The sequence below is a fragment of the Kocuria sp. UBA1838 genome, from assembly GCF_002338785.1.
Classification (GTDB): Bacteria; Actinomycetota; Actinomycetes; order Actinomycetales; family Micrococcaceae; genus Kocuria; species Kocuria marina.
On record NZ_DDIY01000011.1, the window covers coordinates 24,542 to 82,212 of the forward strand.

At 68.8% G+C, this 57,671-nt stretch carries 50 protein-coding genes, 1 tRNA gene and 1 pseudogene (1 of these 52 cut by a window edge); 29 read left to right on the forward strand and 23 right to left on the reverse strand.

What is annotated here, in order from left to right; translation table 11 throughout:
* The 3 genes from B3I25_RS05540 to B3I25_RS05550 form a co-directional block, all read left to right on the forward strand.
* On the forward strand, window positions 1-211 hold a 211-nt coding region (locus B3I25_RS05540), incomplete at its 5' end, for a UvrB/UvrC motif-containing protein (protein ID WP_286738180.1).
* 104 nt (window positions 212-315) lie between these two features.
* Window positions 316-1,527 (forward strand): TerC family protein, encoded by a 1,212-nt coding sequence (locus tag B3I25_RS05545; protein WP_286738181.1) that lies wholly within the window; start codon window positions 316-318, stop codon window positions 1,525-1,527.
* Between the two features lie 297 nt (window positions 1,528-1,824).
* On the forward strand, window positions 1,825-3,207 hold the full coding sequence (locus B3I25_RS05550; RefSeq protein ID WP_286738183.1) for a TerC family protein: 1,383 nt from the start codon (window positions 1,825-1,827) through the stop codon (window positions 3,205-3,207).
* A gap of 60 nt (window positions 3,208-3,267) precedes the next feature.
* Here B3I25_RS05550 and B3I25_RS05555 read toward each other — a convergent pair whose 3' ends face one another.
* From B3I25_RS05555 to B3I25_RS05575, 5 genes are all read right to left on the reverse strand, one after another.
* Entirely contained in the window at window positions 3,268-3,768 is a 501-nt protein-coding gene (locus B3I25_RS05555; protein WP_286738186.1) for a hypothetical protein, read from the reverse strand.
* On the reverse strand, window positions 3,765-4,475 hold the full coding sequence (locus B3I25_RS05560) for a sigma factor-like helix-turn-helix DNA-binding protein (protein WP_286738187.1): 711 nt from the start codon (window positions 4,473-4,475) through the stop codon (window positions 3,765-3,767). The genes B3I25_RS05555 and B3I25_RS05560 overlap by 4 nt, the downstream gene beginning before the upstream one ends.
* Window positions 4,476-4,560: 85 nt before the next feature.
* On the reverse strand, window positions 4,561-7,173 hold the full coding sequence (locus tag B3I25_RS05565; RefSeq protein ID WP_286738189.1) for a DEAD/DEAH box helicase: 2,613 nt from the start codon (window positions 7,171-7,173) through the stop codon (window positions 4,561-4,563).
* Between the two features lie 161 nt (window positions 7,174-7,334).
* Window positions 7,335-8,321 (reverse strand): bile acid:sodium symporter family protein, encoded by a 987-nt coding sequence (locus B3I25_RS05570; protein WP_286738190.1) that lies wholly within the window; start codon window positions 8,319-8,321, stop codon window positions 7,335-7,337.
* Window positions 8,318-9,001: an MBL fold metallo-hydrolase gene (locus B3I25_RS05575; RefSeq protein WP_349676525.1), complete on the reverse strand. Its 684-nt coding sequence runs from the start codon at window positions 8,999-9,001 to the stop codon at window positions 8,318-8,320. The genes B3I25_RS05570 and B3I25_RS05575 overlap by 4 nt, the downstream gene beginning before the upstream one ends.
* 276 nt (window positions 9,002-9,277) lie before the next feature.
* On the opposite strand from B3I25_RS05575, the gene B3I25_RS05580 reads away from it, so the two are divergent.
* The 13 genes from B3I25_RS05580 (at window position 9,278) to secG (ending at window position 25,280) form a co-directional block, all read left to right on the forward strand.
* Complete coding sequence (locus tag B3I25_RS05580; RefSeq protein WP_193519648.1) at window positions 9,278-9,829, forward strand: MarR family winged helix-turn-helix transcriptional regulator; 552 nt, start codon at window positions 9,278-9,280, stop codon at window positions 9,827-9,829.
* Window positions 9,826-11,634 carry an MDR family MFS transporter gene (locus tag B3I25_RS05585; protein WP_286738193.1) on the forward strand — a complete coding sequence of 603 codons (1,809 nt, stop codon included), beginning with the start codon at window positions 9,826-9,828 and terminating at the stop codon, window positions 11,632-11,634. Before B3I25_RS05580 ends, B3I25_RS05585 begins: the two co-directional genes overlap by 4 nt.
* 215 nt (window positions 11,635-11,849) lie before the next feature.
* Complete coding sequence (gene uvrA, locus B3I25_RS05590; protein ID WP_286738269.1) at window positions 11,850-14,942, forward strand: excinuclease ABC subunit UvrA; 3,093 nt, start codon at window positions 11,850-11,852, stop codon at window positions 14,940-14,942.
* Window positions 14,939-15,625, forward strand: coding sequence for an HAD family hydrolase (locus tag B3I25_RS05595; protein WP_064846593.1), 687 nt, complete (start codon window positions 14,939-14,941; stop codon window positions 15,623-15,625). The genes uvrA and B3I25_RS05595 overlap by 4 nt, the downstream gene beginning before the upstream one ends.
* A 14-nt stretch (window positions 15,626-15,639) precedes the next feature.
* Window positions 15,640-16,326, forward strand: a complete 687-nt coding sequence (locus B3I25_RS05600; protein WP_064846607.1) for a lysophospholipid acyltransferase family protein — start codon at window positions 15,640-15,642, stop codon at window positions 16,324-16,326.
* Window positions 16,319-18,382: an excinuclease ABC subunit UvrC gene (uvrC, locus tag B3I25_RS05605; protein ID WP_286738195.1), complete on the forward strand. Its 2,064-nt coding sequence runs from the start codon at window positions 16,319-16,321 to the stop codon at window positions 18,380-18,382. The genes B3I25_RS05600 and uvrC overlap by 8 nt, the downstream gene beginning before the upstream one ends.
* Before the next feature lie 58 nt (window positions 18,383-18,440).
* Window positions 18,441-19,358 (forward strand): RNase adapter RapZ, encoded by a 918-nt coding sequence (gene rapZ, locus B3I25_RS05610; protein ID WP_085107506.1) that lies wholly within the window; start codon window positions 18,441-18,443, stop codon window positions 19,356-19,358.
* Window positions 19,359-19,384: 26 nt separating this feature from the next.
* A complete protein-coding gene (locus B3I25_RS05615; RefSeq protein WP_286738198.1) occupies window positions 19,385-20,458 on the forward strand; it encodes a gluconeogenesis factor YvcK family protein in 1,074 nt (357 codons plus the stop codon).
* A 51-nt stretch (window positions 20,459-20,509) separates the two neighbouring features.
* On the forward strand, window positions 20,510-21,499 hold the full coding sequence (gene whiA / locus B3I25_RS05620) for a DNA-binding protein WhiA (RefSeq protein ID WP_035962064.1): 990 nt from the start codon (window positions 20,510-20,512) through the stop codon (window positions 21,497-21,499).
* A 237-nt stretch (window positions 21,500-21,736) separates the two neighbouring features.
* The gene (gene gap / locus B3I25_RS05625) at window positions 21,737-22,744 is read left to right on the forward strand and encodes a type I glyceraldehyde-3-phosphate dehydrogenase (protein WP_286738200.1); all 1,008 of its coding nucleotides are present in this window, start codon (window positions 21,737-21,739) and stop codon (window positions 22,742-22,744) included.
* Window positions 22,745-22,829: 85 nt separating this feature from the next.
* Window positions 22,830-24,053: a phosphoglycerate kinase gene (locus tag B3I25_RS05630; protein WP_206478520.1), complete on the forward strand. Its 1,224-nt coding sequence runs from the start codon at window positions 22,830-22,832 to the stop codon at window positions 24,051-24,053.
* A gap of 96 nt (window positions 24,054-24,149) precedes the next feature.
* Complete coding sequence (tpiA, locus tag B3I25_RS05635; RefSeq protein WP_286738204.1) at window positions 24,150-24,968, forward strand: triose-phosphate isomerase; 819 nt, start codon at window positions 24,150-24,152, stop codon at window positions 24,966-24,968.
* Window positions 24,969-25,025: 57 nt separating this feature from the next.
* A complete protein-coding gene (gene secG / locus B3I25_RS05640; RefSeq protein ID WP_035962057.1) occupies window positions 25,026-25,280 on the forward strand; it encodes a preprotein translocase subunit SecG in 255 nt (84 codons plus the stop codon).
* Window positions 25,281-25,474: 194 nt separating this feature from the next.
* Here the strand turns inward: secG and pgl are convergent, their stop codons facing one another.
* The 6 genes from pgl to tkt form a co-directional block, all read right to left on the reverse strand.
* On the reverse strand, window positions 25,475-26,281 hold the full coding sequence (gene pgl / locus B3I25_RS05645) for a 6-phosphogluconolactonase (protein ID WP_286738206.1): 807 nt from the start codon (window positions 26,279-26,281) through the stop codon (window positions 25,475-25,477).
* Window positions 26,274-27,296 carry a glucose-6-phosphate dehydrogenase assembly protein OpcA gene (locus B3I25_RS05650; RefSeq protein WP_286738208.1) on the reverse strand — a complete coding sequence of 341 codons (1,023 nt, stop codon included), beginning with the start codon at window positions 27,294-27,296 and terminating at the stop codon, window positions 26,274-26,276. Before B3I25_RS05650 ends, pgl begins: the two co-directional genes overlap by 8 nt.
* A complete protein-coding gene (gene zwf / locus B3I25_RS05655) occupies window positions 27,293-28,831 on the reverse strand; it encodes a glucose-6-phosphate dehydrogenase (RefSeq protein WP_239318515.1) in 1,539 nt (512 codons plus the stop codon). Before zwf ends, B3I25_RS05650 begins: the two co-directional genes overlap by 4 nt.
* Before the next feature lie 33 nt (window positions 28,832-28,864).
* The gene (locus B3I25_RS05660) at window positions 28,865-30,469 is read right to left on the reverse strand and encodes a glucose-6-phosphate isomerase (protein ID WP_286738211.1); all 1,605 of its coding nucleotides are present in this window, start codon (window positions 30,467-30,469) and stop codon (window positions 28,865-28,867) included.
* 120 nt (window positions 30,470-30,589) lie between these two features.
* A complete protein-coding gene (tal, locus tag B3I25_RS05665; RefSeq protein WP_131332898.1) occupies window positions 30,590-31,696 on the reverse strand; it encodes a transaldolase in 1,107 nt (368 codons plus the stop codon).
* A gap of 78 nt (window positions 31,697-31,774) precedes the next feature.
* Window positions 31,775-33,886, reverse strand: a complete 2,112-nt coding sequence (gene tkt, locus B3I25_RS05670) for a transketolase (protein ID WP_286738212.1) — start codon at window positions 33,884-33,886, stop codon at window positions 31,775-31,777.
* Between the two features lie 421 nt (window positions 33,887-34,307).
* Between tkt and B3I25_RS05675 the strand changes: the two genes are divergently transcribed.
* Together B3I25_RS05675 and B3I25_RS05680 are read left to right on the forward strand one after the other, a co-directional pair.
* Window positions 34,308-35,204: a heme o synthase gene (locus B3I25_RS05675; RefSeq protein ID WP_414672694.1), complete on the forward strand. Its 897-nt coding sequence runs from the start codon at window positions 34,308-34,310 to the stop codon at window positions 35,202-35,204.
* Between the two features lie 174 nt (window positions 35,205-35,378).
* A complete protein-coding gene (locus B3I25_RS05680; RefSeq protein WP_064845272.1) occupies window positions 35,379-36,302 on the forward strand; it encodes a dihydrodipicolinate synthase family protein in 924 nt (307 codons plus the stop codon).
* Between the two features lie 16 nt (window positions 36,303-36,318).
* On the opposite strand, the gene B3I25_RS05685 is transcribed toward B3I25_RS05680, so the two are convergent.
* From B3I25_RS05685 to B3I25_RS05695, 3 genes are all read right to left on the reverse strand, one after another.
* Entirely contained in the window at window positions 36,319-37,344 is a 1,026-nt protein-coding gene (locus B3I25_RS05685; RefSeq protein WP_064845271.1) for a COX15/CtaA family protein, read from the reverse strand.
* A 95-nt stretch (window positions 37,345-37,439) separates the two neighbouring features.
* Complete coding sequence (locus B3I25_RS05690; RefSeq protein ID WP_231885420.1) at window positions 37,440-38,240, reverse strand: ABC transporter permease; 801 nt, start codon at window positions 38,238-38,240, stop codon at window positions 37,440-37,442.
* Complete coding sequence (locus B3I25_RS05695; RefSeq protein WP_064845269.1) at window positions 38,237-39,235, reverse strand: ABC transporter ATP-binding protein; 999 nt, start codon at window positions 39,233-39,235, stop codon at window positions 38,237-38,239. The genes B3I25_RS05690 and B3I25_RS05695 overlap by 4 nt, the downstream gene beginning before the upstream one ends.
* Window positions 39,236-39,469: 234 nt before the next feature.
* On the opposite strand from B3I25_RS05695, the gene B3I25_RS05700 reads away from it, so the two are divergent.
* From B3I25_RS05700 to B3I25_RS05725, 6 genes and pseudogenes are all read left to right on the forward strand, one after another.
* The gene (locus B3I25_RS05700; RefSeq protein WP_064845268.1) at window positions 39,470-40,231 is read left to right on the forward strand and encodes a helix-turn-helix transcriptional regulator; all 762 of its coding nucleotides are present in this window, start codon (window positions 39,470-39,472) and stop codon (window positions 40,229-40,231) included.
* On the forward strand, window positions 40,228-41,703 hold the full coding sequence (gene sufB / locus B3I25_RS05705) for a Fe-S cluster assembly protein SufB (RefSeq protein ID WP_064845266.1): 1,476 nt from the start codon (window positions 40,228-40,230) through the stop codon (window positions 41,701-41,703). The genes B3I25_RS05700 and sufB overlap by 4 nt, the downstream gene beginning before the upstream one ends.
* A 1-nt stretch (window position 41,704) precedes the next feature.
* A complete protein-coding gene (gene sufD, locus B3I25_RS05710) occupies window positions 41,705-42,997 on the forward strand; it encodes a Fe-S cluster assembly protein SufD (protein WP_064845265.1) in 1,293 nt (430 codons plus the stop codon).
* 98 nt (window positions 42,998-43,095) lie between these two features.
* Complete coding sequence (sufC, locus tag B3I25_RS05715; protein ID WP_206399204.1) at window positions 43,096-43,860, forward strand: Fe-S cluster assembly ATPase SufC; 765 nt, start codon at window positions 43,096-43,098, stop codon at window positions 43,858-43,860.
* Window positions 43,861-43,891: 31 nt separating this feature from the next.
* Window positions 43,892-44,251 (forward strand): metal-sulfur cluster assembly factor, encoded by a 360-nt coding sequence (locus B3I25_RS05720; protein ID WP_035962032.1) that lies wholly within the window; start codon window positions 43,892-43,894, stop codon window positions 44,249-44,251.
* Between the two features lie 298 nt (window positions 44,252-44,549).
* A pseudogene (locus B3I25_RS05725) lies at window positions 44,550-44,714 on the forward strand (alpha-hydroxy-acid oxidizing protein); the annotation flags it as partial.
* A 102-nt stretch (window positions 44,715-44,816) separates the two neighbouring features.
* Here B3I25_RS05725 and B3I25_RS05730 read toward each other — a convergent pair.
* From B3I25_RS05730 to B3I25_RS05745, 4 genes are all read right to left on the reverse strand, one after another.
* A complete protein-coding gene (locus B3I25_RS05730; protein ID WP_144996633.1) occupies window positions 44,817-45,722 on the reverse strand; it encodes a KPN_02809 family neutral zinc metallopeptidase in 906 nt (301 codons plus the stop codon).
* Window positions 45,723-45,821: 99 nt separating this feature from the next.
* Window positions 45,822-46,439 carry an energy-coupling factor transporter transmembrane component T family protein gene (locus tag B3I25_RS05735; RefSeq protein ID WP_167318468.1) on the reverse strand — a complete coding sequence of 206 codons (618 nt, stop codon included), beginning with the start codon at window positions 46,437-46,439 and terminating at the stop codon, window positions 45,822-45,824.
* The gene (locus tag B3I25_RS05740) at window positions 46,436-47,179 is read right to left on the reverse strand and encodes an energy-coupling factor ABC transporter ATP-binding protein (protein WP_286738217.1); all 744 of its coding nucleotides are present in this window, start codon (window positions 47,177-47,179) and stop codon (window positions 46,436-46,438) included. Before B3I25_RS05740 ends, B3I25_RS05735 begins: the two co-directional genes overlap by 4 nt.
* Window positions 47,180-47,812: a biotin transporter BioY gene (locus B3I25_RS05745; RefSeq protein WP_035962026.1), complete on the reverse strand. Its 633-nt coding sequence runs from the start codon at window positions 47,810-47,812 to the stop codon at window positions 47,180-47,182.
* Window positions 47,813-48,148: 336 nt separating this feature from the next.
* On the opposite strand from B3I25_RS05745, the gene B3I25_RS05750 reads away from it, so the two are divergent.
* Window positions 48,149-49,747, forward strand: coding sequence for an ABC-F family ATP-binding cassette domain-containing protein (locus B3I25_RS05750; protein ID WP_098053392.1), 1,599 nt, complete (start codon window positions 48,149-48,151; stop codon window positions 49,745-49,747).
* 115 nt (window positions 49,748-49,862) lie between these two features.
* On the opposite strand, the gene B3I25_RS05755 is transcribed toward B3I25_RS05750, so the two are convergent.
* From B3I25_RS05755 to B3I25_RS05770, 4 genes are all read right to left on the reverse strand, one after another.
* A complete protein-coding gene (locus B3I25_RS05755) occupies window positions 49,863-50,972 on the reverse strand; it encodes an alcohol dehydrogenase catalytic domain-containing protein (RefSeq protein ID WP_286738221.1) in 1,110 nt (369 codons plus the stop codon).
* Window positions 50,973-51,081: 109 nt separating this feature from the next.
* Window positions 51,082-52,056: an SURF1 family protein gene (locus tag B3I25_RS05760; RefSeq protein ID WP_286738271.1), complete on the reverse strand. Its 975-nt coding sequence runs from the start codon at window positions 52,054-52,056 to the stop codon at window positions 51,082-51,084.
* Window positions 52,056-52,451: a hypothetical protein gene (locus B3I25_RS05765; protein ID WP_239318668.1), complete on the reverse strand. Its 396-nt coding sequence runs from the start codon at window positions 52,449-52,451 to the stop codon at window positions 52,056-52,058. Before B3I25_RS05765 ends, B3I25_RS05760 begins: the two co-directional genes overlap by 1 nt.
* 57 nt (window positions 52,452-52,508) lie before the next feature.
* Window positions 52,509-52,985, reverse strand: coding sequence for a DUF3099 domain-containing protein (locus B3I25_RS05770; protein ID WP_338121564.1), 477 nt, complete (start codon window positions 52,983-52,985; stop codon window positions 52,509-52,511).
* A 154-nt stretch (window positions 52,986-53,139) separates the two neighbouring features.
* Between B3I25_RS05770 and fabG the strand changes: the two genes are divergently transcribed.
* The 3 genes from fabG to B3I25_RS05785 all read left to right on the forward strand — a co-directional run bounded on the left by fabG (window position 53,140) and on the right by B3I25_RS05785 (window position 54,896).
* Window positions 53,140-53,865, forward strand: a complete 726-nt coding sequence (fabG, locus tag B3I25_RS05775) for a 3-oxoacyl-ACP reductase FabG (protein WP_286738223.1) — start codon at window positions 53,140-53,142, stop codon at window positions 53,863-53,865.
* A gap of 43 nt (window positions 53,866-53,908) precedes the next feature.
* Window positions 53,909-54,664 carry an SDR family oxidoreductase gene (locus tag B3I25_RS05780; RefSeq protein WP_098053397.1) on the forward strand — a complete coding sequence of 252 codons (756 nt, stop codon included), beginning with the start codon at window positions 53,909-53,911 and terminating at the stop codon, window positions 54,662-54,664.
* A 146-nt stretch (window positions 54,665-54,810) separates the two neighbouring features.
* Window positions 54,811-54,896, forward strand: a tRNA-Leu gene (locus tag B3I25_RS05785).
* Between the two features lie 206 nt (window positions 54,897-55,102).
* On the opposite strand, the gene B3I25_RS05790 is transcribed toward B3I25_RS05785, so the two are convergent.
* Complete coding sequence (locus B3I25_RS05790) at window positions 55,103-55,858, reverse strand: TVP38/TMEM64 family protein (RefSeq protein WP_286738226.1); 756 nt, start codon at window positions 55,856-55,858, stop codon at window positions 55,103-55,105.
* A 178-nt stretch (window positions 55,859-56,036) separates the two neighbouring features.
* On the opposite strand from B3I25_RS05790, the gene B3I25_RS05795 reads away from it, so the two are divergent.
* Window positions 56,037-57,671: the 5' portion of an MMPL family transporter gene (locus tag B3I25_RS05795; protein WP_286738228.1), read on the forward strand. It continues 597 nt past the right edge of the window; the window shows 1,635 of its 2,232 coding nt (coding positions 1-1,635); its start codon is at window positions 56,037-56,039; the stop codon falls past the right edge of the window.

Genomic DNA, 57,671 nt, shown 5'->3' on the forward strand with positions numbered 1-57,671 from the left:
TCAGGCCGCGGCCGCCGCGGAGTCCAAACTGCTGCGCGACGGTGTCGCGGCCGCACCCGCCGAGGACCTCGTGGATCTGATCGAGGACCTCAGTGAGCAGATGCGCAACGCCGCCGCCGAGCTGAAGTTCGAGCTGGCCGGGCGGCTGCGGGACGAGATCGCGGACCTCAAGAAGGAACTGCGGCGCATGAAGGACGCCGGCCACGCGTGAGCCGATCGCACCTCTTACGGCGAGTTGTTAGTCAGGTAAACTTCCCGAGTTACCCAGCCCGTTCCCGGGCTGTTGCATACGTCGTTCTCGCCTAAGGGGTGCTCGTGGAGGTTTCCGGTCTGCAATGGGGGGTCACCATCGCGGTGATCGTGGGGTTGCTCGCGTACGACTTCATCTTCCACGCGCGCAAACCGCACGAACCCAGCATCAAGGAAGCGGCGCTGTGGACCAGCCTGTATGTGTCCCTGGCCCTGATCTTCGGCCTGCTGATCCTGTTCTGGGACGGCCCGGGCTTCGCGGCGCAGTACTACGCGGGCTTCGTGACCGAGCAGGCCCTGTCCGTGGACAATCTGTTCGTGTTCTTGATCATCATGGCGTCCTTCAAGGTGCCCCGGGCGGACCAGCAAAAGGTGCTCCTGTTCGGCATCGTGGTGGCTCTGATCGCCCGCACGGTGTTCATCTTCATCGGCGCGGCCGCGATCAACCGGTGGTCCGCGCTGTTCTACGTGTTCGGTCTGTTCCTGCTCTACACCGCGGGCAACCTGGTCAAGGGTGAGGTCACGGACAAGGACGAGGGAGACGAGGCCAACAACGTGATGGTTCGTCTGGCCAAGCGCTTCCTCAAGACCACGGACGAGTACGACGGCGACAGGCTGTTCACCGAGGTCGACGGCAAGCGCGTGATGACCCCCATGCTGCTGGTCATGGTGGCCATCGGGCTCACGGACATCATGTTCGCCCTGGACTCCATTCCCGCGATCTTCGGTCTCACCCAGGAGACCTACATCGTGTTCACGGCCACCGCGTTCTCCCTCATGGGTCTGCGTCAGCTGTACTTCCTGATCGACGGTCTGCTGGACCGGTTGATCTACCTCTCGTGGGGTCTCGCGATCATCCTGGGCTTCATCGGCGTGAAGCTCATCCTGCACGCCCTGCACGAGAACACCCTGCCGTTCATCAACGACGGCGAGCCCGTGCACGTGGTCGAGGTGACCACCGGGTTCTCACTGGCCGTGATCCTGGGGGTGTTGATCGTGACCGTGCTCGCATCGCTGTTCAGCCCCAAGGGCCGCGCGGTGCGCATCGTCAACGGCGCGCGCGACTGGGCCGAACGCTACCTGGACCTACCCGAGGACGCGCCCCGGGACGAGCGGGTCAAGGCCGCGGAGAAGATGACCAAGTACCGGGAACTGCTGCCCACCGTGAAGGAGAAGTACCGGGACGAGCTCATCGAGTCCGAGGCCCGCTACCACGACCTGCTCGAACGGGCCCACGGATTGCGTCAGCACCGGCTCGCCCGGACCGAGAACCGCTGAGTTCGCGTCTCGCCCGAGGGCCCGTCCAGGGCCCGCCACCGTGGCCCGCTCACGGATCCGCCACGAGGCCCCGCCGGTGCACCGGTGGGGCCTCGCCCGTCACCGCGTGCCTCCACGCCGGGAAACCGGTACACTCTTGCCTGATCAAGGGAGTATCCCATCACTTCCGTGCACGTCAGTACGTCGGGCGCCGTCGCCGGGCCGGGCACGGACCACGCCGCACCCCGTCCTCCGCGTGAGGGCCGGCGCGTGGGGGAGAGACTTGTGCGGTACACCTCACCCACAAGGAGACCCTCCGTGGAGATCACATCCTTCCAATGGGGCATCACGATCGCCCTGATCGTGGGCCTGCTGGCCTACGACTTCATCTTCCACGTGCGTAAGGCGCACGAACCGTCGATCAAGGAAGCGGCCATCTGGTCCGCGGCGTACGTGGGCATCGCGTTGCTGTTCGGCTTCGTGATCCTGTGGCTGGACGGCCCCACGCTCATGGCCGAGTACTACGGCGGCTACGTCACGGAGAAGGCGTTGTCGGTGGACAACCTCTTCGTGTTCCTGATCATCATCGGCTCGTTCGCGGTGCCCCGGGCGGACCAGCAGAAGGTGCTGCTGTTCGGCATCATCTTCGCGTTGATCGCCCGCACGGTGTTCATCTTCATCGGCGCGGCCGCGATCAACACCTTCGCGTGGGTCTTCTACCTCTTCGGCCTGATCCTGATCTTCACCGCGGGCAACCTGATCAAGGGCGAGGTCACGGACGACAAGTCGGACGAGGCCAACAACATCGTGGTGCGCCTGGCCAAGAAGGTCTTCCACACCACGGACTACTACGACGGCGACAAGCTGTTCACGAGGCACAACGGCAAGCGCGCGCTGACCCCCATGCTGCTCGTGATGGTCGCGATCGGTGGCACGGACATCCTCTTTGCCCTGGACTCGATCCCCGCGATCTTCGGCCTCACGCAGGAGCCGTACATCGTGTTCACGGCCACCGCGTTCTCCCTCATGGGTCTGCGCCAGTTGTACTTCCTGATCGACGGTCTGCTGGACCGGTTGATCTACCTCTCGTGGGGCCTGTCCATCATCCTCGCGTTCATCGGTGTGAAGCTCATCCTGCACGCGCTGCACGAGAACACCCTGCCGTTCATCAACGACGGCGAGCACGTGGCCGTCGCCGAAATTGGGATCGGCACGTCCCTCACGGTGATTATCTCCGTGCTCGTGCTCACCGTCCTCATCTCGCTGTACAGCCCCAAGGGCCGCGCGCTGCGCACCATCCAGAAGACGCAGGACCTCACCGAGAAGTACCTGGCTCTCCCGCAGGACGCGGACGCCGAGGAGCGTCACAAGATCGCCAGGGAGCTCGCGCGGCTGCAGAAGCGTTTCCCGCGGATCTCGGAGAAGCACAAGAACGAGCTGATCGATTCCCGCGCTCGGTTCCGTAAGATGCTCGAGACCGCCCGGGGTCAGCACCGCGAGTTCGAAGAGACCGGCCGGGTGCAGACCCCCTCCCCGGACTTCGCCGAGGAGAGCCACCGCGACGACACCGCCTCCCCGGCCGCCCCGGGGGCCGACACGGGCAAGGCCGCTCCGGCGGGTGAAGCGGCCGCGGACGCCACACCGGGTGCGGGGACCGCCCGCGGCGACTCCTCGGGCGGGGGCTCGACCGCGGCGCGGTAGCCATCCAGCTGCCCGAGGCGTACGACGACGCCGCTCGAACCGGTCTGCGGGGCCCGTTCCCTATCCTGGGAACGGGCCCCGCGCCGTCGTGCACCACAGCGCAGCACCGGCGAACAACTCGGCCCATAGCAGGGAGACGAGGGTGCCGATGATGAACTGTTCGCGCTGCTGGGCGTTGGTGAACTCGCCGTAGCGGGCCAGGCCCTTGATCGCCACGACCACGCCGATCCCGGCGACCATGCCCGTGAGCAGCGAGACGATGGCGCCGGCGCGTTCCAGCGCACCGATGACGAGACCTCCGCGCAGCGGCGGGTCCACGGGTTCCGCCGTGGCCTCGGAGTCGTCCCACGGGCTCTTCGCCGGACGCGGGCGTTCGTGGGAGACGTCCGCGAAGCGGAAGACCCCGCGCACCACAGGGTCGCCGGACAGGGCCCCGGCGATCAGCAGCGCGGGATAGGCCCATTCCCGGGGCACGGTCCCCGCGAGCACGGTCCAGATCGCGGTGGTCAGCACCAGGGCTGCGGGGAGGACCGCGGTGGTGAGCGGGCGCAGGAAGCTCACGCGTCACCGCCCGAGGTGGTGTCGCCGCTCGAGGCGACATCCTCCGGCGAGGAGGCGTTCTTCGAGGAGATGGCGTCCTGCGCTGAGGGGGCCGCGGCGTCCGGAGCGTGGCCGGAGGGGGAGTGCTCGTCCGCGAGTCGGAACAACGCCTCGAGGGTCTCGTGGACCGTGTGTTCCTCGTGCCACAGCGCTGCGCTGAGCCGCCGGGACACCGAGGACTGGGTGATCCCGAGCCCCTCGGCGATCTCCTGTTGCGTGAGCCCCCGGTCGGCGAGTTCCGTGGCCTGCGCCCCGGCCTCGGAACGCCGGGCCCGCACGGCGCACACCAGATCCACCACGCTGCCCGCGCGCCGCGCCCACTCGTTGCCGGCCACGACCGGACGGCCGCGCTCCTTCGCGGCGTTCACGGCATCCCGCGCGGCCACGAAGGCCTCGCCCGTAGCTTCGCGCACGGACGACGGCAGGGGGTCGTCCACCGCGCCGATGCCCACGCCCACGTGCCAGTGCCCGGCGTCGGCGAGCGCGAGGACCGCGCGGACGATCGCGGCGGCGTCGTCGTAGAGCGCCTGCAGCTCATCGCCCGCGCTGATCTCCCAATCGAGGACCGGGCGGGGGAGTTCCTCCTGCAGAGCCGTGCGCTGCCGTCGCATGTGCAGCTCGGCGGCGCGGCCGCGGGAATCGCGGCGGTCGATCGTCAGGGCGAACACGAACTCCTCCTCACCCTATGCATCCTAAAGTGCATATTATCCGATGATGCGTCTCCACATGCATGACTTCCGGGATGACCGGTGCTCAGCGTCTCGTGTCGGTGATGGGACCCACGTTGTCCACGAGGACCACGGGGAAGCCGTCCTCGTCCGACGCCGCGAGGTCGACGCGCGCGTTGATACCCCAGTCGTGGTGCCCGTCCGGATCGTCGAAGACCTGCGTGACGGTCCAGAACCCGGTCATTCCCTCCGGGTCCTCGGTGATGCGGATCAGGGACGGCCCGCGGGACTGGGCGTCCGTGTAGATGTCCTCGTACTCGTCGAAGTACGTGTCCATCGCGTCCGCCCAGCGGTCGCGGTCCCACCCGGTCCTCTCGTCCAGGGCCCCGAGCACCTTGTCCTTCTCCTGCGCGAACAGTTCCACGCGCTGGAACAAGGCATTGCGCACCATCACGCGGAACGCACGGGGGTTCGCGGTGACGCCCTCCGGCTGTTCGGCCACGAGTTCCTTGAGGGAGTCCGCGCCCGTGCCCATGGGGGATTCCTCCCCGGAGGCCAGCTTCTCCCATTCGTCCAGCAGGGAGTTGTCGGTCTGGCGGATGCTCTCCCCGAGCCATTCCACCAGGTCGGTGAGCGACTCGGTCGTGGCGTCCACCGGGACCGTCTGGCGCAGGGCCTTGTACGCGTCCGAGAGGTAGCGCAGCAGGATGCCCTCGGAGCGGGCGAGACCGTAGAACTGCACGTAGTCCCCGAACGTCATGGCGCGCTCGTACATGTCCCGCACCACGGACTTGGGGGAAAGCTCGAACTGTGCGACCCACGGGGCGGAGGTTCGGTAGGTCTCGAACGACTGCTCGAGCAGTTCCCGCAACGGCTGGGGGTACGTGATTTCGTCCAACTCGCGCATGCGTTCCATGTACTCGAGGCCGTCGGCCTTCATGGTCGCGAGCGCCTCGCCCTTGACCTTCTTCTCCTGCAGGTTCAGCACCTGGCGCGGTTTCTCCAGCGTGGCCTCGATGACCGAGACGACGTCGAGCGCGTACGTCTCCGACTCCGGGTCCAGCAGGGTGAGCGCGGCCAGCGCGAACGGGGACAGCGGCTGGTTCAGCGCGAAGTTCTCCTGCAGCTCGACCGTGAGCCGGTAGCGGCGCCCGGTCTCGTCCGGCTCAGACAGGCGTACGACGACGCCCGCGCGCAGCAGTTCCTTGAGGATCGCGAGCGCCTGGCGCAGCAGCAGGCGTTGGCGCGGCCGTGGTTCGTCCACGCTCGTGAGCAAGCGGTACCCGGCGCCGATGTTGTCCCCCGGCCGCTGCAGCATGTTCAGGACCATGGAGTGGGTGATCGCGAAGGAGGACGTGAGCTGTTCGGGCTGGGCGGCCACGAGCGACTCGAACGTCTTGCGGCTCCAGGACACGAAGCCCTCCGGCGGTTTCTTCTTGGGCACCTGACGCAGTTTCTTCTGATCGTCCCCGTGCTTGGCCCGGGCCTTGGCCATGGCGCGTTCGTTCTCGATGACGTGCTCGGGGGCCTGGACCACCACGGTCCCCGCGGTGTCGTAGCCGGCGCGGCCCGCGCGGCCCGCGATCTGGTGGAACTCGCGGGCGCTGAGCCGGCGGGTGCGGCGACCGTCGAACTTGGACAGCGCCGTGATCAGCACGGTGCGGATGGGCACGTTGATCCCCACGCCTAGGGTGTCCGTCCCGCAGATCACCTTGAGCAGCCCGGTCTGGGCGAGCTGCTCCACGAGGCGGCGGTACTTGGGCAGCATGCCCGCGTGGTGCACCCCGATCCCGTGCCGCACGAGCCGGTTGAGCGTCTTGCCGAAGCCCGCGGAGAAGCGGAAGTCCTTGATCAGCTCCGCCACGCGCTGCTTCTCGTCCTTGCTGAGGACGTCCACGGACATCAGGTTCTGGGCCTGTTCCGCGGCCTGCAGCTGCGAGAAGTGCACCACGTACACCGGGGCCTGGTGGGTGCTGAGCAGTTCCTCGAGTTCCTCGTGGACGGGGCGCTCGGAGTAGTAGTGGTGCAGGGGGATGGGGCGTTCCGCGGAGGAGACGAGCGCGGTGGAACGGCCCGTGGTCTCGTTCAGGCGGTTCTCGATGCGGGTGACGTCCCCGAGGGTCGCGCTCATGAGCAGGAACTGCGCCTGGGGCAGTTCGATGAGCGGCACCTGCCACGCCCAGCCGCGCTGGGGATCGGAGTAGAAGTGGAACTCGTCCATGATCACCACGCCGAGGTCCGCGTCCGCACCCTCACGCAGGGCCACGTTCGCGAGGATCTCCGCGGTGCAGCACACGATCGGGGCGTTCTGGTTGACCGCGGAATCACCCGTGACCATGCCTACGTTCTCGGCGCCGAAGATCTCGCACAGGTCGAAGAACTTCTCGGACACCAGGGCCTTGATGGGCGCGGTGTAGTACGAGCGAGCCCCGCGAGCGAGCCCCGCGAAGTGCGCGGCCACGGCCACGGTGGACTTACCCGACCCCGTGGGGGTCGCGAGGATCACGTTGGACCCGTTGGCGACCTCCAGCACGGCTTCGTTCTGGGCGGGGTACAGCTCCATGTCCCGTGAGGCGATCCAGCCGAGGAACCCCTCGTAGATCTCGTCCTCGCTCAGGGGGTTGGACGCGAAATCACCGCGCAGGTACCGGTGCCCGGGGGCGGAGAGATCGGGGGCCAGGGAATCGAGGAGTTTCATCCCCGTCAGCCTATCGGCCCCCGCGGACACGCATACGGGCGTGTCCTGTGGGGGTGCGCGGGCGACGTCGTCCCCTCACCGCGGTACCGCGGGGCCGGTCGGCCAAGGGCGGCCCCGGAGGGAACGAGGCCCGGCGGCACGGGAACGACGTCGCGACGTCGTCAGATGTTCGCGCGCCGCGCCGCGGCCGAATCCGCCCGGCGGCACAGCAGCGCGAAGACCGCGCCGGAGAGGTTGTGCCACACCGAGAACACCGCGCCGGGCAGGGCCGCGAGCGGGGACATGTACTGCGCCGCGAGACCCGCGGCGAGTCCGGAGTTCTGCATGCCGACCTCCACCGCGGTGGTCCGGCGCACGGGGGCCGGCTGTCCGGTTACCCGGCCGACCGCGTATCCCAGCAAATACCCGAGCACGTTGTGGATCGCGACGGCGGCGAGCACGAGCAGTCCCGCCTGGATGATCTTGTCCGCCGAGCCAGAGACCACGACCGCCACGATCACGGCGATGCCGAGTACCGACACCCACGGCAGCACGGGTAGCAAACGCTCGACCACGCGGGGTAGCGTGAGGCGCACCACGAGTCCCGCGAGCACGGGCAGTAGGACGATCAGGGCGATCGACTTGGCCATGGCGGCGCCGTCGAGCGGCATATACGCGCCCGCGAGCCACAGCGTGAGGAACGGGGTGAGCAGCGGGGCGAGCAGCGTGGAGATGGACGTCATGGTCACGGACACGGCCACGTCACCGCGGGCCAAGTAGGACACCACGTTGGAGGACGTGCCGCCCGGGGCGCAGCCCACGAGGATCACGCCGGCCGCGATCTCCGGGGGCAGTCGCAGCAGCCAGGTCACGAGCAGCGCGATGGTCGGCATGAGGACGTACTGGGCCAACACACCCACGACGATCGGGACCGGGCGCTTGGCCACGAGCGCGAAGTCCACGGGACGCAGAGTGAGTCCCATCCCGAACATCACGAGACCCAGCAGGGGATTCGTCCAGCCCGCGGCCTGGTGCACCGTGGGGGCGAACACGTATCCGACCACCCCGCCCGCGAGCACCAACAGGGGGAAGGCCAAGACGGCGACGTACGCGGCCCGGTCCGCCGTGTTACGCGCCGGGGCCGCGGCCCCGGACGAGGCGGCGCTCACCAGCCGCGTTCTTTCCACTCCTGCAGGTGCGGGCGTTCGGCGCCCAGGGTCGTGGGGTCGCCGTGGCCCGGGTGGATCACGGTGTCGTCCGGGAACTCGTCGAAGATCCGCTCGGTGACGTCCTGGTAGAGCTGCTGGAAGTCCTCGGGGGAGTTCGTCTTGCCGAGACCGCCGGGGAAGAGGGAGTCACCCGAGAAGATGTGGGCGGGCCCGGACGGGTCCCGGTACACCACCGCGATGGAGCCTGGGGTGTGCCCGCGCAGCTCGAGGATGTCCAGCTCGAAACCGTCGAGCTCGGCGGTGTCCCCGTTCTCGAACGTGAGGTCCATGGGCACCGAGATGTCGTTCTCGTCCGCGGCACCGCACGCCGTCATGGCCTCCGAGTGCAAGGCCACGGACTCCAGCGCGCGCACGTGGTCCCAGTGAGAGTGGGTCGTGATGATCAACTGCAGGTTCCCCCAGTCGGAGCAGTCCCCGGACCCGGCGGCCACGAGACCGGCGATGGCGCGGGCGTCGTCCGCGGCGTCGATGAGCACCTGCGTGCCGTGCTCCTTGGAGGTGAGGAGGTACACGTTGTTGTCCATCTCGCTCACCGAAATGCGGCGGATGGTGATGTCGGCGAGTTCCGTGATCTCGGTCTGGGTAGCGATCATGCCCACGATTCTAGGCCGCCGAGTCATGCCGGGCTAATACGCACCCGCGCGCGGGGAGGTGCGTGTAATGCAGACGACACGCCCGGTGATGGACTACCGGAGCGTCAAGATATATAGTTGCGCGAAGCAAATAAATAAGCTGGCGGCGTCCGAGCGCCGCGTGCTCGCCCGACTGAACGGCGTCGACCGCCGAGTCCTGCGAACCCAGCGGATCGCCCGGGTGGACAGCAATGAACTCATGACCGCCCGCACCGGGTGCGGACCGCGCGCTACGGACCCGGCACCCGAGGAACGGGGGAGTGGATGGGCGTGTCACACGCGACCGCCGAGGAACTCGTGCGCGACTTGTTCGAGCTGCAACGCGTGACCCGCAAGGTGCTCAAGGCAGCGGCGCTGCACCGGGAACTGTCCATGGTGCACACCAACATCCTGAGCTATCTCGCGTGCGTGCCCGGACGCCGGGCAAAGGACATCGTGGCCGAGTCCGGCCTCGGGGCTTCAGGGATGAGCCGACACCTGAGCGCCCTCGAACACCTCGGGTACGTGACCCGCACACGGGATCTCGAGGACGGACGCGCGCAGATCGTGGAGATCACCGCCGAGGGTCGCAAGGCCCTTGAGGCGAACCTGCGCGCGGACGCCGAGACCCTCGTCGCCCGTCTGGGCGACCTGGGCGAGGACGAGGCAGAACGCACACGCGTGGACCTCAACCGGCTCACCGAACTCTTCCTGACATCACTGGGCATGTCCCGGGTCACGGCGGCCACGATCGCGCCGGAGCCCGGGGCGCAGCCCGGATCCCCGCACCCCACGGCGTCCGGTGACCCCGGTCGCGGAAAGGAGAACAGCCCGTGACGGCAGCCCAGGACACGCGCGGTAAGGCGCGTACTACGCGAACGAGCGACCAGGAGCATCGGGACGTCCTGCGGGCGTTGACCGGCATCCTGGCCGCGTTCTTCATGGCCATGGTCACCCTGACCATCATCGGCACGGCACTGCCCGTCATCATGGCGGACCTGGGCGGAGACCAGACGGCACTGTCCTGGACGGTCACGGGCACCCTGTTGGCCAACGCCGTCACGACCCCCATGTGGGGCAAGCTCGCGGACCTTTTCGACAAGAAAAAGCTGCTGCTCATGGCCATCGCGATCTTCGTGATCGGTTCCGCCGCCGCGGGTCTCGCGGGATCCATCACCATGCTCGTGGTGGCGCGCGTGATCCAGGGCGTGGGCATGGGCGGCCTGATGGCGCTGGCCCAGACGATCCTGGGCACGATCATCCCGCCGCGCGAGCGCGGCCGGTACGCCGGGTACATGGGCGCGGTCATGGCCGTGGCCACGTCGGTGGGCCCGCTCCTGGGCGGGCTCATCGTGGACGCGTTCGGGTGGCGCTGGTGCTTCCTGATCCCCGTGCCGCTGTCGATCCTCGCGGCCGTGCTGATCGTGCGCACGCTGCACCTGCCCGAGACCACGCGTGAGACGGCGCCCACAGTGGACTTCCTGGGTATGGTCCTGCTCGCGGTGGCCACGTCCTCCCTGCTGTTGTGGGTGTCCTTCGCGGGCAAGCTCTTCGACTGGGGTTCGTGGGAGTCCATCCTGCTGATCGTGGTGGGCGTGCTCAGCACCTTGGCGTTCATCCTGGTGGAGCGGCGCGCGAGCGAACCGACCATGCCCCTGCACGTGGTCACCGAGCGCACCACCGTGCTCGCGATCATCGCGGCGATCGCCACGGGTGGCGCCATGTTCGCGTCCACGACGTACCTGGGTCAGTACTTCCAGCTGGGCCAGGGCTACACACCCACCGAATCCGGGCTGCTCATGCTCCCGCAGGTCGTGGGATCGTTCCTGGGCTCCATGGTCGCAGGCCAGCTCATCACGCGTTTCGGCCGGTGGAAGCGGGTGTTGATCGCGGGCGCGGTAATCCTCGTGATCGGTCTGTTCCTGGCGTCCCAGCTGACCCACGCGACGCCCGCGTGGCTCGTGGGCATCTTCATCTGCCTCGTGGGTCTGGGCGTGGGCACGCTGAACCAGAACCTCGTGCTCGCCGTGCAGAATACCGTGGGCCTGAAGGACATGGGCTCCGCGTCCTCCGCGGTCGCATTCTTCCGCACCGTGGGTGGCGCCGTGGCGGTGTCTCTGTTCGGGGCGCTGCTCACGCGTCACCTCTCGAGCGAGATGTCCCAGTTTGCCGCGGACCACGGTCTGGATGCCCACCAAACGCCCGACGCCGCGTCGATCGACCTCGCGGGGCTGCCCCCGGCAGTGCTGGAGGCCATTCGTGAGGCGTACGGCACCGGGACCGGGTTGCTCTTCCTCGTGGCCGGGATCGCATCGCTGGTGACCCTGGTGTGCGTGCTGCTCATGAAGGAGGTGCCGCTGCGCACCACGGTGGACGTCGCGGAGGTGGACCCGGAGACGGGTGAGATCACCATGGTGACCAAGCGCGTCAACCCCGTGGAAGCGGCCGGGCTGCGCATGCAGCACGCGGAGACCGGTGAACTGCCCGTGGTCGATCCCAAGGCCTCCGGGCTGCGGCGCTCCCACGGCGAGCGCGCCGAGGAGACGGTGCGTTCGGCCCGCGGGGCCCACGCCGCGCCGGTCGAGCCCGACTCCGCGGGGACCGCGCACCCGCATCCCCACCCTCGGCACCGGGCCGAGTAGGGTGCCCCGCTGCCGAATGAGTTGTCCACTCGCAGGGGACACGACGGACGACGGCGCAGAGCGCGATCCGGCCGGGAGGTCGCATTGCGCGCTGCGCTGATTCGTCCCTGGACCCGCTCGTCGTGTCGGTGGCTGGTAATAGAGTGACTGCCGTGTCTGAGCAAACCCGCCGAACCCCCAGTGACCGTTCGTCGAGCTCCGTGCTCGCGGAACGAATGGCCCACGACCGTGCCCCGCGCACCCGCGCCTCCGGTGTCTCGGACCTGACCGAGATCGTGGTGCAGGGTGCCCGCGAGCACAACCTCAAGAACGTGGATCTGACCATCCCCCGCGATTCCATGGTCGTGTTCACGGGGTTGTCCGGGTCCGGGAAGTCCTCCCTGGCCTTCGACACCATCTTCGCCGAGGGTCAGCGCCGCTACGTGGAGTCGCTGTCCTCCTACGCCCGGATGTTCCTGGGCCGAGTGGACAAGCCGGACGTGGACTTCATCGAGGGGCTGTCCCCGGCGGTGTCCATCGACCAGAAGTCCACCTCGCGCAACCCGCGCTCCACGGTGGGCACGATCACCGAGATCTACGACTACATGCGTCTGCTGTGGGCGCGGATCGGCCACCCGCACTGCCCGGTGTGCGGTGAGCCCATCACCAAGCAGACGCCCCAGCAGATCGTGGACCAGCTGCTCGAGCTGCCCGAGCGCACCAGGTTCATGGTCCTCGCCCCCGTGGTCAAGGGCCGCAAGGGCGAGTTCCAGGACCTGTTCCAGCAGCTGAGCACCCAGGGATACGCGCGCGCCGTCGTGGACGGCGAGACCGTTCAGCTCGAGAACGCGCCCAAGCTCAAGAAGCAGTACAAGCACACGATCGACGTGGTCGTGGACCGCCTCACGGCCAAGCCGGACGCCCGGCAGCGGCTCACCGACTCGGTCGAGACCGCCCTGAACCTCGCGGACGGACGCGTGGTCATCGAGCTCGTGACCCGTGAGGGCGAGCAGTCCCCGTGGCACGAGACCCGCCGCACGTTTTCCGAGAACCTCGCGTGCCCCAACGAGCACGAGCTGCAGACGGACGAGATCGAGCCGCGCTCGTTCTCGTTCAACGCCCCGTTCGGCGCGTGCCCCGAGTGCGACGGCATCGGTTCGCGCCTCGAGGTGGACGAGGACCTCGTGGTTCCCAACCCGGACCTGTCCCTCGTGGAAGGTGCCATCGCGCCGTGGTCCCTGGGCAAAGCCACGAGTGACTACTGGAACCGCTTGCTCGCCGGACTCGGGGAGGAGGCCGGATTCGACCTCGTGACCCCGTGGAAGGACCTGCCGGCCAAGGCACGCAAGGCCATCCTGCACGGCAAGGACTACAAGGTCACCGTGGCCTACCGCAACCGGTGGGGCCGCGAGCGCCGGTATACGCAGGGCTTCGAGGGCGTGTTCGGCTATATCAAGCGCAAGCACGAGGAGACCGAGTCCGATCACGCCAAGGACCGCTACGAGCAGTACATGCGCCAGGTGGCGTGCCCCGAGTGCGGGGGAGCGCGGCTGAACCCCACGATCCTGGGGGTCACCGTGGGCGGGAAGAACATCGCCGAGGCCACCCGCCTGCCCATGCGCGATTCCCTCGCGTTCTTCCAGCAGCTGGACCTTGACACCCGCGAGGCCAGGATCGGTGACCAGGTGCTCAAGGAGATCATCGCGCGCCTGACGTTCCTGATCGACGTCGGGTTGGACTACCTCAACCTGGAGCGGGCCGCGGCCACGCTGTCCGGCGGGGAGGCACAACGCATCCGGCTCGCCACCCAGATCGGTGCGGGGCTCGTGGGCGTGCTCTACGTCCTGGACGAGCCGTCCATCGGGCTGCACCAGCGCGACAACCGTCGACTCATCGACACCCTGCTGCGCTTGCGGGACATGGGCAACACCCTCATCGTGGTCGAGCACGACGAGGACACCATGCGCGAGGCCGACTGGATCGTGGACGTGGGCCCGGGCGCGGGCGTGCACGGTGGGGACGTGGTCCACTCCGGGACCTACGACCAGCTGCTCGAGAACCGCCGATCCATCACGGCCGACTACCTCACCGGCCGCAAGCTGATCGAAGTCCCCACGACGCGGCGTCCCGTGGACAAGAAGCGGCAGCTCACGGTCGTGGGTGCGCGGGAGAACAACCTGCAGAACCTCACGGTGGACTTCCCGCTCGGGGTCTTCGTGGCCGTCACGGGCGTCTCCGGTTCGGGGAAGTCCACGCTCGTCAACGACATCCTTTACACGAGCCTGGCCAATCAGCTCAACGGCGCCAAGCAGGTGCCCGGTCGGCACAGGCGCATCGACGGTTTGGAGCACTTGGACAAGGTCGTGCACGTGGACCAGAGCCCCATCGGGCGCACCCCGCGCTCCAACCCGGCCACGTACACGGGCGTGTTCGACCGGATCCGCAAGCTGTTTGCGGAGACCCAAGAGGCCAAGGTCCGCGGCTACCAGCAAGGCCGGTTCTCGTTCAACGTCAAGGGCGGGCGCTGCGAGGCATGCTCGGGTGACGGGACGCTGAAGATCGAAATGAACTTCCTGCCGGACGTCTACGTCCCGTGCGAGGTGTGCAAGGGCGCGCGCTACAACCGCGAGACCCTCGAGGTGCACTACAAGGGCAAGAACATCGCGGAGGTCCTGGACATGCCCATCGAGGAGGCGGCGGAGTTCTTCGCGCCGTTCACCGCGATCGCGCGCTACCTCACCACGCTCGTGGAGGTGGGCCTCGGGTACGTGCGGCTGGGTCAGCCCGCCACCACGCTCTCCGGCGGTGAGGCTCAGCGCGTCAAGCTCGCCGCGGAACTGCAGAAGCGTTCCAACGGGCGCACGATCTACGTCCTGGACGAGCCCACCACGGGTCTGCACTTCGAGGACATCCGCAAGCTGCTCATGGTGCTGCAGAGCCTGGTCGACAAGGGCAACAGCGTCATGACCATCGAGCACAACCTGGACGTCGTGAAGTCGGCGGACTGGATCGTGGACCTGGGCCCCAACGGGGGATCCGGCGGTGGCACGGTCGTGGCACAGGGCACCCCGGAGCAGGTCGCTCGCAACAAGGACAGCTTCACGGGGCAGTTCGTACGCGAGGTGCTCGAGCACTCCGCCGCCAGGGAGGCCGCCCACCGCAGCGACGCGGACGGCACTGCGAGTTCCGGCGAGGCCGCGCGCCCGGGGGACGCTGCGGACCCGGGCAACACCGCGGACGGCGCGGATGCCCAGGGAGACGCGGAACCGGCCGACGGGACGCAGGAGAACCGGCAGCGCGCCGAGTCCGCGGTGGGGGACCGGGCATGAGCGTCCAGAGCCCCATCGTCCTGTGGGACCTGGACGGCACGGTCCTGGATCCCGCCGGGGCCATCACGGACGGGATCGCCGGCGCCCTGCGCTCGTGCGGTTTCGCCGTGCCCGAGAACCTCGGGCGCTTCGTGGGACCGCCGATCGGGGAGTCCCTGCGCCGGTTCACGGACGTCCCCGAGGACCGGATCGCGGAGGTCGCCGCGGTGTACCGCGCCGGGTACCTCGCGGAGGGCCTGGACCGCTCGCGCGTCTATCCGGGTGTCCGCGAGGTGCTGGGGTCGCTGCGCGAGCGCGGCGTGCGTCAGGCCGTGGCCACCCAGAAGCCCGAACACATCGCCGTGGAGGTCGTGTCGCGTTTCGGGCTGGACGAGTACTTCGAGACCGTGAGCGGCGCCGCGGACGATCTCGCGCAACCGAGCGGGTCCGGGCGGCTGCACGACAAGCCCGCGATCATCGGGGAGGCGCTGCGGCGCATGGGTGCGCTGCCCCCGGACCCCGCACGCACCGTGATGATCGGGGACCGCAGCTACGACGCCGACGGTGCCCGCAGCCACGGCATCGACTGTCTGGGCGCAGGATGGGGCTTCGCGCAACTCGGGGAACTGCGGGACGTGTGTGCCGCTGTCGCTCGTGAGCCCGGGGATTTGGCACACTTGCTCCAGCAATACACGGACCGGTAGGGGAGCGAGCAGTGATCACGAAATACGACCTGACCAAGGCCTCGGTGGCGCGCGCCCTGAGGCTGCTGTGTCGTCCCGTGATCACGGGTCTGGAGAACCTCCCGCAGGACGGCCCCGTGATCATCGCGTCCAACCACCTGTCCTTCCTGGACTCGGTCATCATCTCCGCGTTCATGCCCCGCCGGGTCAAGTTCATCGCCAAGGCGGAGTACGTCAACAGCCCCGGGATCAAGGGCAAGCTCATGCGCGAGGCCTTCGAGTTCATCGACATCATCCCCGTGACCCGCGGTCAGCAGAGCGAGTCCGTGGCGGCCCTGGATCCCGCCGTGGAACACCTCAAGCAGGGCAATGTGTTCGGGATCTACCCGGAGGGCACGCGCTCCCGGGACGGTTACCTGTACCGCGGGCACTCCGGCGTGGCCTACCTGGCCTACGTCACGGGCGCCCCGGTGGTGCCCGTGGGGCTGATCGGCACCCAGCGGTTGCAACCGCCCGGGGCTACCATGATCCGCCCCGCCAAGTTCGAGATGCACGTGGGGGAGCCCATCCCCACACCGGAGTCCCACGGGCATCAGACGGGCAAGCTGCGCAAGACCCACGTGGAGCAGATCATGACCACGATCGCGGGACTATCCGGGCAACCGCGCAAGGACGTGTACAACGTGTCCCCGTCCGTGCAGAGGGACGCCGGGCGTGGCTGACCCGGCGAGCTACAGACCGGCCCGACAGGACATCCCGACCAATCCGGGGGTCTACCGGTTCCGGGACGAACACGGCCGTGTGATCTACGTGGGCAAGGCCAAGAACCTGCGCAACCGGCTCTCGTCCTACTTCGCGCCCCTGCACCAGCTCGCGCCCAAGACCCGCACCATGGTCACCACGGCCGCGGCGGTGCAGTGGACCGTGGTGGGCTCGGAGTTCGAGTCCCTGCAGCTCGAGTACACGTGGATCAAAGAGTTCGCGCCCCGGTTCAACATCGCCTACCGGGACGACAAGTCCTATCCGTACCTGGCGGTCACGATGTCCGAGGACGTCCCGCGGGCCATGGTCACACGCGGGGAGAAGAAACCGGGCAACCGCTACTTCGGCCCCTATTCCCAGGCGTGGGCCATCCGGGACACCCTGGACGCCCTGTTGCGGGTCTTCCCCGTGCGCACGTGCACCAAGGGTGTGTTCCAGCGCGCCGAGCGCAGTGGCCGGCCGTGCCTGCTGGGTTACATCGACAAGTGCTCGGCGCCGTGCGTGGGGGAGATCTCCCGCGAGGACCACCGCCGGCTCGCCGACGACCTGTGCCGCTTCATGGCCGGGCACGCCAAGCCGTACATCCGGGAGCTCACGCGGCAAATGAACGAGGCCGCCGAGCGTATGGACTTCGAGACCGCTGCGGCACGCCGCGACGACGTCGGCGCGCTCGAACGGGCTTTCGAGCGCAACACGGTGGTGCTCGCGGACACCACGGACGCGGACTTCTTCGCGATTGCCGAGGACGAGCTCGAGGCCGCGGTCCAGGTGTTCTACGTGCGTGGTGGCCGGATCCGGGGTCAGCGCGGGTGGGTCACCGAGAAGGTCGAGGACGTCACGACCGCCCAGCTCATGACCCACCTGTTGCAACAGGTCTACGGCGAGGCGCAATCGGAACTGGCCCCCGCGCCGTCGGCCCGCAGGAAACAGACCGCAGGCGGGAGCACGGACGTGGTCGCCAAGCACCGCCGCACGTCCGAGCTCGCGTACCGCCAGGACACGATCCCGCGCACGGTGTACGTGTCCGCGGAACCGGACGAGGCGGACGAGCTGCGCAACTGGCTCAGTGAGCTGCGCGGTTCCCAGGTGGCCATCCAACGGCCCCAGCGCGGTGACAAGGCGCAGCTGCTCGAGACCGTCGCGGAGAACGCGCGCCAGGCGCTGGCCCTGCACAAGTCTCGCCGCGCGGGGGACCTGACCACGCGCTCGGCGTCCCTGCAGCAGTTGCAGGAGGCCCTGGACCTCCCGGACGCCCTCATGCGCATCGAGTGCTACGACATCTCCCACGTCCAGGGCACCAATGTGGTCGCGTCCATGGTCGTGTTCGAGGACGGTCTGCCGCGCAAGTCGGAGTACCGCAAGTTCTCGATCACTGGCGACGCCGCACGGGACGACACCGCGTCCATGTACGACGTCATCCACCGCCGGTTCTCCCGCCACCTCGAACAGCAGCGCCGGGCCGCGGAGAAGGGCGTGCACAGCGGGGAGGTGGCCCCGGACGCCGACGACGCGCCCGCGCGCGCCTTCGCGTATCCCCCCAATCTCGTGATCGTGGACGGCGGCCCGCCCCAGGTCGCGGCGGCCCAGCGCGCCCTGGACGACCTCGGCGTGGACGACGTCCACGTGGTGGGTCTGGCCAAGCGGCTCGAGGAGGTGTGGGTGCCCGACGACGAGTTCCCGGTCATCCTGCCCCGCGCCTCGGAAGGGTTGTTCCTCATGCAGCGCGTGCGCGACGAGGCCCACCGTTTCGCGATCACGTTCCACCGGCAGAAGCGCTCCAAAGCCATGACGGTCTCCGCGCTCGACGACGTGCCTGGGCTGGGCCCGGCCAAGCAGAAGGCCCTGCTCAAGCACTTCGGCTCGGTCAAGAAACTGCGCGCCGCCACCGCGGAGGAGATCCTCGAGGTCAAGGGCTTCGGGCCCGCGTTGGCCACCAAGGTCGCGCAGACCCTCGGGGGCGGCACCGAGGCCCGGGAGCCGGCTGTGGATACCGAGACGGGCGAACTGCTCGACTGAAACTGGTCTACCCTGGAAACGAACCCTGCAGTCGGAAGATCAGGCGGTCCGTGACCACATGAGCAGCCCACCCCCGGAAGCCACGCCCTCCACCCTGGAACCGGTTAAGCCCCCCACGGCGGAGTTGCTGATCGTGACCGGGATGTCCGGGGCGGGTCGCTCCACGGCGGCCAACGCGCTCGAGGACCTGGGGTGGTATGTCGTGGACAACCTGCCCCCGCAGATGCTCGGGACGCTGGCGGACCTCGTGTCGCGGACCCCGCAGACCCTGCCCAAGCTCGCCGTGGTGATCGACGTGCGTGGCAAGGCACTGTTCAACGACATGCGTGAGACCCTCGCCGCGCTCGAACGCTCGGGCGTGGAGTTCTCGGTGCTGTTCCTCGAGGCCTCGGACGAGGTGCTCGTCTCGCGCTACGAGCTCCAGCGCCGCCCCCACCCCCTGCAGGCGGGCGGCCGGATCCTGGACGGGATCCGCGCCGAGCGCGAGCTGTTGCGCGATCTGCGCGAGACCGCCGACTCCGTGCTGGACACCTCGTCCTTCAACGTGCACGCGCTGACCAAGGCCGTCGCGGACATGTTCTCCACGAGCGGTCCGGTGGTGCTGCGGCTCACGGTCATGAGCTTCGGGTTCAAGTACGGCGTGCCCGCGGACGCGAACTTCCTCGCGGACGTGCGTTTCATCCCCAATCCCCACTGGGTCCCCGCGTTGCGCCCGCGCACGGGCAAGGACCCCGAGGTACGGGACTACGTCTTCGGCCACCACGGCACGCCGACCTTCGTGGACCGCTTCGTGGCCATGCTCGAACCGGTGTTCGCCGGCTACCGCACCGAGAACAAGCACTACGCGAGCATCGCCATCGGGTGCACGGGAGGCAAGCACCGTTCCGTGGCGATCACCGAGGAGGTCGCGCGGCGGCTCAGCAAGTCCCCCCGCGTGACCGTCAACATCCAGCACCGGGACCTGGGCCGAGAGTAGTCCCGCCCCCAGAAATTACGGATTCCATGACTAACTTTCCTACGACGGGTGCGTTGCCCCGGTTGCCGCTGAGCAGCCGACGCGACGTGGACCCCTACCACTCGTTGGACGCCTCCGCGCGCGCGTCCCTGACGGATGCTGATTCCGTGGTCGCCCTGGGTGGCGGTCACGGGTTGTCCGCGAGCCTGTCCGCCCTGCGTCTGTTGGCGCCGGCCCTCACAGCCGTGGTCACGGTCGCGGACGACGGCGGATCGTCCGGTCGACTGCGCAACGACCTGGGCGTCCTGCCGCCCGGCGATCTGCGGATGGCGCTGGCGGCGCTGTGCGACGACTCCCAATGGGGTCGCACGTGGAGCGACGTGATGCAGCACCGGTTCAGCATCAAGACCCACCCGGACGAGGGTCTGGACAACCACGCCCTGGGGAACCTGCTGATCGTAACGTTGTGGGAGCTGCTCGGCGACCCCGTGGAGGGACTGCGCTGGGCCGGTGCGCTGCTGGGTGCGCGCGGCCAGGTGCTACCCATGAGTTGCCTCCCGCTCGTGATCGAGGGGGATGTCTCGCCCGGGAGCAATCCCACGCAGGAGTGCCCCCCGGAGAAGATTACGCGCACCGTCACGGGCCAGTCACGGCTCGCCAAGGAGGCGGACGTGTGCAACGTGCGCCTGTCCCCGGCGGACGCCCCCGCGTGCCCGGAGGCCGTCACCGCGATCGAGGAGGCCGCGTGGGTCGTGCTCGGTCCCGGGTCGTGGCACACCTCCGTACTGCCGCACCTGATGCTGTCCGAACTGCGGGACGCGATCTGCCGGTCCCCGGCCAAGCGTCTCGTCACGCTGAACCTCTCCCGGGATTCCGAGACCCTCAGCATGGGATCGGGGGACCAGCTGCGCGTGCTCAAGCGCTACGCCCCGGACCTGCGCCTGGACGTGGTGCTCGCGGACCCGTCCGCCGCGGAGTCCCCCAAGGACGTCGAGGCGGCGGCCGCCCAGCTCGGCGCCGTCGTGCACTGGGACTCGCTGCGGGACACGAGCGGCAGTTCGGTGCACAACCCCTTCAAACTGGCCGCGGCCTACCAGCAGATCATGAACGCGCAGCGCTGAGCGGGAGCCCCCGCCGCGCAGCACACGTACTCGGCAAGGAGATCGAGAACCATGGCATTGACCGCTTCGGTCAAGGAAGAACTCTCGCACCTGCAGGTGCGCAAGTCTGCGGTGCGCGCGGCGGAGCTCTCGGCGCTATTGCGCTTCGCGGGCGGGCTGCACATCGTGGGCGGGCGGATCGTGGTGCAGGCGGAGCTGGACACCGAATCGGTCGCGCGCCGCGCGGCACGCGCCGTGGGGGAGGTCTTCGGCCACGAGTGCGAGCTCGGGGTGATCAGCGGCGGTGGTCTGCGCCGGGACCGTACGTGGGTCGTGCGGGTTGCCCGCGACGGTGAGGCGCTGGCCCGGCGCACCGGGTTGCTGGACGCCCACGGTCGTCCCGTGCGCGGTCTGCCGCCCACCGTAGTCAACGGCAGCGTCGAGGAGTCCGCCGCCGTGATCCGAGGTGCCTTCCTGGCCCACGGTTCGCTCACCGAACCGGGGCGGGCCGCGGCGATGGAATTCACGTGCCCCGGTCCCGAGGCAGCGCTCGCGCTCGTGGGTTCCGCGCGTCGGCTGGACGTGCTCGCCAAGGCGCGGCAGGTGCGCGGGGCGGACCGCGTCGTCGTGCGCGACGGGGACACGATCGCCACGCTGCTCACGCGCCTGGGCGCGCACCGCGCGCTGCTGCAGTGGGAGGACCGCCGGATGCGCAAGGAGGTCCGCGCCACGGCCAACCGGCTCGCGAACTTCGACGACGCCAACCTGCGCCGCTCCGCGCAGGCCGCGGTCACGGCGGGGGCCAAGGTCGAGCGTGCCCTGGACCTGCTCGGGGACGACGCCCCGGAGCATCTGCGGGCCGCCGGCCGGCTCCGGGTCGCCAACAAGCAGGCGAGCCTGGACGAGCTGGGTCGGTTGTCGGACCCGCCCCTGACCAAGGACGCGATCGCCGGGCGGATCCGCCGACTGCTCGCCATGGCGGACCGCCGTGCCGAGGAACTGGGTGTGGCCACGACCGCCGAGTTCGCCGCGCACGCTGGGTCGGAACAGCGCCGCGCATAGTAGCACCCGCGGGCAACACGCCGGTGCTGTGGGTTTTTGTGGGGTTTACGGGGGAGTCGCCTGAATGTGCGTCGAGCCCCTGTCGAACCGCGTGAGTTCTCGGTAGAATAGGACCGGAAGACCCGGCGGGCCTCGGACGACGTCGAGAACAGAGTGTGGGAGTTCTACCGTTTGGTTTGGATCCCACATCTCGACGGACCGGTACCCGCCAACCCCCGACAGACAGAGGAGATCGCAGTGACAGTCAAGGTTGGCATCAACGGTTTCGGACGGATCGGACGCTGCTTCGCGCGGGCCCTGTACACCGAGCACGGCCACGACATCGAGTTGGTCGCGGTGAACGACCTCACGGATCCGGAGACCTTGAAGCACCTGTTCGAGTTCGACTCCGTCATGGGCCGGCTCGGCGCGGACGTCACCCTGGACGGTGACATGATGACCGTGAACGGCCACCAGGTGAAGTTCCTGGCCGAGGCCGATCCCTCCAAGCTGCCCTGGGGCGAGCTCGGCGTGGACATTGTGATCGAGTGCACGGGCAGGTTCACGACCGGCCCCAAGATGCAGGCGCACCTGGACGCCGGTGCCAAGAAGGTCGTGCTCTCCGCACCGGGCAAGGAAGTGGACGGCACGTTCGTCTACGGCGTGAACCACGAATCCTACGACTCGGCCAGCATGAACCTGGTCTCCGCCGCGTCCTGCACCACCAACTGCCTCGCGCCGCTGGCCAAGGTCATCAACGACGAGTTCGGCATCGAGCGCGGTCTCATGACCACGATCCACGCCTACACGGGTGACCAGCGCCTGCACGACGCCCCGCACAAGGACCTGCGCCGCGCCCGCGCCGCCGCGCTGAGCATGATCCCCACGACCACCGGTGCCGCCGCCGCCGTGGGCCTCGTGCTGCCCGAGCTCAAGGGCAAGCTGGACGGCTTCGCCGTGCGCGTCCCGGTTCCCACCGGCTCGCTCGTGGACCTCACCGTGGACGTGGAGAAGGACGTCACGGTCGAGTCCGTGAACGCCACGATCAAGCAGGCCGCCGAGGGCCCCTTCAAGGGCATCATCGAGTACTCCGAGGAAGCGCTCGTCTCCAAGGACATCGAGGGCTACGACGTCTCCACCGTGTTCGACGCGCCCCTGACCAAGGTCATCGACAACCAGGTCAAGGTCATCGCGTGGTACGACAACGAGTGGGGCTACACCCTGCGTCTCGTGGACTTCGTCTCCTACGTAGCGGATAAGCTCTGAGTCAGACCGCTCAGTGGCGCCGGTGCCCGCGGGTACCGGCGCCATTGTCATCAGTACGGCATCACCACAGGAAGGGATGACGGATATGGCCAAGTCACTGGACGATCTCATGGCGGAGGGGGTCGCGGGTCGCCGCGTGCTCGTGCGCTCGGACCTCAACGTTCCGCTTGACGGTTCCACCGTGACCGACGACGGTCGCGTGCGCGCGTCCTTACCGGTGCTCACCAAGCTCGCCGATGCCGGCGCACGCCTGATCGTCATGGCGCACCTCGGGCGCCCCAAGGGCACCGTGGATCCCAAGTACTCGATCGAGCCGGCCGCCGCGCGCCTGGCCGAGCTCGCGGACGCGGACGTCGTCGTCGCCTCGGACGTAGTGGGTCAGGACGCCCACGAGAAGGCCGAGGCTTTGCAGGACGGACAGATCCTCGTGCTCGAGAACGTGCGCTTCGACCCGCGCGAGACGTCCAAGGACGACGCCGAGCGGGAGGAGTTCGCGGCCGAGCTCGCGTCCCTGACGGGGGAGAACGGTGCGTACGTGGATGACGCCTTCGGGGCCGTGCACCGCAAGCACGCCTCCGTGTACGACATCGCGCGCGCGCTGCCCGGTTACCTGGGTGACCTGGTCAAGACCGAGGTGGACGTCCTGCGCAAGGTTATCTCCGATCCCGAGCGCCCTTTCGTGGTGGTCATGGGTGGGTCCAAGGTCTCCGACAAGCTGGCCGTGATCGACAACCTGATCGGTAAGGCGGACTCGCTGCTCATCGGCGGCGGCATGGTCTTCACGTTCCTCGCGGCCCAGGGTCACGCGGTGGGTTCGTCCCTGCTCGAGAAGGACCAGATCGACACCGTCAAGGGTTACCTCGACCGCGCCGCCGAGGCGGGCACCGAGATCGTGCTGCCCGTGGACGTTGTGTACGCCTCCGAGTTCTCCAAGGACGCCGAGCACGAGGTCCGCCCGGTCTCGGACATCGAGGGTGGGAAGATCGGTGACTCCGGCCTGGGCCTGGACATCGGCCCCGAGTCCGCCGAACTGTTCGCGCGCACGATCGCCGAAGCGAAGACCGTGTTCTGGAACGGCCCCGTGGGCGTGTTCGAGATGCCGGCGTTCGCCAACGGCACCAAGACCGTGGCGCAGGCCCTCGTGGACTCCGACGCCATGAGCGTGATCGGCGGCGGCGACTCCGCCTCCGCCGTGCGCAACCTGGGATACCGGGACGACCAGTTCGGCCACATCTCCACGGGGGGTGGCGCGTCGCTCGAGTACATCGAGGGTAAGGAACTGCCGGGCCTCGTGGCGCTGGGCGCCTGAGCCGCCACACACCGTGATGCGTGGGGCCCGCCGCCGCGGGCCCCACGCGCCCGCCCCCGTCCACAGCCACGCCGCACGACCGAAGGAGATCCAGCCATGACCACCCAGACCAACGGTGTCTTCGACCGCACGCCCCTGATCGCGGGCAACTGGAAGATGAACATGGACCACACGCAGGGCATCGCCCTGCTGCAGAAGCTCGCGTGGACGCTCAAGGACGCCAAGCACGACTTCTCCCGCGTAGAGGTCGCGGTGTTCCCCCCGTTCACCGACCTGCGCTCCGTGCAGTCCCTCGTGGACGGCGACGGACTGCAGATCGCCTACGGCGCCCAGGACCTCTCCGACCAGGACTCCGGGGCGTACACGGGAGACATCTCAGGCCAGTTCCTGGCCAAGCTTGGGTGCCGTTACGCGCTCGTGGGGCACTCCGAACGGCGGAGCATCCACGCCGAATCCGATGAGCAGTGCCGCGACAAGGTCCGCGCCGCGATCCGTCACGGCCTGACCCCCATTCTGTGCATCGGCGAGGGCCTCGAGCAGCGCCAGGCCGGTGAGCACGTGCAGTACACGCTCGAGCAGTTGCGCGGGAGCCTCGCGGAGCTCAACGCCGGCGAGCTCGAGGGCCTCGTGGTGGCCTACGAACCGGTGTGGGCCATCGGCACGGGGGAGGTGGCCGGACCCGAGGACGCCCAGGAGATGGCGCACGCGATCCGCGCGGAACTCGAGTCGCTGTACGGCGAGGACTTCGCGAAGGCCACGCGGGTGCTCTACGGCGGTTCGGTGAAGTCCTCGAACGTCGCGAACATCCTCGGGGGAGCGGACGTGGACGGCGCCTTGGTGGGCGGTGCCAGTCTGGACGCGGAGGAATTTGCTAAGATTACCCGGTTCGAGCAGCACCTGGTCACCGGCCAGTGATCCCTTCCGATCGCTGACGGTTGACCCGCCCCCGAGATTCGTGAATCGAGGCTATTCGTGGAGATCCTCCAGATCGCCCTCCAGGTGATCATCGTGGTCACCGGCATCCTGTGCATCATGTTCGTCCTGCTCAACAAGGGCAAGGGCGGCGGTCTGTCGGACATGTTCGGTGGCGGGATGACCCAGTCGCTGAACACCTCCGGCGCAGCGCAGAAGAACGTGGTGCGGATCACCACCGTTCTGGCGATCGTGTGGGTCCTGGCCATCGTGAGCTACGGCCTGCTGATGCGCTTCAGCGGCCCGGGGGTCTGAGACCCGCCGCACGCGCACCGGCTGATCCGATCGCCACGACTCGGCACAGCACAAGAACCCGGCACAGCAGAAGAACTCAGTAGAGCAGACGACGTTGGCCCGGACCGTGAAGGTCCGGGCCGACGTCGTCGTATCCGGGGTGCGGTGTCGTCCCGTACGTGCCGGGTGACGGGCCCGGGGGCGGGATCATGGTCTCAGCCCGCGGTCCCGCCCGGGGCCGGGTCGGGGTCCTCGGGCATGCCCGGGAGGGCGTCCTCCGTGACGAGCCACAGGGTCTCCCGGGTCCCGCGTACCGCGCTGGCCGGGGCCTCGGTCGCGGTGATCTCCGGCCGTCGGATCGTGGCGAGGGCCTCGGCCTTCGCGGCACCGGCGACCAGCAGCCAGACCCGCTGCGCGGAATTGATCGCTGGTAGGGACATGGTGACGCGGGTGGGCGGCGGTTTGGGGGAGTCCTCGACCGCGAACACCGGGGCGTCCGTGCGCAGGACGTCCTCGCGGCCCGGGAACAGGGACGCCACGTGGGTGTCCGGGCCCAGGCTCAGCAGGGCCAGATCGAAGACCGGCAGGCCCGTGTCGGACCCCTCGTTCTCGGCCGCCGCGGCGAGTTCCTCGGCGTAGTCCTCGGCCGCGGCATCGGCCGACGCGATCTCGTCCGAGCCCGCCACGGGGTGCACGCGGTCCCACGTCAGCTCGTGGGTCTCGCCCCACGCGTCCGCGGCCTGGACACCGTTGCGTTCGCCGTCCGCACCGGGAAGGAACCGCTCGTCCGACCACCACACGTTCACGCGCGACCAGTCGATCACGGCGGCGTCCGGGTGGCCGGCCAGCTCACCGATCACGCGGGTCCCCATGCTCCCGCCGGTCAGCACGAGGGTGGCCTCCCCGCGTTCGTCCTGGGCGTGCTCGAGCACCTCGAGGACGCGCCGGGCGGTGTCCCAGGCAAGGCGTTCGTCACCCTCGTGCGGGACGAGTCGCGGTTCCGGGCGGGACGGCTCACTCATCGCCGGCTCCCTCGGCCGATGCGGAAGCCGAGGCATCGTGGCCCTGCACCGTGGTGTTCTCGGAAGGCTCCGCGGCCTCCTCACCGACGGTGCGGGTCGTGATCCGGACATTCGCGAGCCCCGAGGTGATGACCTCGCCGTAGACCTCGTCCGCATCCAACCGTCGCAGTTCCTCCGCGAGGCACGCGTTGAGATCCCGCACGGGCATGGCGATCTGCTGATCCGGCTGACCCGGCTGGGACAGCACGGCCACGGTGCGGCCGGGGCGGTGCAGCTGCACCGATCCGTCATCGGTGACCAGGCACACGCGGTCGAGACCCCGCCGGGTGTCGTCGGCGATGATGGTCGCCGGGGCATCGAGCTTGCTGGACAGCCACACCCCCAACAGCACCATGGACGGGGCCACCGTGGAGCCCTCGAGCACGATCTCGCGCACCTTCACGGGCCCCACCTGGTCCAGGACCGCAGCGAGCTGGATGCGCCAGTTGGTGATCCGCGTCCAGGACAGGTCCGTGTCCCCGGGGCGGTACTGCTGGGACAGTTGTGCCAGGGACTCGAAGGGTGCGGGCGCACGCGAGGAGTCGGTGATCCTGCGGTGGGCGATGCACCCGATCGAGCTCGTGCTGGGATTCTCGGGGAAGTCGTGCGGCCACCACGCCACGATGGGTGCGTCCGGCAGCAACAGCGCGGAGACCAGGGTCTCAGTGGGTTCGGCGAGCTCGCCGTAGCCGTGCAGCAGGATCACCTCGGACGCGCCGGCGTCCCCGCCCACGCGCAATTGCGCGTCCAAGCGGGTCTCGTCGGTGCGGGAGTGCGCTACGTGCACGATGATCCGGCACGGGTGCTCGTGACTCGCGTAGTTCGCGGCCTCGACCGCGACCTCCGAGTGACCGGCCTGCGCCAGGACCACGAGCGTCAGCACGCGGCCCAGCGTCACCACGCCGTTCTCGTCCCGCAACTGATTGAGTTTCTTCTCAATCTTCGCCGCGGTGGTGTTCTCCATCTGAACGATCACGGTCGCCTCCAAACTCGCCCGTCACGGGCCATCAACTCGTGCGCCGAGTCCGGTCCCCACGAACCCGGTGCGTACGGCTCGGGCATGACGCGCTGCTCGGCCCAGTGCTCCTCGAACGGGTCCAGGATCTTCCAGGACAGCTCCACCTCGGAGTGGTCCGGGAACAGCGGGGGCTCGCCCAGCAGGACGTCGAAGATCAACCGCTCGTAGGCCTCGGGGCTCGACTCCGTGAACGCGTGGCCGTAACCGAAGTCCATGGTCACGTCCCGGATCTCGGACTGGGTGCCCGGGACCTTGGAGCCGAAGCGGATGGTCACGCCCTCGTCCGGTTGGATCCGGATCACGATCGCGTTCTGACCGAACTCGTCGTTGTCCATGTCCCGGAACAGCAGGTTGGGCGACTTTTTGAACGCCACCGCGATCTCGGTGACCCGCCGGCCCAGCCGCTTCCCCGCGCGCAGGTAGAACGGCACGCCCGCCCAGCGGCGGTTGTTGATGTCCACGCGCAGTGCGGCGAAGGTCTCCGTACGGGAATCCGCGGGGATGTCCTTCTCCTCGTGGAAGCCCTTGACGTAGTCCCCGCCCTGCAGCCCGGACGTGTACTGGCCCAGCGCGGAATGCTTCCCGAGGTCCTCGGGCAGCACCACGGATTCGAGTACCTTGGCCTTCTCGCGGCGCAGGTTGTGCGCCGTGAAGGACGCGGGTTCCTCCATGGCGGTGAACGCGAGCAACTGCAGCAAGTGGTTCTGGATCACGTCCCGGGCCGCGCCCACGCCGTCGTAGTAGCCGGCGCGCGAACCGATCCCGATCTCCTCGGCCATGGTGATCTGCACGTGGTCCACGTAGCGGGCGTCCCACAAGGGCTCGAACATCTGGTTCGCGAAGCGCAGCGCCAGGATGTTCTGCACCGTCTCCTTGCCCAGGTAGTGGTCGATGCGGAACACGCTGTCCGCGCGGAACACGCGTTCCACGATCGCGTTGAGCTCCCGTGCGGATTCAAGGTCGTGCCCGAAGGGCTTCTCGATGACCACGCGTCGCCAGCCCGTGCTGTCCTCGCTGTCGGCGAGGTCGTGGTCCGCGAGCTGTTGGCACACCACCTCGAACGCCTTGGGCGGAATCGAGAGGTAGAACGCGTGGTTGCCGCGGGTGCCCCGGTCCCGATCGAGCTCGTCGAGGGTCTGCGCGAGCCGGTGGTACGCGTCGTCGTCGTCGAACTCGCCGTGGACGAAACGCAGACCCGAGGCGAACTGGTTCCAGAGGTCCTCGTTGTAGGGCGTGCGCGCGTGCTCGGCGACGTGTTCCTTAACGTACTCGGCGAACTGGGCGTCGTCCCAGTCCCGCCGGCCGAACCCCACGAGGGAGAAGGCCGGCGGGAGCAGGCTACGGTTGGCCAGATCGTACATGGCCGGCAGCAGCTTCTTCTTGGCGAGGTCACCCGTGACGCCGAACAACACGAGAGCCGACGGCGCGGCGACCCGGGTCAGGCGCCGGTCGCGGGGATCGCGTAGCGGGTTGCAGTTCTTGTTGTCAGGCACGCGTGTTCCTGTTCGTTCGCGGTTGGTGGCGGGTCACAGCTCCGATGCCACCCTGAGCAGCTGCGCGACACCCTCGGCCCGGTCCGTGAGCCGCAGCCGCACGACGGGACGGTGGTGATCGCTCAGCACGCCAGCGTCGCCGTCGGCCTGCGCGCCGATGAGCTCACCGAACGTGAACGGGATCCCGGGGATGTCCACGTCAGTGCCCGTGGCCGCAGTGATCTGCAGGTAGACACCCTGCTCGGGGCCGCCCTTGTGGTACTGACCCGTGGAGTGCAGGAACCGGGGTCCCCAACCGAAGGTCACGGGACGGCCCGTGTGCCGTGCGAGCAGATCGCGGATCGACTCGAGCTGCGCCCACTCGAGACGGTCGAAGTACGCCTGGACGCTCACGTAGCCGTTCTCGGGCAGCTGGGCGAGCAGTGCGGCGAGCGCCTCGGGCACGGTCGTGGCGCCGTCGAGCAGCTGTTCATTGCCACGGATCTCGATCGCGCCGTCCGTGGCGGCGGCGGGGGAGGGCTCGGGCTTGGCGGCCAGCAGCTCGCGAGTGGCCGCCTTGGCGGATTCCACGTCCGGCTGGTTGAACGGGTCGATGCGCAGCAACTGTCCCACCACAGCGATCGCGACCTCGAACGCCATCATGAGCCCGGCCAGCGAACCGGCCACGCGCACGCCCTCGCCCTGCTCCTCCGTGACGGCCTCGTCGTCCACGAGCGAGACCACCAGGACGTCGGGGGCGCCCGACGTCACTTCGGGAGCGGCGTCGTTCACGACCACGGGCAGCACACCGGTTCCGGACTTGCCCGTGGACTCGGCGATCAGCTGCTCGGCCCAGTCCGCGAAGCCCACGAACGGTGCACCCTGGTTCACGAGCACGATCTTGTCGCGCAGCGGGGACGTCCCGCCCAGGGCGGCGCCGAGCTGCAGACCGATGTTGTTCTCGTCATCCTCGCGCAGCATCTCGGTGGCCTCTTCGGCGTCGTCGAGCAGCGCCGCGACGTCCACGCCGGCGAGCCCGGACGGCACGAGGCCGAACGCGGTGAGCGCCGAGAAGCGACCGCCCACGTTCGGGTCCGCGGTGAAGACCTTGCGGTAGCCGGCCTCACGGGACGCGGAGTCCATGGGGGAGCCCGGATCCGTCACGACCACCACGCGCGACGGTGCATCGATGCCCGCGCGCTCGAACGCGTTCACAAACACGCGCCGGGCGGAGTCCGTCTCGACCGTGGACCCGGACTTGGAGGAGACCACGAGCGCGGTGTGCTCGAGGTCCTCGAGTGCTTTGGTGACCATCTCCGGGTCGGTGGAGTCCAGCACGAACAGGTCCACCCCCGCGCTGCGCGTGATCACCTCGGGGGCCAGCGACGAGCCGCCCATGCCCGCGAGCACGAAACGGGTCACGCCCTCCCGGGCGAAGTCGTGGCGCAATTGTTCGATCTCGGGCACCAGGGGGCGCGAGACGCGCACGGCGTCGGTCCACCCGAGCCGTATCGCGGCTTCCTCCTGCGCGGCGGAGCCCCACAGCGCGGGGTCCTGGTCGAAGAGTTTGGACGCGAAGTTCTCGGCGACCAGACGCGGGACGTGCGTGTCGATCGCCTCACGCGCGGCGCCGGCCGCCTGCAATGACAATGAGCTCACGGGGAGCCTCCTCGGAACGTGGTTTTCGGACAACGACGCCGCGGCGCGGCTTCGACCCTATACTCACCGGGCGGGTGCCCGGCGCGGGATCGCAGCCGCGACGCAGTGGCTGGGTTCGGCTCAGCGGGCCTCGTCGAGGGCAGTGCGCACCGTGGCGAGCAGCTCGTCCCAGGACTTGTCGAACTTCTTCAGCCCCTCGGTCTCGAGCTGGTCCACGACCTCCTCGTAGGAAATCCCCTGCTCGGCCACGGCGTTGAGCACGTCCGTGGCCTGTTGGTAGGTCCCCGTCACGGTGTCACCGGTGATCTCGGCGTGGTCGTAGGTCGCGTCCAGGGTCTTCTCCGGCATGGTGTTCACGGTATTCGGGGCCACGAGTTCGCTCACGTACAGCGTGTCCGGCAGCGACGGGTCCTTGACACCCGTAGACGCCCACAGGGGACGTTGCGGGTTGGCCCCGGCCGCGGCCAGGCGCTTCCAACGCTCGGTCTCGAGCTGCTCCTCGTAGACCTGGTAGGCCAGGCGCGCGTTGGCGAGACCCGCCTTACCCTTCAGGGCCTTGGCCTCGTCCGTGCCCACGGCGTCCAGACGCTTGTCGATCTCGGTGTCCACGCGGGAGACGAAGAAGGACGCGACGGAGTGGATCGTGGAGAGGTCCTTGCCGTTCTCGAGCGCTTCCTCGAGGCCCTGCATGTACGCGTTGATGACCCCGCGGTAGCGGTCCAGCGAAAAGATCAGGGTCACGTTCACTGAGATGCCCTCCGCGATCGTGGCCGCGATCGAGGGCAGGCCCTTCTCGGTGGCGGGGATCTTGATCAGCGCGTTGGGCCGGTCGATGGTCTGCGAGAGCTTCTGGGCCATTGCGGACGTGGCGTCGGCGTCCTGGGCCAGTCGAGGGTCCACCTCGATGGACACGCGACCGTCCACGCCCTGGGTGGCCTGGGCGATGGGGGTGAACAGGTCGCACGCATCGCGCACGTCGTCGGTGGTGATCCGGAACACGGCGTCGTCCACGGAGGCGCCGGCCTTGGCGAGCTCCGCGACCTGTTCGCGGTAGGACTCACCGTCCGCGAGTGCCGCGGCGAAGATCGTGGGGTTGGTGGTCACGCCCACCACGTTCTTGGTGTCGATCAGTTCCTGGAGGTTCCCGCTCGTCAGGCGCTGGCGGGAGAGGTCGTCGAGCCAGATGGAGACGCCGGCGTCGGAGAGTTTCTGGGTGGGAGTCGTCATGATGTCCTCACTTCACGTCGAAGGGTTCTGGGGCGTCGCAGTCGGCCCGAGCGGGCCGCCTGCGACGTGGGACGGGGTTCAGCGAGCGGCGGCGATGGACTCCTCGGCGGCCTGGGCCACGGCTTCGGCGGTGATGCCGAACTCGCGGTACAGGGTCTGGTAGTCGGCGGACTCGCCGAAGTGCTCGAGGGACACGGCGCGTCCGGCATCGCCCAGCAGGTCGTTCCAGGACATCCGGATCCCGGCCTCCACGCTCACGCGGGCCTTGACGTCGGATGGGATGACGGAGTTGCGGTAGTCCTCGTCCTGGGCGTCGAACCACTCGCGGCACGGCATGGACACCACGCGGGCGGCCACGCCCTTGGCCTTGAGCTGTTCACGGGCCTCGACGGCGAGCTGGACCTCGGAACCGGTGCCGATGAGCACTACGTCCGGGGCGCCCTCGGTGTCCGCGAGGACGTATCCACCGCGGGCTACGCCTTCGGCGGAGGCGAACTTCTCGCCGTCGTGATCCGGGTGAAGGTCCTCCCGCGCGAACGTGGGCAGGTCCTGGCGTGTGAGGGCGATCCCGGCCGGGTGCTCGTGGTGCTCAAGGATGGTTCGCCATGCCACGGAGGTCTCGTTGGCGTCCGCGGGGCGCACGACGTCGAGCCCCGGGATCGCGCGCAGCGCGGAGAGCTGCTCCACGGGCTGGTGCGTGGGACCGTCCTCACCCAGGCCGATCGAGTCGTGCGTCCACACGTAGATCGAGGGCACGCGCATGAGCGCACCCAGGCGCACGGCGGGACGCTGGTAGTCCGAGAAGATCAGGAACGTGCCGGAGTAGGCGCGCGTCTGGCTGCTCATCACGATGCCATTGACGATCGCTGCGGCAGCGTGCTCACGGATGCCGAAGTGCAGCACCCGGCCGTACGGGGAACCGGACCACTGGGCCGTGGAGCGGGCCTCGGGGATGAAGGACTTGGCGTCGTCGATCGTGGTGTTGTTCGACCCCGCGAGGTCCGCCGAACCGCCCCACAGCTCGGGGAAGGTGTCCGCGATGGCGTTGATGACCTGACCGGAGGCCTTGCGGGAGGCCACGGCCTTGCCCGCCGGGAACGTGGGGAACGCGTCCTCGTAGTTCTCGGGCAGTTCCTCGTTCTTGATCCGGTCGTACAGTGCGGCCTTGTCCGGGTGGGCCTCACGCCAGTCGGCGAAGGACTTCTCCCACTGCGCGCGCTCCTGCTTGCCGCGTTCGCCGACCTCGCGCACGTGCTCGAAGATCTCGGGCTCGATCTGGAAGGACTTCTCCGGGTCGAAGCCCAGGATCTTCTTGGTCGCGGCGACCTCGTCCTCGCCCAGCGCGGAACCGTGCACGCCACCGGTGTTCTGCTTGGTGGGGGCGGGCCAGCCGATGATGGTGTTCAGGGCGATGATCGAGGGCTTGTCCGTGACCTTGGTGGCCGCGACGATCGCGTCGTACAGCCCCTGCACGTCCTCCTGGTACTCGCCGCCGTTGCGCCAGTCCACGCGCGTGGTGTCCCAGCCGTAGGCCTCGTAGCGTTTGAGGACGTCCTCGTTGAACGCCACGTTGGTGTCGTCCTCGATGGAGATCTTGTTGTCGTCGTAGATCACCACGAGGTTGCCGAGCTCCTGGGTGCCCGCCAGCGACGACGCCTCGGAGGTGATGCCCTCCTGCAGGTCACCGTCGGACGCGATCACGAACACGGTGTGGTCGAACGGGGAGGTGCCCTGAGCGGCGTCGGCGTCGAACAGACCGCGCGTGTAGCGCTGCGCGTACGCGAAACCCACGGAGGACGCGAGCCCCTGGCCCAGCGGACCCGTGGTGATCTCGACACCCGTGGTGTGGCGGTACTCGGGGTGGCCCGGGACCTTGGAACCCCACGTGCGCAGGGACTCGAGATCCTCCATCTCAAGGCCGTAGCCGGAGAAGTACAGCTGCAGGTACAGGGTCAGGGACGTGTGACCGGGGGAGAGGATGAACCGGTCACGCCCGGTCCAGCGGTCGTCGGAGGGGTCGTGCCGCATGATCTTCTGGAACAACAGGTACGCGACCGGGGCCAGGGACATGGCGGTGCCGGGGTGGCCGTTGCCCACCTTCTGCACGGCGTCCGCGGCGAGCACACGTGCGGTGTCCACCGCACGGGCGTCCTTCTCGGTCCAGTTCAACGGTTGATCGAGGTTCGGCACGGTGACGCGCCCCTTTCCTAGACGGGTTGTGCGGTCACGATCCGGAACACTCCGCCGCGGACTCGGCCGCGACGATCGGCCCGGAACGCATGTTCCGGGATCAACCTTAGTCCGGTGGGACGCCGCGTGGCAGGGACGACCGCGGCCCGCGCCACGGGCACAAGCGCGTGCCGGACATCACCCCGGCGTGGGCCGGGACGGGCGGCTATACTGATGACCGGGTATCGGTGCGCGTGCGGCGCGCCCGCCCCAGGCACTCCCGGCGCACGGCCGGGCCACCCACGTTCTTTGGAGCATTGATTCCGTGAATCACCTTGACACCGCGACGCACCCGGAATCCCACGGATCCCACGCGCCGCACGGACACGGAGTGACCGGGACCCGCATCGGGACCGTGGAGCCCGTGGGGTATCAGGGCCGGATGACCTTGGGTCGTAAGCTCAAAGCGTACGTGGCGCTCACGAAGCCCCGGATCATCGAACTGCTCCTCGTGGCCACCGTGCCCACCATGTTCTTCGCCCAGCAGGGCGTCCCCGATTTCTTGCTCATGCTCAACACCCTGATCGGCGGCGCGCTCGCGGCCGGTGCGGCGGGTGCGTTCAACTGTTACATCGACCGCAACGAGGACCGGCTCATGCGGCGCACCGCCAAGCGCCCACTCGTGACCGGTGAGGTGGGGGAGCGTGAGGCCCTGATCTTCGCGTGGGTGCTTTCGGTCGTGTCCGTCGCGTGGCTGACCCTGGGGGTCAGCGTCTTGTGCGGTGTGCTCGGCGTGGTGGCCATCGCCCTGTACGCGGTGTTCTACTCGATCGTGCTCAAACGCCGCACCGCGCAGAACATCGTGTGGGGCGGGATCGCCGGGTGCATGCCCGTACTGATCGGCTGGGCCGCGGTGCGCGGGACCCTTGAGTGGCCCGCATTCGTGCTCTTCGCGTTCATCTTCCTGTGGACCCCGCCGCACTACTGGCCGCTGTCCATGAAGTACGCGGAGGACTATTCCCGCGCCGGCGTGCCCATGCTCGGTGCGGTGGACACCGCGCGCACCGTGGGCGCCCAGGTGGTGCTCTACGCGTGGGCCACCGTGATCTGCTCGCTGCTGTTGATCCCCGTGGGTGACGCCGGGTGGGTCTACGGTGTGATCGCCCTGATCTCCGGCGGCTGGTTCACGTACCACTGCCACAAGCTCTACGGCCTGGCCCGCGTCGGCAAGCCCACGCTCAAGCAGGCCATGTACGTGTTCCACGGCTCGATCGCCTACATCACCTTCGTGTTCGTGGGCGTGGCCCTGGACCCGTTCTTGGGTGGGCCCATTTTCTGACCCGGGCCGTTCCCGTCGGAGCCCTTCGGGCTTGCGTCTCGCCCGGCCCGCTCCAGCGTGCGGGATCCCGCCCGGGCGTTACCACGGACGACGACGCCGTCCGCCCTTCGTTCTCGACGTCACGCACAGGCTGGGTGTCCTGGAAAGCTGGTTAGGGTCACCTAAAATGGGTCCATGTTCTCGATGACCTTCTCCGGTGTGATCGCCTACCCCGTGACCCCCTTGCTCCCCGGTGGCGGGCTGGACCTGGATTCCCTCGAACGCAGTGTCGCGCGGCTCGCGCGCAGCGGAGTGTCCGGGATCGTGGTACTCGGGACCTCCGGTCTGTTCGCCTACCTGGACCCCCAGGAACGGGCGCAGGTGGTCCGCACGGCCGTGGACGCGGCGTCGGGCTCGGGGACGCCCGTGGGCGTGGGGATCTCCGCTATCACCACGCGGGAGGTCATGCAGTTCGCGTACTCCGCCGAGAACAACGGTGCCGACGGCCTGGTGTTGAGCCCCGTGAGTTACATCCCGTTGGTATCCCAGGAGATCGCGGACCAGGTGGAGACGGTCGCCTCCGCTATGTCCCTGCCGTTGTGCCTGTACAACAACCCGACCACCACCGGGTTCACCTACCCCGTGGAACTGGCCTCGGAGCTGTCGTGGCTGGACAACGTGGTCGCGTTCAAGGACACCGCGGCGTCCGGTCGGCTCTTCCACTCCCGCCAGCTGCTCTTCGCGCAGCAGGCCGAACCGGGCACCGTACACGGTGTGAGCCGCGATCAACTCATCGTGGACGAGTACCCGAGCGCGGCGTGGCACAGCGGCATGGCGGCGTTGCTCGCGCCCGAGTTCGTGGCCTTCCACCGCGCCGTCGCGGAGGGTCGCGCGGACGACGCCGCAGCCTGGAGCGCCGCGCTGCATCCCCTCATGCACCTCATGAGTCAGGAACGGCCCCTGTCGGTGCTCTACGCGTTGGCGGAGGTGTGCGGCGTTCGAACGAGCGCTCCCCGCCGTCCCCTGCTGCCCATCCCGTCCCACAGCAAGCGGCTGCTCTCGGACGCCGTGGAGCGACTGCGCTCGTCCGCACCTTCGGCGACCTTCGTCGCAGAATAAGCTCGGTGCCTCGCGATCAGCGCACGGTGTGCGCGGGTGTGGCGCGAGCGGCGTCGTCGGCGGGCTCGTCGATGGGTGCCGCGTACTCGTGGGTGTCCTGTGCGAGGTAGACGCTGAACGAGACCACCCGCGTGGCCGCCCAGATCAGCACGGCCGAGAGCACCATGTGCAGGGCCACGGCGGGAACCGGGACCCCGTTGAAGTACTGGTAGTACCCCAGCATCGCCTGGGCCACGATGACGACCGCCATGATGAGGTACGCGTTACGCAGGATCCGCGGCAGGGACTTCACGACGGTGAGGGCGATGCCCGCGATCACCGTGAACGTCAGGAGGTAGACGGGGATGGCGTGCGCCCGGGCGATCATCACGGAGTCGAATGTGAGCCGCGCACTGTCCTCGTCCCCGGCGTGGGGGCCCGTGCCCGTGACGAGCGTCCCGAGGTAGAGGATCACGGCGGTGAGCACACCGGTCAGCGCCCCCAGCACGCGTGCGGCGGAGCGGGAGCCGTGCAATTGCCCCGGTCGCTGCTCGTATGCGACCACCGACAGCCCGTCCCGGCGGGTGTTGAGCACGAGCAGAGTGGCCAGGCTGATCATGATGGCCGAGATCAGGTAGTGCACCCCCACCACGAGCGGGTGCAGGTCCGCGTGGACGGTGATGCCGCCGATCACGGCCTGCAGGGGAATGCCGATCAGCAGGAACAGCGCCAGGCGGAAGAGCTTGGGGTGCTCGTGACGCAGTTTGAGCACCGAGAGGAACGTGAGCACCGCGACCACGGTGAGCACGAACGTCAGCAGGCGGTTGCCGAACTCGATCAGCCCGTGCACGCCCATCTCCTGGGTGCTGGTCCACGAGTCGGCGGTGCAGCGCGGCCACGTGGGGCAGCCCAACCCGGAACCCGTCAGGCGCACGAGCCCGCCCGTGAGGATTAACAGCGAGTTGGTCAGCAGGGATGCGACCGCGAGTCCCCGCACCCACGGGGTCACGGTGGCGGGCCACCAGAACGAATCGGTGGCGGTGCGGCGGGCGACATCAGACATGACGGAGCATCCAAGGGCAGAGGGGATGGGACCCCTCCAGTGTAGCGAGAACAGCGTGGGAAACCCCTGGGCGCAGCGGGCTCACGCGGGTGAGCTCACACCCACTTGAACCAGGCGACCGTGGCCGCCCAGCTGAGCACGGCCCACGCGGCGAGCACGAGCAGCGGCACGGGGGAGACACTACCCATCAGGAAGCATTCCCGCAGCGCCTCACCGGCCGCGGAGGACGGCAGCCACGCCACGAGCCACGAGAGCCACCCGGGCAGCACGCTCACCGGGAAGAGGACGCCGCCGGCGGCCGCGAGCGCGACCCATACGACGTTGAGCACGGCCAGGGTCGCCTCGGCGCGCAGGGTCCCCGCAATCAGCATGCCGAGCCCGGTGAACGCGAGTGCCACGAGGATCAGCAGGGGAACGGACCCCAGCACGGCCTCCCAGGACGGCCGCCAGCCCAGGGGCACGGCCACGGCCGCAATCACCGCGTACTGCACCGCGAGCACGGCCAGGATGGCCAGTAGCTTGCCCGCGATCAGCCCGGCGCGACCCAGGGGAGTGGTCGAGAGGTAGCGCAGCACCCCGTAGCGACGGTCGAAACCGGTCTGGATCCCCTGTCCGGAGAACGCGCTCGAGATCACGCACAGCACCAGGATCCCGGGCACGGCCACGTCCACGCGGGATGCGTCCCCCACGCGGTAGCCGTCCAACAGGTCGGTCACGGTCAGGGCCACGAGTGCCATGACGGGCAGGATCAGCAGAAGCAGCAACTGTTCGCCGTTGCGGATCATGGTCATAGTCTCGAAGCGCGCCTGAGCGAGCACGCGCCGGGGCAGGGACGCGGCCCCGGCGGGGGACGACGGCGCTGCGGTCACCGAGGACTCGTGGGTCGAGGTGCTCACGGGGCATTCCCCCCGGAGACTTCCAGGAAGACGTCCTCGAGGGATCGGGGTTGCACGCTCAGCGCCTCCGGCAAGGTGTCGTTCTGTGTGGCCCACGCGGTCAGTTCGCGGATCCGTGGTGCGTCCAGCGGGCCCGTTAGCGTCACGGTACGGTCCTGGACGCTCCATTCGACGTCGTCGAACCGCGGGGTGCGCCACGGCGGGTCCGCGCGCAGCAGACCGGCGTGCTCCTTGGCGAGCGTGATGCTCATCACGAGCGGTGCGTGGCGTTCGGCGCTGACCAGTTCCGCAACGGTTCCCTGCGCGGCGATCGTGCCCCGGTCCACGATGTAGACGTAGTCGGCCAGGCGGGCGGCGTCGTCCATGAGGTGCGTGGTCAGGATGATGCACACCCCGCTGTCCCGCAGGCGCCGGATCAGGTCGAAGACGATGTGGCGCGAGCGGGGGTCCAACCCCGCCGAGGGTTCGTCCAGGAACAGCACGTCCGGGCGGCCCACGAGGGCCGCGGCTAGGGCCACGCGTTGCTTCTGCCCGCCGGACAGGCGCCGGATCCCCGTGGTCAGGAACGATTCGATGCCCAGCAGCTCCACGAGTTCGACCACGGGCACGGGGTCCGCGTAGAGCCGGCTGACGTGGCGCAACAGTTCCCCGGGGCGCACTGACGGCGGTAGACCCCCGTCCTGGAGCATCACGCCCACGCGCGCCCGCAATGCGGGGGAGGCGTGCCACGGGTCCTCCCCGAGCAACCGGACGCTGCCCGAGGTGGGGCGCTGCAGCCCCTGGGCGCACTGCAGTGTGGTGGTCTTGCCGGCCCCGTTGGCCCCGAGCAGGGCGGTGATTTTCCCGTGCTCCGCGGCCAGGCTCAGCCCGCGCACGGCCCGGACGGGCTCACCCCGGCCCTCGAAGGTCTTCACGAGGTTCTCGATGTGCAGGGCGGGACCGGTGTCGGTCGCGGTCGCCGGGGACGTGGGAGCGGGGTCGGGGTGGATCTGCACCCGGATAGTCTAGAACGTCCGTCCCGGTACTGGCTGGAGGGTTCGCCGAAGGGTCTTAGGCCCCGGTTCCCCTATCGGAGCCGTTTGGCCGGGAATGGATTAGGACATACCCTCGTTATGTATTGCGTGTCCCACCACGAGGGTTTTTACGCTGCATGGCGCTCACCCGGTGGGATCGACGCGGACGCCGCGCCCCGAGCCAACCGTCATCACTCGAAGGATGTTGTACCGAGCATGAGTTCACCTGCCACGGACCGCGGTGCGGTCCGCACGGACCAGGATGACACCACCCGTTCCCGGGTGCTCTCGTTGGTGCTCGCCCACGGTCCCATCTCCGCCGCCCAGATCGCCAAGGACCTGGGGTTGACCCCCGCCGCCGTCCGGCGCCATCTGGACGCGCTCGAGGCCGAACAGTTCATCGAGGTCTCCGCCCTGCGCAGCGCGCAATCGGGCGCGGGGCGCCCGGCCCGGCGCTACGTCGTCGCCCCCGGAGGCCACGAACAGCTTGGCCACGACTACCTCGGACTCGCACACCGTGCGCTGGAGACCATGCAGCGCGTGGGCGGTGAGAAGCTCGTGCAAGCGTTCGTCGCCGAGCAGATCGAGCGCATGCGCGAACGCTACCGCCCGCAGGTCGAGGCGGCCGGGCCCGACGTCGACGACCGCCTCAACGCCCTGACCGCGGCCATGAGCCGCGACGGCTTCGTGGCCTCGCACACCACCGTGACCCCGCGGGGACCCAAGGGCGTTACGCTGCGCTCGGCGCAACTGTGCCAGGGCCACTGCCCCATCCAGGACATCGCGAGCGAGTACCCCGAGTTCTGCGAACAGGAAACCGCACTGATCTCCGAACTGTTGGACGTGGACGTCCGCAGGCTGTCCACCATGGCGGCCGGCGCCCACGTCTGCACCACACACGTCCCGCTGCAACTGCGCACTGCGGGTCACTCGAATTCCACCAACCACACAACCGCACGACAGGGAGGGTTGTCATGACCGAGCGCATTGTGCCCGCGGAGACCGCGGGCAACACGTCAGGTGACACCACGATTTCCGAGATCCTGGAGATGAACCCGGAGCTCGAGGGGATCGGTCAGTACCAGTACGGCTGGGCCGACAAGAACGACGCCGGTGCCTCCGCGCGCCGCGGCGTCAACGAAGAAGTGGTCCGGGACATCTCGGCCAAGAAGAGCGAACCGGACTGGATGACCCAGCTGCGGCTCAAGGGTCTGAAGTTCTTCGACCGCAAGCCCATGCCCACGTGGGGTGCGGACCTGTCCGGGATCGACTTCGACAACATCAAGTACTTCGTGCGCTCCACCGAGCAGCAGGCCGGCTCCTGGGAGGAGCTGCCCGATGACATCCGCAACACGTACGAAAGGCTCGGCATCCCCGAGGCGGAGCGCAACCGTCTGGTGGCCGGTGTGGCCGCGCAGTACGAGTCCGAGGTCGTGTACCACCAGATCCGCGAGGACCTGGAGCGCCAGGGCGTGATCTTCATGGACACGGACACCGCGCTGAAGGAGCACCCCGAGTTCTTCGAGGAGTACTTCGGCACCGTGATCCCGGTGGGCGACAACAAGTTCGCCGCACTGAACACGGCCGTGTGGTCCGGCGGGTCGTTCGTGTACGTGCCCAAGGGCGTGCACGTGGACATCCCGCTGCAGGCCTACTTCCGCATCAACACGGAGAACATGGGCCAGTTCGAGCGCACGCTGATCATCGCGGACGAGGACTCCTACGTCCACTACATCGAGGGTTGCACCGCGCCGATCTACAAGACGGACTCGTTGCACTCCGCCGTGGTGGAGATCATCTGCAAGAAGAACGCCCGGGTGCGCTACACGACCATCCAAAACTGGTCGAACAACGTGTACAACCTGGTGACCAAGCGCGCGATCGCCCACGAGGGTGCCACCATGGAATGGGTGGACGGCAACATCGGCTCCAAGGTCACCCAGAAGTACCCCGCGGTCTACATGACCGGTGAGCACGCCCGCGGTGAGACGCTGTCGATCGCGTTCGCGGGTGAGGGCCAGCATCAGGACACCGGCTCCAAGATGGTGCACATCGCCCCGAACACGTCCTCGTCGATCGTGTCCAAGTCCGTGGCCCGTAACGGCGGTCGTTCCGCGTACCGTGGTCTGGTGCAGGTGCGCGAGGGCGCCAAGCACTCCAAGTCCAACGTGGTGTGCGACGCCCTGCTCGTGGACACGATCTCCCGCTCGGACACCTACCCGTACGTGGACATCCGCGAGGACGACGTCACCATGGGTCACGAGGCCACGGTCTCCCGGGTCTCCGAGGAGCAGCTGTTCTACCTCATGCAGCGCGGTCTGCCCGAGGACGAGGCCATGGCCATGATCGTGCGCGGCTTCGTGGAGCCGATCGCCCGCGAGCTGCCCATGGAGTACGCGCTCGAGCTGAACCGTCTCATCGAACTGCAAATGGAAGGATCCGTTGGCTGATATGTCCACCACTGATCAGACCGCTCAGGACACCACCGAACAGGTGAACGGGGTCCCCACCGGTGAGGACCGCGTGGCGATTCCCGGGATGAGCCAGGAGGGCGAGACCCTCCAGGAGGGTCGTAACCAGGCCGGTGAGCCCGAGATCAGGCACACGGAGCACGGTGACATCTCCGGTGTCCCGGATTCCTCGCGCGCGGGTCGTTTCACCTCCTACGACGTCGCGGACTTCCCGCCGCTGAGCACCAAGCTCGAGGACTGGCGATTCACCCCGATCAAGCGCCTGCGCGGACTCGACGACTCCGCCCTGGACGGGCCCGCCCCGGCCGTGTCGGTCTCCGGCGGCGATGGCGTGGAGCTCACCACGGTCTCCCGCGAGGACTCCCGCATCGGCTCGGTGGGCATCCCCGAGGACCGGGTCTCCGCCAACGCGTGGTCCAACTTCCGCGAGGCCACCGTGCTCAGCGTCCCGCGCGACGCGCAGGTCACCGAGCCGGTCATCGTCACGATCACGGGTGAGTCGGCCGAGCCCGCAGCCCAGCACATCGTGATCGAGGCCGGGACGAACTCCCGCGCGCTCGTGGTGCTGCGCCACGTGGGCTCCGCCGTGCTGTCCCAGAACGTGGAGTTCTCGGTCGCGGACGGTGCCAACCTCACGGTCGTCTCGCTCCAGGAATGGGACGACGACTCCGTGCACGCCTCTTCGCAGCAAGCGAGCCTGGGCCGCGACGCGACCTTCAAGCACGTGCTCGTGAGCCTCGGTGGGGACCTCGTGCGGGTCACCCCGTCCACGCGCTTCACCGCTCCCGGTGGTGACGTGGAGATGTACGGTCTCACGTTCGTGGACGACGGCCAGCACCTGGAATCCCGGTTGTTCGTGGACCACTCCGTGCCCCGGTGCCGTTCCCGCGTGACCTACAAGTCCGCGCTGCAGGGCGAGAACGCCCACGGCGTGTGGATCGGCGACGTGCTGATCCGCGCGGAAGCGGAGGGCACGGACACCTACGAGCTCAACCGCAACCTGATCCTCAACGACGGCCCCCGCATGGACTCCGTGCCGAACCTCGAGATCGAGACCGGCCTGATCGCCGGCGCCGGTCACGCCTCGACCACGGGTCAGCTGGACGACGAGCACCTGTACTACCTGATGTCCCGCGGGATCCCTGAGCAGGACGCGCGGCGCCTCGTGGTGCGCGGGTTCCTGTTCGAGATCATCCAGCAGGTGGGCGTCGAGTCCCTCGAGGAACAGCTGCGCGCGTCCCTCGAGGACGAGCTGGCCCGCACCGAGAACTGAGCGCCCGGCCCACGCGCCGCGGCAGTTCCCATCCACGACCTTCCCGCATCCGGCTCGCGAACCGATCGGGTGCGCACGAACACTAGGAGAATTGCTTCATGTCAACTCTGGAGATCAAGGACCTCCACGCGTCCGTCATCCTGGACGACGAGACCACCAAGCCCATCCTCAAGGGCGTGAACCTGACCATCAATTCCGGTGAGGTGCACGCGATCATGGGTCCCAACGGTTCCGGGAAGTCCACGCTCGCCTCCACGATCGCCGGTCACCCCAAGTACCAGGTGGACTCCGGTTCCGTGACCCTGGACGGTCAGGACGTGCTGGAGATGTCCGTGGACGAGCGCGCCCGCGCCGGGCTCTTCCTGGCCATGCAGTACCCCGTGGAGATCCCGGGTGTGACCACCTCCAACTTCCTGCGTTCGGCCAAGACGGCGATCGAGGGCGAGGCCCCGTCCCTGCGCACGTGGACCAAGGACGTGCGCACCGCCATGGACAAGCTGAAGATCGACAGCGACATGTTGCAGCGCAACGTGAACGAGGGCTTCTCCGGTGGCGAGAAGAAGCGTCACGAGATCCTGCAACTCGAGATCCTCAAGCCCAAGATCGCGCTGCTGGACGAGACCGACTCCGGTCTGGACGTGGACGCCCTGAAGATCGTCTCCGAGGGTGTCAACCGCGCCCTGCAGGAGGACAACACGGGCATCATGCTCATCACCCACTACACGCGGATCCTGCGCTACATCAAGCCGCAGTTCGTGCACGTGTTCTCGGACGGGCGCGTGGTGGACCAGGGTGGTCCCGAGCTCGCCGACCAGCTCGAGAACGAGGGCTACGACCGCTACGTGCGGGCCCCCGCCAAGTAAGTCCCCGCACACCACTTCAGAGGAGGTCGCGATGAGCGATTCCACCGAGACCGTCACGGCGGAGACCCCCGGTCCCAATGGCCAGGCGTCGCTTGCCGAGATCACGGATCTGTTGAAGAACGTGATCGACCCCGAGCTGGGTGTCAACATCGTGGACCTGGGGCTGCTCTACGGGCTGGCCTACCAGGATGACGATTCCCTGCGTCTGGACATGACGCTCACCACGGCCGCGTGCCCGCTGCAGGACGTGATCGAGGAACAGGTCGCCCAGAACCTGGCCCCCACCGTGGACGAGTGGCACGTGAACTGGATCTGGATGCCCCCGTGGGGTCCCGAGCGGATCACGGAGGACGGACGCGATCAGATGCGGGCCCTGGGCTTCAACATCTGAGTCGATGCGTGTCGTGAGGGCGCGGGGTGAACCACCCCGCGCCCTCACGCGTACCCGGACCCCTCCCGCATGACTCGGATGCGCAGAGCCCCCGGCAGCCATGTGCTCGGCCCCATCCGAGGGTTCCATGGCGCGGGCGGTGCTACGTTCGGATCCGACGTCCATGTCGGGCCCGCGGCCCACGTCCGGATCGGGAGATGCTCCCTGCAACGCCAACTACCCCAGCTGACCGAATTGAAACCCCTCATGCGCCTCGGCTCCTTCAACCCGGATCGCACCCACGGGGTTCACGCGGTTCATGCATGCGGGGGGTGAGACCGGGGGCGTGCTCACCGCCGACGACGCCCGCCGGGCCCTGAGCGTGGGCGCCGACGTTCTGGTGGTCTCGAACCACGGCGACCGGCACCTGGGCCGGGCCCCGGTGTCCCTGACCGCGCTGGCCGAGGTACGCGACGACGTGGGCCCGGACGTGCCGCCCGGACCCGACACCGGGGCGCCGGCCACCTGTGCTGCCCCGGTGCGGCTCGTCCGGGACGTGCCGCACCGGATGACGATGTGTGAACGGTTACTTCAGGGCCGCAGGACGGTTCAGGTCCGAGGCGGTGAACGTGTTGCACGCGCGGATGTCCCCGGTCTGGTAGCCGGTGAGGAACCACGCCTGGCGCTGCGCCGAGGTGCCGTGGGTGAAGGACTCCGGGTTCGCGCGACCCTGGGTGGTCTCCTGGATCCGGTCGTCACCGATCGCCCCGGCCGCCTCGATCGCGTCGGCGAGCTGCGTGCGCGTGATCGGTTCCAACTGGACGGCCCCGCCGGGCTCGGTCGCGTGATGCGCCCACATCCCCGCATAGCAATCGGCCTGCAGCTCGGTGCGCACGGCGGCCGACGTCGCGCCGTGCGGGTCCTGCTGCGCCCGGCCCAGGGTGCCCTGCAGGTTCTGCACGTGGTGCCCCACCTCGTGCGCCATGACGTACTCCTGGGCCAGGGCGTCGGCGTCCGCGCCGAACTGGCTGCGCATCTGGTCGAAGAAGCCGGTGTCCAGGTAGACCGTGGAATCCGGCGGGCAGTAGAACGGGCCGGTCGCGGAGGAGGCCTGGCCGCAGGACGTGGAATCGGTCCCGCGGAACAGTTCCACCTGCGGCAAGGAGTACTTCTTGCCCGTGGCCTCGGGGAAGTACCCTCCCCAGAACTGGTCCAGGGACTGGACCGTGGCCACCATGCGGCACTCGGTGTCCCGGTTGGCGTCCTCGCCCGTTCGGCAGCGGTCCGCGAGCCCGGAGTCCACCTGTTGCGTGCTCTGGGTGTCGTCCTGATTGCCGCCAGTGAGCGCATCGATGCCGTCCTGGCCGAAGAACAGTCCCGCGAGCAGCAGCAGGACGGCGCCGCCCAGCCCGCCTCCCACAGCGATCCCGCGGCCACCGCCGCCCGAACCCACGCGGCCGCCGTTGAGCTGGGAGTTGTCATTGAAACTCATGGGGGAAGCATAGGGCCCCACCGGGGCAACCGCGCGGTACGGGACCGTGGCGCCGCGTCGTGGCGCGTCGGACGGCCTCCGCGTCGCGTGCGCGGGGGCTCACTCGAGTCCGCGCGCGGCGAGCGCCTCCCCGGTGCGGTGCGCGTAGTCCACGGTCGCGATCACGGCCGGTGTCACGAGCTGCACTGGGGACGGGCGCACGGTGCGTGCCGCGGCGGCGTCGCGCAGCCCGGAGAGCACGCCGAACAACCAGGGCACCGAACGGATCATGAGTGAGACCGCGAGCCCCACCCGCTCGGGGTCCACACCCAGCCGGCGCAGCGGTGCGCACAGGGTGACCAGGCCGTCGATGAGTCGGGGCAGCGGTGTGGTGGTGATGAGCAACCGGGTGATCCCCACGACGGCCAGCAGGGAGAGCACGACGTCCGCCGCGCGGGCCGGACCGTTGGCCACGAGGTGGTAGAGACTCAGCACGCCCACGAGGAGCAGGAGTGGGCGCAGGGAGCGGGCCCACCGCCGTAACCCCAAACCACAGGCCGCGGACACCACCGCGCTGAGCGCGAATGCCGCGAGGGACACCGGCCACGCGCGCACGGCCATGATCGCCACGCACGCGCCGAGCAGCACCACGGTCTTGAGCCACAGGGGACTGCGATGCAGGATCGAGGTCCCGGGGACGTACGTGCCCAGCAGGTCGTCGGCGCGCGACCTCCTCACGCAGTCTCCCCGGGGAAACCGTGCGCGCACCACGCGCGGTACCGGGGGAGCACGAGCTCGGGCGGACCCTGATCGAGGATCCGCGCCTCGTGGACCACGACCACGTGCTCGGCGCTCTCGGCGAGGTCGAGGTCGTGCGTGCTCACAAGTTGCTGCTGGGGTAATCCGTCCAGCAGCTCTCGCAGCTTGAGGCGATTGCGCAGGTCCAGCAACGTGGTGGGTTCGTCCAGGATGAGCACCCGGGGTTCCACGGCGAGCACGGCGGCCAGCGCCACGAGCTGGCGTTCCCCGCCGGAGAGGTCGAACACGCTGTGGTGTGCGCGGTGCTCAAGCCCCATGCGGCGCAGCCAAGACAGGGCCTGCTCAGCGCGTTGCACCCGGTCCGGGACGCGACGCCGCAGGGACAGTTCGATGTCCTCGAGCGGTGTGGGCATCAGGATCTGGGAGGCCGGATCGGTGAACACGAACCCCACGAGCGAGCGGGCCTCCCGGGGGAAGGCCACGGGGTCCACGCTGCCCGTGCGCACCACGCCCGAGGTTGGTGTCACGAGCCCGTTGAACAGCCGCAGCAGCGTGGACTTGCCGGAGCCGTTGAGCCCGACCACCGCGGTGCGCGGCGCGGTGAACTCACACGTGACCCGGTCCAGGACGGTCACGGGACCCGCGGGTCCCTCCGCCGTGACGGTGACGTCCGCGCAGTACAGGGGCTCGGAGGAGCCCGGTCGTAGTGCGGGCTGCACTCAGAGGACCGCCCCGGCCATCCGGGGGAAGGCACGGTGCACGGCCACCGCGATCAGGGCCGCCACGAGTGCCTTAACCAGGTCACCGGGGACGAACGCGAGATCGGTGAGCAGCGCCGCCCGAAGGGACAATCCCGCGGTGAGCATCATGCCCACGATGCCCATGACGTGGGAGAGCACGAGGCCAGCGAGCGCCGCACCGAAGAGTGTGATCACCAGCCCGCCACGGCGTTCGGGGGCCGCGGAGGTGGAGCCCGCGCGGCGTCGTACGCGTTCGGCGCGCACGCTGCGGTGGGCGAGTGCACCCACGAGGGCGGCGGCGAACGGGAAGGAGAGCAGATAGCCCACGCTGGGCCCGCCCAGGACGGCCGGTCCGCCCACGAAGCCCGCGAACACCGGGACGCCGAGCAGACCCACGATCACGTACAGCGCCAGGGCGGCGAAGCCGCGGCGGCTCCCGAGGATCATGCCGGTCAGGTACACCCCGAGGGTCTGCAGTGTGATGGGCACCCCGAGCGCACCCACGGGGATGGCGGGAGCGAGCGCGAGCACGCACGTCAGTGCGGCGAACACGGCGATGTTGGCCAGGTCGAATGAGGTCACGGTGCGGGTGTCGCGCGCGGGTGCTGTCATGGTCCGCAGTCTAGTGGAGCCCGGTGGTGTGGGCCCTCGGCACCCGCCCACCCTCGCTCGCCCGACCGCTCCTGCTCATCCGGCGGGTCACATGGCCCGTGCACCTCACGGGACGACGCCGCATGGGTCGCGGGTGCCCCGCGCGCCGGCCGCGCCCGCTCGTCGAGTGGATTTGCGACCGCGAGTAGACTGGTGCAGGACCCCGCAGCCACGGGGTTTCTGTCTGTCCCGGGCGCCTCCATCCAGCGCGATCCACGAAGCGCCGCACGCCGAGCACGGTGTGCGGCGTCGTCCCGGGAGCACTCGCTCGACCGCCCCACGAAAGGCCCTGCACCGTTGATCACCGTCACGAACCTCGAACTGCGCGCCGGCGCGCGATTGCTCATGGACGAGGTGAACTTCCGGGTGGACAAGGGCGACAAGGTGGGCCTGGTCGGGCGCAATGGGGCTGGCAAGACCACCATGACCAAGGTGCTCGCGGGGCTCACGCTCCCCGCCGCGGGTGAGGTCACGCGGTCGGGATCGATCGGGTACCTGCCGCAGGACCCCAAGGTCGATGACATGGACCAGCTGGCCCGGGACCGCATCCTGTCCGCGCGTAACCTCGCCGGTGTGATCACCAAGCTGCGCCGCGCGGAGGAGGAGATGGCCTCCGAGGACGACGCCGTGCGGGCCAAGGCCATGCGCCGCTACGACCGCCTTGAGTCGGAGTTCCTGGCCGGCGGCGGCTACGCCGCGGAGTCCGAGGCCGCGACCATCACGAGCAACCTCAACCTGCCCCAGCGCGTGCTTGACCAGCCCCTGCACACGCTCTCCGGTGGGCAGCGTCGCCGTGTGGAGCTCGCCCGGATCCTGTTCTCGGACGCGGACACCATGCTCCTCGACGAGCCCACCAACCACCTGGACCACGACTCGATCGTGTGGCTGCGCGAGTTCCTGCGTTCCTACCAGGGCGGGGTCCTCATGATCTCCCACGACGTGGACCTCATGGAAATGGTCGTGAACAAGGTGTTGTACCTGGACGCCAACCGCTGCGTGGTGGATGTGTACAACATGACGTGGAAGAACTACCTCCAGCAGCGCGACCAGGACCAGGCCCGCCGCAAGCGTGAACGCGCCAACGCGGAGAAGAAGGCCGGGGTGCTCATGGACCAGGCCAACAAGATGCGCGCCAAGGCCACCAAGGCCGTGGCCGCCCAGCAGATGATCCGCCGAGCCGAACGGCTCATGGCCGGGATCGAGGGTGAACGCGTGCAGGACAAGGTCGCGGCCATCCGCTTCCCCAAGCCCGCCGATTGCGGCAAGACCCCGCTCATGGCCAAGGGCCTATCCAAGTCCTACGGCTCACTCGAGATTTTCACCGATGTGGACCTCGCGATCGACCGCGGTTCCCGCGTGGTCGTGCTCGGGCTCAACGGCGCGGGCAAGACCACGCTGCTTCGCATGCTCGCGGGCCAGGCGGACCCGGACACCGGCGAGGTGGTCGCGGGTCACGGCCTGAAACTCGGCTACTTCGCGCAGGAACACGACACCCTGGACACCGAGCGCACCGTCCTCGAGAACATGAAGAGCGCCGCACCGGACCTGCAGGACACCCAGGTGCGCACGATCCTCGGCTCGTTCCTGTTCCAGGGCGACGACGTGGACAAGCCCGCCGGGGTGCTCTCCGGCGGCGAGAAGACGCGACTCGCACTCGCGACGCTCGTAGCGTCGTCGGCGAACGTGCTGCTGCTGGACGAGCCCACCAACAACCTGGACCCCGCGTCCCGGCGGGAGATCCTCAACGCGCTGCACAGTTACGAGGGCGCCGTGGTCCTGGTCTCCCACGACGAGGGCGCCGTGGAGGCGCTCGAACCCGAGCGCGTGGTCATGCTCCCCGACGGCGTGGAGGACCTCTGGAGCCAGGACTACCAGGACCTCATCACCCTCGCGTAGCACGGGCGTCCTGCCGCGGCCGCCGGAGGACCAACGGGCCTGGCGCGCCGCGGGACTCTTCGCGGCGCGTACGGTGCGGGGACGTACGCCGCTCCCGCACCCGGCGCAGCGGGGCTCAGTTCTCGAACAGTACGACCTGGCGCACTGCCCGGCCCTCCGCGAGGGCGTCGAGACCCTCGTTGATCTGCTCGAAACCGATCCGCTGGGAGATCAGCTCCTCGATGGGTAGCTTCCCCTCCCGCCACAGTCCCAGGTACACGGGGATATCCCGCGCGGGGACCGCCGAACCCAGGTAGGAACCCACGATCGTGCGCGCCTGCGCGGTGAGCCCCAGCGGGGAGATCGTGGACCGGGCGTCCGGCGAGGGCAACCCCACCGTCACCATGATGCCCCCGGGCGAGGTCGCCGCTACCGCCGTCTCGAACGCGCGGGGGTGGCCCGCGGCCTCGATCACCACGGCCGCCGTCACCCCCTGCTCGGCGAGCTCCTCGGGGGAGTACACCGCGCTTGCTCCGAGTTCGACGGCGCGCGCGAGCTTCTCCGGGTTCGCGTCCACCCCGATCACCGGGCCCTTCTCGAGCGAGACCGCGGTCAGCAGCGCAGCCATGCCCACGCCGCCCAGACCCACGATGAGCACCGTGTCACCGTCGTCTGGACGGCCCGCATTGATCACGGCGCCGCCGCCCGTGAGCACCGCGCAGCCCACCACGGCGGCGATCTCCGGGGGCACGTCCTTGTCCACGGGCACCACCGATTGGCGGTTGACCACCGCGTGGGTCGCGAAACCCGAAACCCCCAGGTGGTGGAACAGCTCCTCCTCACCGCGGTGCAATCGGCGCTCACCACCGGGCAACAGCCCGGCGTCGTTACTGCGGGAACCGGGACCGCACGGCAGCTTCCCGTCCGTGGCGCATTGGTCGCACTCCTCGCAACGGGGCAGGAACACGGTCGTGACCTGGTCACCCACGGCGATGTCCGTGACACCCTCACCCACCGCCTCCACGATCCCGGAGGCCTCGTGTCCCAGCACCATGGGCGTGGGACGCACCCGGTTGCCGTCCACCACGGACAGGTCCGAGTGACACAGTCCCGCCGCCCGGACCTGGATCAGCAGCTCGCCCGGACCGGGGTCCGCGAGCTCCACCTCCTGGAGGCGCAACGGATGGGACTCGGCGTACGGGCGCGGCAGCCCGATCTCCTCGAGCACGGCGGCGGTGATCTTCACGGCGACTCCTTCATCACGGGTGACCCGTCCGACAAGGCAACGTCCGCTCGGGCGGACCGCCCGCCGGGACGGCTCCCTCGGGTGCCGTAAGCGGGCGCGGGTCTGCGTCTCAGTGTCGCCTGTCGGCCTCGAGGGCGTCCAGTAGGGCATCCTCCTCGTCTTCGTTGCTCACGCCGGTGGAGGCCCGACGGCGCTTGGGTCGGTACAGCGACTTCAGATGCGCGGGCATGTCGTCGGCCATCTGCAACTGACGGATGATCAGCGACTCGTCCATCTCCCCGATGTAGTTGCCCTCGGCGTCGTAGTACTGCGCCAACCGGCGTTCCACCTCCGCGGCGTACGCGCGATCCCACTCGAGGTTCTTCACGTGCTGGCGGGCCGAGTACCCGTAGGCCACGAACACCAGCACCGCGAACGCGTACCACTGCAGCGAGTAGGACAGGTGCGGACCGTACTCGATGGCCGGTCGTTCACCGGCCTGCGGGGTCACGCTCGAGGGCGGGTCCTCGGAGACCAGTTCTCCGTACCCGCCCGTGGCCAGCGCGCCACCCCAGCGTTCGGCGAACGCGGGCAGGTCGATCGAGGCTGACTGACCCTCGGGTGCCCCGCGGTCCACGGTGCCCTCGGTGGGGCGCAGCCGGGCGGTCACGGTCACGGTCCCGGACCGGGGAGGGGGCACCGCGGACGGCATCCCGTTCGCGGAGTCGTCCGTGGGGATCCAGCCGCGGTCGATCGCGATCACGGGTCCCTCCACGGTGCGGAACGGGACCAGGACGTCGTAGCCCACGCGCCCGTCGTGCGGACGGTTGCGGATCAGCACGGTCTCCTCGGGCACGTACGTGCCGCGCAGTTCCACGGGATGCCAGGTCTGCGAGTCGTCGTAGTCCTGGAACAGGGGGATGCCGCGGGCGGAGTCATAGGCCGGGGCGTCGTAGTTCTTGCTGATCTTGGCGTTCTCCGCGACCAGGTGGTCGTTGCGGGACATCTGCCAGTGGGCCAGGTAGAGGCACAGCGCCGCAGCTACGCAGCACAGCGCGAACCAGCCGAGCCACGTGGGGGTGCCCAGGAACTTGTACTTGCGCATCAAGGCGTGCGCCCCGATTCCTCGGGTCGGACGACGCCGCCGTCCCCGACCTCGGCGCGGCCGTCACCCGCGCCGGGCTCGTGCGGGATGTCCTGGCTCGCAGCGGCGTCGGGCGTTGCGTCCTCGGGGGCCTCGAACGGTGTGATGGTCTTGAGGAAGCCACGCTGGCCCAGGAAGTCGGCCAGGTGCTCCCGGTGCTCGTCGCACGCGAGCCACGCCTTGCGGCGCTCGGGGGTGTGCACGCGGGGGTTGTTCCACAGCAGGGTCCACTGCGCGGGACGCGAACAGCCCCGGCGAGAGCACACGGCCTCGGGTGCCGCCGCGCGGGGGCGGGGTGCGGCGTCGTCGGGCGCGGGGCGTTGCGGGTCCAGAGAGCCGAGCAGATCGAATCCCACGGTGAAGAAATCCTCCCAGAAATCGTGCGGTGCGGTGGGCGCGGGGGCGGGCCCGCTTCAGTTGCGGCGCGTGACCGCGCGGGGCGGGGGCAGTTCGCGCTGCGGGGGCGGGGCGGTGTACTCCCCGTCCACGACCACGGTCTCCGGATCCGGTGCCCGCTCCTGCGACTCGGCGCTCGTGGGCAACTCGGTGCGCGTGGGCGGGCGATACGCGGAACCCGAGCGTTCGGAGCGGTCCGCGCCGCGGTTGGCCATCATGACCGCGAGCCACGGCAGGATCGCAGCGCCCAGCACGAGCAGGATCCGCGCGATCAGGTTGTCGATCAGCACCACTCCGATGATGCACACCACGCGCAGCGCCATCTGGAAGGAATAGACCTTCATGCGGTGTGCCATGTCGGTGGTGTGCGGATCCGCCGCCGAGGTGATCGAATGAACCTCGGTGGAACCATGCGACTGCGGCTGGGAACGTGAGATGGGAACCGGTCCTTCGGCGAACGATCTGGGGGTGTACCCGCGGGGCGACACTGCCACGGCTGACTGTGAGCGTTCTGAGCATTATCTCACCGTTGTGTGTGGCGCCCAAGCGGGGAATGTCCGCCGGTCAGAGGCCGGTTAGGATGCTGTGAAGTCTTGATACGAGGGTGGGCTTCCCCGCCGCGCCCGCCCCTCCACGGAAGGTTCCATCATGTCTGACCAGTCCTCCGCCGCTCGCACCGTGCTCGTCACCGGAGGCAATCGAGGTATCGGCCGCGCGATCGCGGAACGGTTCATCGCCGCCGGGGACAACGTGGTGGTCACCTCGCGCTCCGGTGGGGACGGGCCCAACGGCGCGTACACCGTGCAGGCGGACGTCACCGACACCGCCTCCGTGAACGCGGCCTTCCGGGAGATCGAGGGGAAGTTCGGTCCCGTGGAGGTACTCGTGGCGAACGCCGGGGTCACCAAGGACACCCTGTTGGTGCGCATGAAGGAAGCCGATTTCCAGGACGTGATCGACACCAACCTCACCGGCGCGTTCCGGGTGGTGCAGCGCGCGACCAAGGGGTTCATGCGACTGAAGCACGGCCGGATCATCTTCATCTCGTCCGTGGTGGGGTACACGGGCGCGCCGGGTCAGGTGAACTACGCGTCCTCCAAGGCCGGCCTGGTCGGCATGGCCCGCGCCATCACCCGCGAACTCGGTTCCCGCGGGATCACCGCCAACGTGGTGGCCCCCGGCTACATCGACACCGCCATGACCCACGAGCTCTCCGACGAGGTCAAGGACAACTACCTCTCCATGATCCCGGCCCAGCGTTTCGGGCACGTGGAAGAGGTCGCCGGAGCGGTGGAATACCTTGCCTCCGACGCCGCGGCCTACGTCTCCGGCGCTATCATCCCCGTAGACGGCGGGTTGGGCCTGGGGCACTGATACCGCCGATTCCCGCACCCGCACCCCTCGAAGGAGAAACCGCATGAGTTCAGTGGCAGGCAAGACCGTGGTCATCACCGGATCCTCGCGAGGCGTGGGCGCGGACACCGCCAAGATCCTCGCCGGTGAGGGCGCCAACGTGGTGGTCAACTACCGTCAGAAGGCCCCCCGGGCCAACAAGGTGGTCAAGGAGATCACGGAGGCCGGCGGCCACGCGATCGCCGTGCAGGCGGACATCACGGACGCCGAGTCTCGCGCGGGTCTGTTCCGTGCCGCCGTGGACGAGTTCGGTGGCGTGGACGTGCTGATCCTCAACGCCTCCGGGGGCATGGAGACCGAGATGGGTGAGGACTACGCCCTGCGGTTGAACCGTGACGCCCAGAACGACACCCTGACCGAGGCCCTGCGGACGCTTCCCCAGGGTGGCCGCGTGGTGTTCGTCACGAGCCACCAGGCACACTTCATCAACGACGTGGAGACGATGCCCGAGTACGAGGCCGTGGCCAAGTCCAAGCGCGCCGGGGAAGACACCCTGACGGCTCGCGTGCCCGAGCTGCAGGACAAGGGCATCGGCTTCGTGGTGGTCTCTGCGGACATGATCGAGGGCACCGTCACGGCCACGCTGCTCAACCGGGCCCGCCCGGGAGCACTCGATGAGCGCCGCGAGGCCGCCGGGAAGCTCTACACCGTCCATGAGTTCGCCCAGGAGATCGCCGCGATGGTCACTGCGGACGTTCCCACCGGTCACGTGGAACTCGTGGGTGGCGCGGAGGACTTCCTGGCGCAGGCAGGTCGGTAGCACCCGCACCGGGCCGTGCTCCCGAGGAGTGCACGGTCCGGCCCCGGTCGAGTTCGAACGGACCGCGCAACTGTGGTAGGTTTCTTGTCGTTGCCACGGGCCGAGAAGGTTTCCGGGAGATCGGAAACGCCGCGGTTCGGACACCTGCGCGGGTGGCGGAATAGGCAGACGCGCTAGCTTGAGGTGCTAGTCCTCGTATTAGAGGGTGGGGGTTCAAGTCCCCCCTCGCGCACACGATTCGGGAAGCCCCCAATCCGGAGACATGAGTTCCGGATCGGGGGTTTTTCGCATGCCCGCCCGAACGCCCGGGGCGGGATGCGCTAAGTACATCTGAGGCCCGAAACCACACCAGATCAGCCGTGGAGCCTGCCGTATCGGGGCGCAGATGTATGTGGGCCGGGGCGGACCCGGTCAGGCGTCGGCGGTGCCCTCCGCCGGCTAGTGCCCTCTGCGGTTCTGCGCGGCCACCGAGCGCCAGCGGCGAAACGCGATGATCGTTGCCACGACACTCACCAGGCACGCCACACCGAACACGATCAGGTGTGCCCACGTGGGATCCGTGGCCAGCGCCCCCAGCCCCACGAGGGCCACCTGTCCGGGGATCACGGTCAGGGCACTCGCGGAGAGGAACACGCTCTGGGGGATTCCCAACGCACCGCATCCGTAATTGACCGGCCAATAGGGGATCCCGGGGGCCAATCGCAGCGTGGCCACAGCCTCGAAGCCCGCCCCGGTGAGGTAGTTCTCCACGGTGTCCGCGTGCTTGCCCATGATCTTGCGGGTCGTCTGCTTCCCGAGTCCCCGCGCGAGCCAATAGCCACCCCAGCCGCCGATCAGCGCGGCCACGACGGAGAACACGCTGCCCAGGGTCGCACCGAAGAGCACGCCGGCCGTGACCGCCATGATCGTCACGGGGATCGGGGTCATCGCCACGATCGCGTAGATGAGGATGAACACGAGCCAGCCGGCCCAGCCGTAGCCCTCAATCGTGGCCTCGAGTTCGGCCTGGCTCGGCAGGTGCACGGTGAACGCGAGCCACACCATGAGCACGAGCACCAGGATCAGTGCGGCGTTACGGGCCCACGTGACCCAGCTGCTCATCGAGTCGCCGTCGTCCGGGCCGGAGGATGCGCTCGACGCCTCCCCGGCCGAGGAGTCGTCCGGGGAGGGTTCGGGCTGGAAACGGGTGGCCACGGGCACCCACTGTACGACCAGCATCCACGGGCGGGCGTTTGTGGCCCCCGATGACCGCGAAGGTGACGGGTGTAACCCCTACGATGGGAGCAGCTGCCCGCAGCGCAGCGTCATCGGAGTCGGCCCCGCGGGGGCACGACCAGTGACCACCCCCGCGCCGAGACCTCACAGGTGAGACATGCCCAGTAGCCCCACCCGCCCCGTCCCCGAGCACGCGGAGGACACCAAGAGCGCCGGACCGGACGCGGGCGGAAAGCGGCCGGGGTGGGTGCGCCGGCTGATCCCCGTGGTGCTCGTGCTTGCGTGGCTGGGGGTCATGGGCGTGGGCGGACCCACGTTCGGCAAGCTCTCGGACGTGGTGTCCAACTCGCAGACGGACTTCCTGCCCGTGGACTCGCAGGCCACACAGGTACAGGACCGGCTCGGGGAGTTCCAGGATTCGGACGGTGTGCCGGCCATCGTGGTCATGGAGTCCGAGAACGAGATCACGCCGCGGCAACTACGCGCGATCGGGACGAACGCGCAGGCCCTGGGTGAGATCCAGGACGTCCTGGAGGTCTCCCCGCCCATCCCGAGCGAGGACGGCAAGGCCGTGGAGATCATCGCCCTGGTGAGCTCGGAGGCGGACACCGGCACCGTGGTCGAACACCTGCGCGAGCGACTGGCCGAGGACACCCCCGAGGGACTGTCGGTGGCCGTGACCGGTCCGGCGGGACTCGTGGCGGACCTCTCGGCGGCGTTCGCGGGTATCGACGGGCTGCTGCTGATCGTGGCCCTCGTGGCGGTGCTCGTGATCCTGGTGATCGTCTACCGCTCGCCGCTGTTGCCGTTCCTAGTGTTGCTCACGAGCGTGGGCGCGCTGTGCGGGGCGATCATCACCGTCTACTTCCTGGCCCAGCAGGGCTGGATCGATCTCAGCGGGCAGACGCAGGGGATCATGTCGATCGTGGTGATCGGTGCGGCCACCGACTACGGGCTGCTCTACACCGCGCGGTTCCGCGAGGCCCTGCACCACACGCCGTCGCGCTGGACCGCGACCCGTATGGCCTGGAAGGGCACCGTGCCCGCCGTGCTGGCGTCCGGGACCACGGTCATCGCGGGTCTGTTGTGCCTGCTGTTCTCCGCCCTGACCTCCAACCGCGGCGTGGGCCCGGCCACCGCCATGGGCGTGGTCTTCGCGATCCTCGCCGGTCTCACGCTGTTGCCGGCGCTGCTCGCCCTGTTCGGTCGGGTGGCCCTGTGGCCCAAGATGCCGCGCGTGGACGAGAACCCCGAGACCCACGAGCAGGCCATGAACCCCTACGACCACAAGGGGCTGTGGCCCTCCGTGGCGCGCCTCGTGGACCGGAGGTCGCGCGCGGTATGGCTCGCGTGCGCCGTCGTGCTGGGCGCCGCCGCCGTGGGCGCGAGCCAGCTCGACGCGGACGGCGTCCCGCAGTCCGAATTCGTGCTGGGGGAGTCCGAGGCCCGCGACGGTCTGGCGGTCATCGAGCGTCACTTCCCGGGCGGCGCGGGGGATCCCGTGTACGTCCTGGCCCCGCAGGAGGACGCCCAGGCGGTTGCCGAGCGGTTGTCCCAGGACGACGACGTCGCGTCCGTCGCGTTCACCGCCCAGGACTCCCCGAACGGGACCCTGCCGTATCCCACGCCGCAGGGCGGACCCCTGGCGAACGCGGAACCCACCGTGAGCAACGGGGACGTGCTGATCCAGGCGACCCTCACCTACGCGTCCGACTCCGAGGAGGCCCAGGCCACGGTCACCCGCTTACGCGACGATCTCGCCGGGATCACCCCCGACGCGAAGATCGGCGGG

Coding starts and splice junctions, on each gene's coding strand:
- tpiA (WP_286738204.1), top strand. CDS start 24,150: ATGACCACCCAGACCAACGGTGTCTTCGACCGCACGCCCCTGATCGCG.
- rapZ (WP_085107506.1), top strand. CDS start 18,441: ATGAGCAGCCCACCCCCGGAAGCCACGCCCTCCACCCTGGAACCGGTT.
- B3I25_RS05700 (WP_064845268.1), top strand. CDS start 39,470: ATGAGTTCACCTGCCACGGACCGCGGTGCGGTCCGCACGGACCAGGAT.
- B3I25_RS05575 (WP_349676525.1), bottom strand. CDS start 9,001: ATGACTCGGCGGCCTAGAATCGTGGGCATGATCGCTACCCAGACCGAG.
- B3I25_RS05580 (WP_193519648.1), top strand. CDS start 9,278: ATGGGCGTGTCACACGCGACCGCCGAGGAACTCGTGCGCGACTTGTTC.
- B3I25_RS05780 (WP_098053397.1), top strand. CDS start 53,909: ATGAGTTCAGTGGCAGGCAAGACCGTGGTCATCACCGGATCCTCGCGA.
- uvrA (WP_286738269.1), top strand. CDS start 11,850: ATGGCCCACGACCGTGCCCCGCGCACCCGCGCCTCCGGTGTCTCGGAC.
- B3I25_RS05730 (WP_144996633.1), bottom strand. CDS start 45,722: ATGAGTTTCAATGACAACTCCCAGCTCAACGGCGGCCGCGTGGGTTCG.
- B3I25_RS05615 (WP_286738198.1), top strand. CDS start 19,385: ATGACTAACTTTCCTACGACGGGTGCGTTGCCCCGGTTGCCGCTGAGC.
- B3I25_RS05745 (WP_035962026.1), bottom strand. CDS start 47,812: ATGACAGCACCCGCGCGCGACACCCGCACCGTGACCTCATTCGACCTG.
- B3I25_RS05760 (WP_286738271.1), bottom strand. CDS start 52,056: ATGCGCAAGTACAAGTTCCTGGGCACCCCCACGTGGCTCGGCTGGTTC.
- B3I25_RS05565 (WP_286738189.1), bottom strand. CDS start 7,173: ATGAAACTCCTCGATTCCCTGGCCCCCGATCTCTCCGCCCCCGGGCAC.
- B3I25_RS05630 (WP_206478520.1), top strand. CDS start 22,830: ATGGCCAAGTCACTGGACGATCTCATGGCGGAGGGGGTCGCGGGTCGC.
- fabG (WP_286738223.1), top strand. CDS start 53,140: ATGTCTGACCAGTCCTCCGCCGCTCGCACCGTGCTCGTCACCGGAGGC.
- B3I25_RS05720 (WP_035962032.1), top strand. CDS start 43,892: ATGAGCGATTCCACCGAGACCGTCACGGCGGAGACCCCCGGTCCCAAT.
- whiA (WP_035962064.1), top strand. CDS start 20,510: ATGGCATTGACCGCTTCGGTCAAGGAAGAACTCTCGCACCTGCAGGTG.
- B3I25_RS05680 (WP_064845272.1), top strand. CDS start 35,379: ATGTTCTCGATGACCTTCTCCGGTGTGATCGCCTACCCCGTGACCCCC.
- B3I25_RS05595 (WP_064846593.1), top strand. CDS start 14,939: ATGAGCGTCCAGAGCCCCATCGTCCTGTGGGACCTGGACGGCACGGTC.
- tal (WP_131332898.1), bottom strand. CDS start 31,696: ATGACGACTCCCACCCAGAAACTCTCCGACGCCGGCGTCTCCATCTGG.
- B3I25_RS05675 (WP_414672694.1), top strand. CDS start 34,308: ATGACCTTGGGTCGTAAGCTCAAAGCGTACGTGGCGCTCACGAAGCCC.
- sufD (WP_064845265.1), top strand. CDS start 41,705: ATGTCCACCACTGATCAGACCGCTCAGGACACCACCGAACAGGTGAAC.
- sufB (WP_064845266.1), top strand. CDS start 40,228: ATGACCGAGCGCATTGTGCCCGCGGAGACCGCGGGCAACACGTCAGGT.
- B3I25_RS05685 (WP_064845271.1), bottom strand. CDS start 37,344: ATGTCTGATGTCGCCCGCCGCACCGCCACCGATTCGTTCTGGTGGCCC.
- pgl (WP_286738206.1), bottom strand. CDS start 26,281: ATGAGTGAGCCGTCCCGCCCGGAACCGCGACTCGTCCCGCACGAGGGT.
- sufC (WP_206399204.1), top strand. CDS start 43,096: ATGTCAACTCTGGAGATCAAGGACCTCCACGCGTCCGTCATCCTGGAC.